Source organism: Pseudomonas syringae group sp. J254-4 (genome assembly GCF_032586855.1).
GTDB classification, from domain to species: Bacteria; Pseudomonadota; Gammaproteobacteria; order Pseudomonadales; family Pseudomonadaceae; genus Aquipseudomonas; species Aquipseudomonas amygdali.
Genome location: NZ_JAWHOO010000012.1, coordinates 120,550 through 178,087, shown reverse-complemented (window position 1 = coordinate 178,087; position 57,538 = coordinate 120,550). Strand labels below are relative to the sequence as shown.

The window sequence follows — 57,538 nt, the reverse complement described above, 5'->3', positions numbered from 1 at the left end:
ATCATCCGCCAAAAAACCATCTACAACTACACCCTGAAAACCGACGGTGCCACAGTCGAGTACTACCTCCACTACCCCGACTTCGCCTCATCGCTTTTCAAAGGCATCGCTATTTTCGTCATACTGGCATTCGTCCTCGTCGCCCTAACCACTGGGTCAGTACTGTTCCTGGTCGGTCCGGTGGCAATGGCTTTTGTCGCAGCCATCAAACTGCTGAACTGGGAAAACCCCGTCCACCATCGACAAACCGCCCCGTGGCATTTGCATGAATTTGTCACGGTTGATCACAGACGTCTGATGGTCATTATCCATTGCGAGGATATAACCAGCGGATTCGCCGCGCGTTTTCCCAGCAAGGCGCTTATGGACAAATACCTCGCGTTTCTGCGCAAGGCCCTTCCAGCCAACGCTCAATACATCGAAAAAGCCACTGACTGGCATCAGGGCTGATGCAACTCAGGCTTGAGTCATTTGCGCCTCAAGCCTGAGAAAGCAATCAATGCGCAATCGGCACAGTAAAGCGGAACTCGCTGCCCTCGCCGACCTGGCTTTGCGCTCCCAGTTCTCCGCCGTGGGCCTTGATGATGCCTTGGGAGATGTACAAGCCCAGCCCGGTGCCGGTCGGGTTGCCCTCCTTGACGGTCCAGTAGCGTTCGAAGATGTGCGGCAGTTGCTCGGGTGGAATGCCCTCGCCGGAATCACGCACGGTGAACACGATTTCAGTGCCGTTGGACATCGCCGCCACGCCGATCTTGCCCAGTTTCGGGGTGAACTTGATGGCGTTGCCGATCAGGTTGGACAGCACCTGGAACAGGCGCTCCGGATCGGCCTGGACCTTGAGGTCTGGCTCGGCATTGAAGGAAATTTCGATGGATTTGTCCATCGCCAGCGGGGCCAGCAAGGTGTAGGCCTCTTCGAAAATCTGGCTGACTTCAAGTGGCTGCGGCGTGATGGTGTAGCGGCCTGCTTCGATTTTCGACGTGTCGAGCAGGTCTTCGAGCAACACATTCATGCGGCTGGCTGCTTGCTGCATGGTGTCGATTGCCGTGGAAATACGCCGCGAGGTGTGCGGACCATCGGAGCTGAACGACTTCTGCATCATTCCGCAGAGCATGGAAATGACCGTCATCGGGTTGCGCAGGTCATGGGAAACGACCGCTACCAGTTCGTCACGGGCACGAACCGCCTGCTGCTCCCTGCGCACCTGACGGGCAAGGTCGTTTTCCAGCGCGGAGCGGCGCAGGTCGTTAGCCGCGAACACGTCGCCATGGCTCCACTTTGGCGCAATCCCGGTCATTTCGACCTTCCAGATTTCAAACGATGTGCGCGGCCGAAGGCGCATACCGCCTTCCGAGCTTTCCATGTTCAGCGGTTTGTTCGGATCACCGCTCCACTGGACGCTTTCCTTGACCTCGGAACGAAACCAGATAACGCCGTTATCCACAGGCTTGGGCAGGCTCATGGCCAATATGCCACTGGCGACTGGCTGGTAAGCCTCGGCGGGCGCGTACACGCTGGAGAGATGATGACTGGCATACACCGGCTCGCCGCCTGCAATCATCCATGTGTGCAGTGCACGTATATCCGAAACCTCCGGGCAGATACCGTAACAATGCGTCTGCCGGTCTTCGATGATCGCGACACCGGTCGCACCGACCAGATCCATCAGCAATTGCGGCTGCTGTGCCAGGCCGTCAAAGACGTTTTCTTCGGAATCGGCCATGGCTTGATGCAGTTGCTCAAGTGTTCTGACTTTCGCCTCGCGCTGACGGCTTATTTCCAGCGCTTCCATCGCGCTGATCTGCAGCGACAACACCTGACCGATCGCCTGGCAGGCACTGCGCAGTTCGTGGGACACGTACAACGGGGTACGGTGCCCGCAACTGATCAGCCCCCACAACTTGCCGCCCTGAATCAGCGAAACACTCATGGACGAAAGCACGCCCATGTTTTTCATGTACTGGCAGTGGATCGGCGAAACACTGCGCAGCGTCGAAAAGCTCAGGTCGAGTTGCTGCTGAGTGTCGGGGCGCAATTGAGGCACCAATGGCACCGGGGTGTAATCGGCATCAGGAATAATGCGCAGCCAGTTGCGGCGGTACAGTTCGCGCGCCTGCTCGGGAATGTCCGAGGCCGGAAAGAAAAGACCGTTGAACAGTTCCATGCTGGGTGCAGACGCTTCAGCGATCACCTGACCATGGCCTTCTTCTTCGAAACGATAGATCAGTACCCGGTCGTAACCGGTCATCCGCTGGATCTCGCGAACACTGACTTCATACAGTGTTTGCAGATCACTCGCCGCGTGTAACTGACGCAACATACGCCCCATGTTGCCAGTGCGCTCGGTATAACTGACCGCTTGCGCTTCCTTGTCCTGAATTTCGAGTTCCAGAACCAGTACATCCTGATTGCGGTGCATCAAGGCTTCGAACTCGATGCCATTGACCGTCATCAACAAGCGTTGCGCATCAACGAACGAATCATGAGCGCTGGCGCTTCGGATCACCTCGGCCCAACCGGCACCCAGAACATGCTCGAGGCCTTTACCGAGAACCTGCTCGGGTGCATGGCCCAGCACACTCTGCACGTTCGCACTGACCTGCAGGATCGTCAGGTTTGGCTCTTCCAGAGTGAACAACAGCCCGTGAGGCTGAATGGCTCCGGGAAACTGAATAGGCTCATCCGCACAATTGGCCAGGAGGACTTCAAAAGCGTCCTTGTCGAGTTGGCTCATAGCAGTACCTCTTGACCATCGAGCCATTGCTCGAAGCATGCAAATGTGGACTGTGCCGCAAACGCTGCGGCGTCAGTAAAAACAACTTCTCGCGGCACTGCATCGAGATGGTTCAGAAACGCCTTCCAGCGAGGTCCGGTATCGGCACCGTAAACATCGAGAAAGGCCGCTCCACTCTGCTCATCCAGACCCAGGCGCCTGTTTATTTCGCGCCGTAACACCTGCCCGCCCAACGTTGCACCTTCAAGCACGTACATAACTCCCAGGCAAGAACCGGGCGAATCCACTGCCGGCAACTGCTCGCAGCGAGGCAGTTGCCTGATGTCGTCATCAGACAGACCCAGAGCTCGCAGATCCTCGACCAGCACAGCGGTCTTGACCCGATCTTGCGGGGTAAGCTCCGCAGGCATCAATGCGCTGTCGTGCAATACAGCTTCAAGCGGTGCATAAAAACCGTAATAAGCCTTAAGCAAACGAAGGTAAAGAGCATGATCCAGCGCAGATGAAAAAAACGGCATGCGTTTTTCAAGCTTAACGTGCAACTGACTCGTTTCAGCACGCAGTGCAGCCAGCAATTTCGGCGGGGTAACACATGAAAAACTTGCCGGCATCCAGGAAGGCTCTTGAGTGTGCAATAGACAGAAAACGCATCCGAGCGAAAACAGGCCGCCAAAATACAGATTCGAAGCAAAAACCGACAGTTTTTTCCGGTATTAGCGATGAAATACCACAACCCACCAGAAAAACAGCCAGCGTCTCGGGCGGCTGTTTGCACCGCCCGAAGAAACTGCTCTTGACTGGTGACGATAGTCGAAAACCGCGCCATGCACGTGTTTCATACGTGCATGGTTCACATTGGCAAGCACTTTAACATCATCAACCACCGATGCCATCATTACGCAAGCATACGGCCTTCACCATAGACTTGCGCAATATCCTGCGGCTGGCGCGGTTCGGGTGATCAGCGCACGTTCTGATACAGCATCATTCGCGAGGTTTCATGCAGGCCGCGAGTGAGTTCACGCAGCCGCTCGAACTCTTGCGGGTTCTGCTTGGCGACGTTATCCAGCGGCGTGGGGGAAGACAGATCGTGAAGCGTTGGCGAGCTGCCATCGTGCTCCATCTGCAGCAGGTAGTTGCGGGTGACACCGCCGATCAGCGGGAACGTGCCTTCACGCAGTACCAATGGCACCACACGTTCGCCTTCGGGAGCGGGCTGCTGAATGTCACGGCCCATCGTGCCGCTGGTGAAAGGCATACCGGCCATTCCCGCCACTGTCGGCAGTAGATCCGCAAGGCCGACCGCGTCATCGACTACCCGGGTGCCCAGCAGGCCGGGCGCATGAATCAACAGCGGAACGTTATTACTCTCCAGCCCCAGTTGTTCGAACGCCGGGGCCATGTGCGGGATCTGGCTGATGCGTGTGTTGTGATCACCAAACAGCACAAAGATGGTGTTTTCGTAATAACCGCCCGCCTTGGCCAGTTCCATCAACCGACCGATATTGAAGTCCAGCAGACGCACCGCATTGTATTGCTCCACGCTTCGCGAACCGGCGGCCTGGACCTGCTCCAGTGTCTTGTCGCTGACCTGAAAACCATCGTTGTCTTTGGGGATGGTGAATGGCCGGTGATTGCCAGCGGTCTGTACGTAGGCAAAGAACGGTTTGTCAGCTGGCAACGCGCGCAGAATCCGGTCGCTCTCCTTGAACAGATCCAGGTCGGAAATCCCCCACACATCCACCTGCGGCGACTTCCAGTCGCGCTCGTCGTAAAGGCGCACGTCATCGATACTGCGGCGGATCAACGCGTTCATGTTGGCCCAACCGGAATTGCCACCAATCATGTACAGCTTCTCGTAGCCCTTGAAGTCATTGATGATGGTGTTTTGACGGGTCAGCAGCGGATGACGCGTGGCCGTTTCCTGGCGAGTCACATCAGGCACCCCGGTGATGCTTGCCCAGACCGTTTTTGCGGTGCCGGTCACCGGCACATAGAAGTGCTTGAAGAACCAGCTTTGAGTCGCCAGGTGGTCCAGATTCGGCGTCGGGTTCAGCGGATTGCCGTAGGCACCGACGGCACTGGTGCCCAGTGACTCAAGCATGACGAACATGACATTCGGCGGCCGCTCGCTGCGCACCCGGTAAGGCTGCACAGGCTGGTGACGTTTGAAATTCAAGGCCTGTGCATCTGGCTGCTGGACACCCAGATAGCGTGCGACCGACTCATAGTGCTCACGCACCTGGGCTTCATCGAAGTGCGACTGGGAGACCTTGAGCGTGTCGTACAGAAACAGCGCCGGGTTGAGCCCCAGTGCCGCGACCTGGCTGTTGCCGGAGAAGAAGGCATCGCTCCAGCGCAACGGTACGGGATTTTCCAGATTGAGATTCTCGACCCGGCCCAGCAAGCCGAGAAAGGTCGCACAGACCACCAGTGCCGCCCCCCAGGCCACGGACCAGCGATTGAGCGGACGGGCCTCGCGGTCCAGGGTGACACGTTCAAGCATGAGCAGCGCCCAGCCGAGCGCTGCAACGGTCAGCAACCAGCCGGCAGTGATCCACAGCACCGGATAGGTCTGCCAGAGCATGTCCCGGGAAATCTGCGCATCCTCCAGATAGCGCATCACGCTGGCGTTGAGCCTGACCCCGAGATAGGCGTAGTGACCAAAGTCGACGATATGAATCATCGTCAGAACAGCCAGCGCGACAATCAAATAGCCTCGCGCCAGCCAGCGCAAGACCGGCTTGCTGACCAGGTTCCAGCGCGGCAACCAGAGCAGCACCGCGACCGGCATGAGTATCAGCAGCGCCAGACGCAGGTCGAAACGCACACCGATACCCAGCGTCTGCGCGACCTCGCCATGGGTAAACAGGGCACCCGGCTCGACGCCGGAAAACCCGAAGAAAAACACCCCCCTCAGTAACGCCGACAGCAGGAATACCAACATGACCGCGCCCAGCCAATAATGCAGGCGTCGCGATTGCAACCAACTCATCGTCATTCCTCTAGACATTGCCGGCAGACAGAGTGGCCGAACGGCGCGACTCCGTTGCCCGGCGATAAACAAAACGAACGGCCAGGCTCAGCAAAGCCCCGCAACAGTACAGGGCGAGAAGCGGGTCAATCAGGTAATCCCAATAATTTCCCGACGGCTTGATACGAAATGTGAATGCCAGCGTCGCAGCAGCCAGCATTACCACAGCCAGCGCATTACGCATAAAGACCAGCCCCAGCGCGATAACGGCGACAATAATGATCATCGGTCGCGGATTGTAACCCCAGCGGTAGGGGTCGAAGTAAGTCAGACCCAGCGTGGCCGGATACAACGTCAGCGCCAGCGCGGCGAACACCAGCAACATCACCCATCGCCGGGACACTGCCATCGGTCTGAGCACACCCAATCGCTGCAGGGTCAGCCAGCCCAGCACCACCAGGCTGCTGATTGCCAGATCGTCGGTCAGGCTGCGAGCGTACGACGCCATCGACAAACCGTCGAATGAAATAACGCTCAACAGCGAGGTGGCCGCCAGCAGGCCACAGCGCCACCATAACGATGCGGTCAGCGGAGCCAACAGTACAAACAGGGTCCAGGCAAACGCCAGATGAGCCAATCCCAAAGCGATCATAAAAGTTGCTCCGCCAGCCAGGCCTCGTTGAAGCTGACATGTTTGATGAAGGTGTTATTCCATGAGTAGACCAGGTGATACAGGCCGTCCGGGCTGCGGATGAAGTACGGGTATTCGTATTCGAAATCACACCCCTGCGCGGAACAGACACGCTGGTCCAGATTGCTCAGAAACTCGGCTTCCATTGGCTGGCGACGTGCGCCACTGGAAGCGCGAAAGCCTTCGCCGATTGCAGCTTTATAGGCTTCCAGGGCGAATGGTGTACCCAGCGGATCGGGTGACTTGTCCAGATCCGGCAGCGGTCGCCAGACCTTCATCTGCTCGTCGGTGCTGTACAGGCTGAGCTTGAAGCGACCTTCGCGCAGATCATTCAACGCCACCAGCAAGCCCTTGCCGGGTACGCCGACGGCGGCCAGCGACGAGTTGGGGTTGCTAGGCGTCAGCGGTTGCGGCTCGCTCCAGGTCTGACCGCCGTCTTCGGTTCGGCTGGCCAGTACCCGGTGAAACGTCTCGCCGGCGTAACGCAGCAAGGCTACGGCGCGTTGGCCGTCCAACGGTACGACAGTGGGCTGCAGGGAATTTTTACCGCGGCTGATGCGAAACTTGTCGATGACTTCGCCATCGGCGCTCAGGTACAGGTATTCGGCAAACTTGCCGAGAAACTCGTGATAGACCGGCAGGCCGATCGAGCCGTCGGCATGAAACACCGGCGCGCCACGTACCAGCGTGCTGATGTTCAAAAACGGCGATGTCACCAGCTGCCACGGCGGCGACCAACTGGCACCCATATCGCTGGACACCATTGCATTGACGGTACTGCCCGCCCAGCCGCCGACCGAGACTGACACGTAGAACAGCCACAGGCGCTTGTCCGGAGCCAGCGCGATCACCGGGTTGCCCAGTTTGCGGATGTACTTGCCGGTACCTGACTGAGTGGACGCGCGGGTCGCCAGCACCTGCTCGTCGCCCCACTCACCATTGGACGCATCGAACCGCGAGGTGCGTATTTCAACGTCCCCCGCCCCTTCGCGAGAACCGGCGAACCACACCGACATGAGGTCGCCGCCAGGCAATGCCGTCACGGCTGACGAATGCACGAAATCGTCCAGATCAGAAGACGCGAAACGCGAAATGTAGGATGCCGTGGGCGCCACACTTTCAGCGTCGATCGGCGCTGCGCTCACGGCAAAGGCAGCTATCCGGTGCTGTGGATGGCTTAGCCATGCACTGAGAAAAATCACTACAACAATCAGGCCTGCGCTCCATGCAGTCAGGTTTCGGGAAATAACACGCATCAGGAGGCATCACTGTGATGAAGGGCAAGGAGGTGGTTTCAGCGATGGCGATCTTCAGGTAACGGACGTCGTTTGCCTGTCAGCATCGACAAGGGCAGGTTGTCACGCACTTGAAAGCTTTCGAAGATGGCCGCGGCCACGTGCAGCACTACCAGGGCACACAATGTGTTGGCGAGAAGCTCATGAGCCTGCAAAGGCCAGTCGGCCCCCCACAAGGCATCGACTTCCTCCATCAGGAAACCGGTCAGGCCCATGCCGAAGATCAGCGCCATCATGAGTACCATGACCAGCGCACCCAGCGGAGAATGACCGAGCCTGTGTATAGGCTGCCGGTTGATCAGCGACCGGACATGCGCACGCAGGCGCGCCGGGCTCGGCCAGAAATCGCTCCAGCGCGCGCTGGTTGGTCCGATGAATCCCCACACCACTCGCACCGCCACCCAGGCAACCGCGTAATAGCCCAGCCAGACGTGCCAGTCGTCACCCGCCTCATTGAAGAAGTAATTGGCAACGAAAACACCCGCGATCGAGATATGAAACAGTCTGACCAGCGGGTCCCACAGGCGCAGGGAAACCCGGTTCATTACTTGATCTCGGTCTTGACCGCTTTACCGGTGACCGGATCGTGGTAGATCTCGACCTTGCGCTTGTCCTTGTCGAAGCCGTAAATCTCGTAGCAGTTGCCGTCAGTCACTTTGAACTTGCTGATCTCGTAACCCTGAGCCTTGAGCTGCTCCTGGAATTTGGCCTGATCCTGCCATTGGGACTTTTCAGCGGTGGTGCATTGCGGACCGGCAAGGGCCAGCGGGCTGGCCAGCAACAGGGAAACCAGCAGGACTTTACGCATGACAGATACTCACAGGCAGTTAAGGAGCCCCTACTGTGCGAAACCAGTCTTAGGAAAAGCTTAATACGCAACAGCTCGTAACATCTTCCCGGACACACGGCACTTCGCGACGCTGCCTGCTGACGGCATGATGGCGCCCTTCTCACCCTATTCATTGGTCACAACCCTATGCGTCTGCTTCTTGTCGAGGATGATCGTGCGATTGGCCAAGGCATCCGTGTGGCCCTGAATACCGAGGGCTACACGCTGGACTGGCTGGAAGACGGGCTGAGCGCGCTGCACGCCCTGCGCAGCGAACCCTTCGACCTGTTGCTGCTCGACCTCGGCCTGCCGCGCATGGACGGTTTCGACCTGCTGCGTCAGTTACGCGCCGAAGAACTCGCCCTGCCGGTGCTGATCCTGACCGCGCGCGACGGCACCGCCGACCGCATTGCCGGTCTGGACGCCGGTGCCGACGACTACCTGATCAAGCCGTTTGACGTCGACGAACTCAAAGCCCGGGTCCGGGCCTTGCTCAGGCGCAGCCAGGGACGTGCGCAGCCGTTGCTGGAACACGCCGGCATCAGCCTTGACCCGGCGTCGCAGCAGGTCAGCTTTCAGGGCAGCGAAGTGCCGATGACGCCAATGGAATATCAACTGCTGCACCAATTGATGATCCGCCCCGGCAAGGTGGTCACCCGCGAGCGCTTGTCCAATACCCTGTATGGCTGGCAGGACAAGGTCGAAAGCAACACCCTGGAAGTGCTGATTCACAACCTGCGCAAGAAACTGTCCACCGAACTGATCCGCACCGTGCGCGGCGTTGGCTACCTGCTGGAGCTCAAGGCATGACCTCGGTACGCGCGCGCATTCTGGTCCCGGTGCTGGTGCTGTTGCTGCTCGGCGACCTGGCGATCAGCCTGCTCGCGCTGCGCGACAGCCATCACGAAATAGAAGAAGTCTACGATGCGCAACTGGCCCAGAGCGCGCGCCTGTTGCAAGGTGTGCTGCGCCAGCGCGCCGCGGGTGAGCAGGATCTGGACAAGCTTTATCAGGCGTTTGATCAGGCCATGAGCCGGGTCGGCACCAGTGGCGTTGCCCATCCGTACGAAACCCGGCTGACGTTTCAGGTCTGGCGCACGTCGGGCGAGCTTTTGGTGCGTTCGGCCGAAGCGCCGCTGCTCAGTGCGCCTCCCGCTGAAGAAGGCTCGCATGATCTGGTCGAGAACGGGCATGAGTGGTGCGGCTTTCTCCTGGCCGACCCGCAGCAGGGTTTCCTGATCTGGGTCGGTGAGCGCGATGATGTACGCCAGGACCTGATTCAGCGCATTGTCAGCCATACCTTGTGGCCGACGCTGATCGGCGTGCCGCTGCTGGTGGTCGCGATCTGGCTGGCGATCGGCTGGGGCCTGCGCCCGTTGCAGTCGATGGCCAGGGTCATCCGCGAACGCGATGCCGAAAGCCTTGAGCCGCTTGATCTGACACCGCTGCCCAAAGAGCTGGAACCCATGCAACACGCGCTCAACCGTCTGCTGACCCAGATCGAAAGCGTACTGGAGCGCGAGCGGCGGTTTATCGCCGACGCCGCCCACGAACTGCGTACACCGCTGACCATTCTGCGTATCCACGCACAGAACGCACGCCAGGCCGAAACCCCGGAACAGCGCCTGGAAGCGCTGGATTTTCTCGTGCACGGCGTCGACCGCGCCGCCCGGCTCGCCAGCCAGTTGCTGACGATGGCCCGGCTTGAGCCGCGCCTTGAAGTCAGCCAGTTACAAACCTTTGAACTGAACACCCTGGTGCGCGAGGAAATGGCCGAGCTGACGCCGCTGGCACTGGAGAAGCGTGTCGATCTGGTGTTTGAGGCGGGCGATGACTGCGTGATCCACAGCGACCCATCAGCCATCAGCATCGCGCTGCAGAACCTGCTGACCAACGCGCTCAACTTCGCCCCGCCGGCCAGCGAGATTCGCGTGATGCTCAACCGCCAGGAAGACGGCAGCGCGTACTTGTCAGTCGAAGACGCAGGGCCGGGTATCGACGAGAAACAGAAAGCACGCCTTTTTGAACGCTTCTACAGTCAGGGCCACAGCAATGGCGCTGGGCTGGGGCTGGCGATCGTCGACATGATCGTGCGCAAACTGGAAAGCAGCCTGCACCTGCGCAATTCAGCGCAGGGCGGGCTGTGTGCGGAGCTGCGAATCAAGAGCAGAATGGCTTGAAAACCAGTAGGCTCAGAGCACCACGCGTAAGCACTGGCCAGCGTGATACAGCGTGAAACCGGCGTCGTACGCCAGTGTGCGCAGGCCATTGGCGGAGACCTTTTTGCTGCTGGAAAAGCTCACCGGCAGCGCAGTTGCGTCGTTACTCAGCAGGTAATCGGCAAAGCATTTTCCCACCAGCGTTCCGGTGGTCACGCCGCGGCCATTGAAACCGGTCGCGGCCAGCAAGCCGGGCGCAGGCTCGAACAGACGCAGCAAATGGTCGGGCGTGAAACCGATGCGGCCAGTCCAGGTGCTCTGCCACTCAACCCGCCCCAACTGGGGAAAGTAGTGCTGCTGGATGCGATCAGCCCACTGACGAATGAACCACAGCGGATAATTGCCAGCGTTGCCAAGGCTGCCCAGCACCAGTCGCCCGTGGGCATCGCGACGAATACTGCTGAGCACCGTACGCGTGTCCCAGGAACCCTGCCCGCCACGCAGAATACCCGCCTGCTCGCTGCCGCTGAGCGGCTGTGAAGCGACCTGATAGTAGTAGCCTGCGAAGATATGATCCTTAACGTCGGTCCACTCACCTTCGGTGTAGGCGTTGGAAGCAATGATGACCTTCTCGGCGCGCACACTGCCCGCGGCGGTGGAGACTTTCCAGCCATCCGCAGTGCGTTGCAGCCCGTTGACGGGAGACTCGCCAAACAACTGACCGCCCAGCGCCACAACATTGAGCGCCATGCCTGACACATACGCCATCGGGTTCACGGTACCAGCACGGTGATCGAGCAACGCCCCGCTGACCTTGTCGGTGCCACAGGCGTCTTCACAGGGTTTTCCGGTCAGCAGTTCGACCCTGGCACCGCGCCGCTGCCACTGCTCGGCACGGCTGCGCAGATCCGCCAGCCCCTTTGCATTGTGGGCCATGTGCAGGTTGCCGGTGCGGGTGTCCTGACACTCGATGCGGTACTTGTCGATAGTCGAAAACACCAGCGCCGGAGCCGCGCCCAATGCGCTATTGAGGCGGCTGGCCTCGACACTGCCCAATACCTTGTCCAGTTCATCGGGTGCCACCCAAGTGCCTGCATTCACCAGACCGACGTTGCGCCCAGAGCCGCCATGACCAACCTGATGAGCTTCGACCACGCACACCGATTTACCGCCTTCCAGCAACCGCAACGCCGCCGACAAACCGGTGAAACCTGCGCCGATGATGCACACGTCGGCGCTTCGTTCCCCAATCAAGGCCGGACTGACCGGACGTTGCGGAGTCAATTGTTCCCACAGACAGCCTTCAGCAAACTGCACCATCGAAAAACTCCAGCAATGCCCTTCAAGTAATAGCCTGGTACAGATCAGTCGAAAACGATGCCCTGGGCCAATGGCAACTCGCGGGAATAGTTGACGGTATTGGTCTGCCGGCGCATGTAAGCGCGCCACGAATCGGAGCCGGATTCACGACCACCACCGGTTTCCTTTTCACCGCCGAATGCACCGCCAATTTCTGCACCGCTGGTGCCGATGTTGACGTTGGCGATGCCGCAGTCGCTGCCCGCCGCGCTCTGGAAAGCCTCGGCTTCGCGCAGGTCAGTGGTGAAAATGCACGACGACAGCCCCTGAGGCACTTCGTTGTTGAGGCGCAAGGCTTCTTCGAAGTCGTCATAGGCCAGCACATAAAGAATCGGCGCAAAGGTTTCGTGACGCACCACTTCGCTCTGCCCAGGCATTTCGGCGATGGCCGGTGTGACGTAATAGCCGTTCGGGTATTGGTCCTGCAACTGACGCTCGCCACCGAACACCTGACCGCCCTCGTCGCGCGCCTTGGTCAGCGCATTCTGCATGGCGGAAAATGCTTGCTGGTCAATCAGCGGACCGATCAGATTGCCTTCACGAGGATCACCGACACGCACCTTGGCGTAGGCCGCTTTGACCCGGGAAACCACTTCGTCCTTGATCGAGCGATGCACAATCAGACGACGCAGCGTGGTGCAGCGCTGACCGGCAGTGCCCACGGCGCTGAACAGAATGCCGCGCACGGCCAGGTCCAAATCAGCGCTGGGGGCCAGAATCATCGCGTTGTTGCCGCCCAGCTCCAGAATGCTGCGCCCGAAACGGGCAGCAACACGCGGACCGACTTCGCGGCCCATGCGGGTGCTGCCGGTGGCGCTGATCAGTGGTACGCGCGGGTCATCGACCAGCGCTTCACCAGCGTCACGATCACCGATCACCAACTGGGCAAGCGCTGCGGGTGCATCGCCGAAAATCTTCAGCGCCTTGTCGAACAGCGCCTGGCAGGCCAAGGCGGTCAGCGGAGTCTTTTCCGAAGGCTTCCAGATCACCGGGTTGCCGCAGACCAGCGCCAGCGTAGTGTTCCAGGCCCAGACTGCAACCGGGAAGTTGAAGGCGCTGATCACCCCGACCACGCCCAGCGGGTGCCAGGTTTCACGCATGTGGTGGCCGGGACGTTCGGAAGCGATGGTCAGGCCATACAGCTGGCGCGACAGGCCGACGGCGAAGTCGCAGATGTCGATCATTTCCTGAACTTCACCCAGGCCTTCCTGAGTGATCTTGCCTGCTTCGACCGACACCAGTTCGCCCAGGTCAGCCTTGTGCTCGCGCAGCACTTCACCAAAGATCCGCACCAGCTCGCCACGGCGCGGGGCCGGTACTGTGCGCCACTTCAGAAACGCGCTGTGGGCGCTGTCGATGCGCGCCACGACCTGCGCCTTGCCTTCAAGCGTGACCGAGGCAATCTGGCTGCCATCAATCGGGGTATAAACCGGATAGTCCCCTTGTGTGTGGGCACTGTTCGCCACGCCCAGACGTGCTAATAACTCGGCAACCATGTTGATTCTCCTGTCATGGAAACGGTGGAAATCACTGATGAACCCAGTATTGATCCACTCGGGGCTGGCCCACAAACGACGTTTTTGAAAAACATGATTCCTTTTAGGAATGAACTGCCTGCCATTAACAGCAACGAAAGCCGCTACATCGGGAATTATTGGAATGACCCAGTGATTTTATTTCGTTTGCGAGCGTCGCCCGATGTTTGTTTGGATACGGCCATCATGATCCCCCGGAGTCAGGGCCAGGCCGATGAGCGAACACATCAGCGAATCCATTTCGTTTGTCCATAGCATGACGTTATCCCACGGCCGCAATGCCGAAGTCTGGGACACCAGCGGCAAGCGCTACATCGACTTTGTCGGCGGTATCGGCGTGCTCAATCTGGGGCATTGCAACCCACAGGTGGTCACGGCCATTCAGGATCAGGCGGCAAGGCTGACCCACTACTGCTTCAACGCTACGCCTCACGATCCGTATATCCGCTTCATGCGGCAACTGACGGAGTTCGTACCGGTGAGTTACCCGCTGAGCGGCATGCTCACCAACAGCGGTGCGGAAGCGGCGGAAAACGCCTTGAAGATCGTACGTGGCGCGACGGGCCGCACGGCTGTGATTGCCTTCGATGGCGGCTTTCACGGCCGAACACTGGCAACCCTGAACCTCAATGGCAAAGTGGCGCCCTATAAACAGAAAGTCGGCGTGCTGCCCGGCCCGGTCTTTCACATTCCGTTTCCCAGCAAGGACAACGGCGTGACCACAGAGCAGGCGCTAAAGGCACTGGACCGACTGTTCAGCGTAGAGATCGATGTCAACGACGTGGCCTGCATCATCTTCGAACCGGTGCAGGGTGAAGGCGGTTTTCTGGCCATGGAGGCGGATTTTGCTCAGGCGCTGCGAGCGTTCTGCGATGAACATGGCATCGTATTGATCGCCGACGAAATTCAGTCCGGTTTCGGCCGTACCGGGCAGCGCTTTGCGTTCAGCCGGCTGGGCATCGAGCCGGACCTCATCCTGCTGGGCAAAAGCATCGCGGGCGGCATTCCGCTGGGCGCCGTGGTCGGTCGCAAGCATTTGCTCGACAACCTGCCCAAGGGCGGGCTGGGCGGCACTTATTCCGGCAACCCGATCGGTTGCGCTGCGGGCCTGGCCTCGCTGGCGCAGATGACTGATGCCAATTTATCCACCTGGGGCGAACAGCAGGAAAACGCCATTGTTTCGCGCTACAACGCCTGGCAGGCAGGCAAGCTGTCGCCGTACCTGGGCAGGTTGACCGGCGTGGGCTGCATGCGCGGTGTCGAACTGATCACAGCGGATGGCCAGCCCGGGACCCGGCAGCTTGCCGACCTGTTGGCCTCAGCGAGGGACGCTGGCCTGTTGTTGATGCCCAGCGGCAAGGCGCGGCACATTATTCGCCTGCTGATCCCGCTGACCATCGAGCCCGATGTTCTGCACGAAGGGCTGGATATTTTCGAGCGTTGCCTGGCAGCGCTGGCTTGAACACGTACGGAGAAACCATCCTGATGAGCACTGCACGCTTTGCCGACCCGGACCAGATCCGCGCGGGCTTTTCTCGCGCCATGTCGCAGATGTACCAGCACGAAGTGCCGCTGTACGGCACGCTGATGGCGCTGGTCAGCGAGGTCAACGCACAGGTCATGAGCCGCGACAGCCAGGTGCTGAGCAGCCTGCGCCAGACCGGCGAGATCCAGCGGCTGGACATGGAACGCCACGGCGCGATTCGCGTCGGTACGGCTGAGGAACTGGCCACCCTCGCCCGCCTGTTTGCGGTGATGGGCATGCAGCCGGTCGGTTATTACGACCTGACCGAAGCCGGTGTGCCGGTTCACTCCACAGCTTTTCGTGCCGTGCATGAACAGGCGTTGCAGGTCAGTCCGTTTCGCGTATTTACCTCACTGCTGCGCCTGGAACTGATCGAGAGTGACAGCCTGCGCGAGTTTGCCAGTCAGGTGCTGGCCAAGCGCAGAATCTTCACGCCCGGTGCCTTGGCGTTGATCGACAAGCATGAGACAGACGGAGGGTTGAGCGAGCCCGACGCTGCCGAATTCATTCAGCAGGCGCTGGAAACCTTTCGCTGGCATAACACGGCGACGGTCTCGCTTGACGAGTACCAGAAGCTCAATGTCCAGCATCGCCTGATCGCTGATGTGGTGGCGTTTCGTGGCCCGCACATCAACCACCTCACCCCGCGCACACTGGATATCGATGCGGTGCAAAGCGGCATGCCCGGCAAAGGCATCACGCCCAAGGCCGTGGTTGAAGGGCCCCCGCGTCGCCAGTGTCCGATTCTGTTGCGCCAGACCAGCTTCAAGGCGCTTGAAGAACCCATTACGTTCATTGGTCAGGGGGGCAGTCAGTCGGGCAGTCATTCGGCACGCTTCGGCGAGATCGAACAGCGCGGCGCAGCCCTGACGCCCAAAGGTCGCGCGCTGTATGACCGGCTGTTGAACGAAGCTCGCGACGAACTGGGTGAGTTTCCCAACGAAGCCAATGCCGTGTGCTATGCAGAATTGCTGGAAAAGGCATTTCAGGCTTTTCCGGACAATCATCATGAAATGCGTAGACAGGGGCTGGCCTACTTTCGCTATTTTCCGACTGAATCAGGTGTTGCCGAGCGCGCATCCGGCAGTCTGGAGCAGCTTGTGGAAGCAGGTCATGTGCGCTTCGAGCCGCTGGTGTACGAAGACTTTCTGCCAGTCAGTGCGGCGGGCATTTTTCAGTCCAACCTGGGTGACAACGCGCAGGCGCATTACGCGACGAATTCGAACCAGCAGGATTTTGAGCGGGCGTTGGGGCGCAATACGCTCAACGAACTGGAGTTGTATGCGGACACCCAGCGGCGCTCGCTGGAGGAATGCGCCAAGGCGCTTGAGCTGAGCAGTCCCGCTTACTAGTGGGAGCAACCAGAGCTACATGCCTGCGCAGAGCGCCAGCACGATAGTTAAGATGATCGTTCCTCACTCTGCGTGGGAATGCAGCTCTCGACGCTCTGCGTCGAAAAAAGAGGACGCGGAGCGTCCGGAACGGCATACCGACGCGGAGCGTCGGCACGATAGCCAAACCTTCGCGAGCGTCCGGAACGGCATACCGACGCGGAGCGTCGGCACGATAGCCAAGCCTTCGAGAGCGTCCGGAACGGCATGCGACGCGGAGCGTCGCACGATAGTCACTTTCAAGGGCCATGCAGCCTTTCTGTGTTCTGTTTAACGCAACGATAAATAAAATTCGCAATATTGGTGTGCAACCTCGCGCTATGCATACTGCGATTGCGTGTGGACAGCAAAGTGCCGTGTTCAAAGGCTCATCCCTTCAAATAACGCACCCTGTAATCCCCTTGCAAAGGCTCGAAGCAGCCTGGGTCTGGATCACGTTCAGACTTCATAAAAATACTCGGCCGGATAACGGCCTCCATGACTTCATGGACTTTCCAACGCTGCCCTGGCGCCTCATCGCGCCGACCTGAAAAACAGAATAACGATTGATAAGGCCTGAAAAAGGCCATTCAGCAGGCAAGGGGATCATCATGCAAAACTCACACGCTGCAGTGTCGGGCGACAATCAGGCCGTTTCATCGACGGTGAAGCTGTATCTCTGGGCCGCCGTTATCCTGATCATTGCCGAGATGATCGGTGCTATCAGTATCCCGCTGGGCCCCGGCAAGGTGGTGCTGCTACCGATGGTGTGGGCGCTGCTGTTGGGTGCGATGGTCGGGATCGCCAGTCGCCGCCTGCCAGGCAGCATCGGTATCGATCACGCCATCCAGCTGCGCTCGGCCTCGATCCTGCAACCCGCCCTGCTGATTTTCATCGCCAAACTCGGTCTCGTCGTCGGCGGCTCGCTGCCGGTGGTGTTCGCCTCGGGATGGGCGCTGGTGTTTCAGGAGTTTGGTCACTTTGTCGGCACCGTGGTGCTCGGCCTGCCGGTCGCGCTGCTGCTGGGCATCAAGCGTGAGGCAATCGGCGCGACGTTCTCGGTTGGCCGCGAGCCCAGTCTGGCAATCATCGGCGAGCGCTATGGCATGGACTCCCCGGAAGGCCGCGGCGTACTGGCCGAGTACCTGACCGGCACCCTGTTCGGTGCGCTGTTCATTGCCATCGTTGCAGGCTTTATCGCCAGCCTGGGGATCTTCCATCCCAATTCGCTGGCGATGGGCTCGGGCATCGGCTCGGGCAGCATGATGGCTGCTGCAGCCGGAGCGATTGCCGCGCAGCAGACGCCGGAAGTCGCCAAGGAGGTCATGACGCTGGCGGCGGCATCAAACCTGATCACCACCACCATCGGTACTTATTTCACCCTGTTTATCTCCCTGCCACTGGCGGTGTGGGGCTATCGGGTGCTTGAGCCGCTGATCGGCCGCACCACCAAGGCGTCCATGACTGATGAAGGCCTGCGCCACAGCGATGTGTCGCTGGAGGTTCCGGAACTGGGCTGGGCGGGCAAGATCAGTGCCTGGCTGGCGGCGGGTGCACTGGCGCTGATTGCCAACTATGTCGGCTACAAGACGCTGTCGGCAGATGCATTCACCGGCATGGGCATCATGATTTTCTGTGCATTCGTCGGCGAAGCGCTGTGCAACCTGATCCGTCGCAAGATCCCGGCGGTGTGCATGGTGTCGCTGGTGGCGATGTTCCTGACTTCACCGGCCTGCCCCTGGGCAGCCGAGATTGCCCGGATGACCAGTTCGATCAACATGCTGGCGGTCATTACCCCGATGCTGACCTTTGCCGGCCTGTCGATTGCCAAGGACCTGCCAGCCTTCCGCCGTCTGGGCTGGCGAATTGTGCTGGTATCGTTCCTGGCCAACTTCGGCACCTTCATCGGCGCCGTGCTGATTGCCGAGATGTTTCATTGATTCTGGAGCGGACTAGATCACCGCTTCGTTCACCAGCCAGTCATGCACGGCGCGGCGTGCCGGGGTACTGAGCGCGCCCTCACGATAGGCCAGGACGTATTTCTTCCTGGCCTTGATCGGATGCCCGAACGGCACGATCAGCAAGCCTTGTTCCAGCTCATCAGTAATCAGCGCTTTGCGGGCAATGGCCACGCCCATGCCCATGCGCGCGGCGTCGATGGTCAGGTGGTTGCGGTTGAAGGTGTGACCACGGCGCACGTCGATACCATCAGCGCCGATGGCGGTCAGATAAAACTCCCACTCAGCGTATTCGTAGCTGCCGCGCCAGGCAGTGATGTCATGCAGCAAGGGAAAATGCACCAGCTGGCTGGGCGTATCGAGTGGCGGCTTGCCCACCAGCAGGCTTGGCGAACAGACCGCAAACAGCTCTTCTTCCAGCAACGGCGTGGTCGACAGCCCCGGATAGCTGCCGTCGTTCAGGTCGATGGCCAGATCGAAATCGTCATCGCGTAACGACCCGCTGCTGTCTTCGGCGATGATCCGCAACTGGATGTCCGGAAACGCTTCTTGCAAACGTGGCAGGCGTGGCATCAGCCATTTGCTGAGAAACGAAGGGATACAGCGCAGTTTGAACACCCCGCCGATGCGCCCGGAATACAGCAGACGCAGCTCTTCACTGATACGGCTCTGCACCTCGTTGGCGACCACCGCCAGACGCTGACCTTCGGCGGTCAGCTCCAGCCCGCGCCCGACCCGGTGAAACAGCGCGAAGCCCAGGCGCTCTTCAAGCTGGCGCATCTGCTGGCTGATCGCGCCGGGGGTGACGTGCAGCTCTTCGGCACACCGGGTGAAGGAGAGATGTCGGGCTGCGCAGGCGAACACCTGTAACCAGGCGTGCATCTGTGCGTTGAAGATTCTGCTCATTGAAGAGTTCCGCTAAAGCGTTGCATAGCAACAATCGTTTGTCGTTTCGACAGCCGAAGCCAAAGATGAGTAACAGAAAAAGGGGAATACCAAATTCCCGTGCATCATCTCACCTGAAGGACCTTCGTGATGGCTATCAGCGTCTTCGACATGTTCAAAATCGGCATCGGGCCGTCCAGTTCCCACACCGTAGGGCCAATGCGCGCCGGTGCGCTGTTCGTGACCGAGCTGCGCAACCACAACCGGTTGCACAGCGTAGAACGGATCGAGGTGCGATTGTACGGTTCTCTGTCGGCCACGGGCATCGGTCACGGCAGCGATCGCGCAACAGTCATGGGCCTGATGGGTGAGTGGCCGGACCAGATCGACCCCAGTCAGGTCAACCAGCGCATCGACGCGCTGCGTGCCGATAACCATCTGATGCTGGCGGGCGAACAGGCCATCACCTTCGTCTGGGAGCGGGACATGTGCCTGCTCGATGAAAGCCTCCCCTACCATCCCAACGGCATGACCCTGTGTGCGTACGGCAAGAACGGCGAACTCCACGAGCAGACCTATTATTCGGTGGGCGGCGGTTTTGTGATCGACGCCGAACAGGCCGCCAGCGGCGTGCTGGACAACGACACAACCGTCCTGCCCTATGATTTTTTCAGCGGCGCGCAGTTGCTCAAGCTGTGCAAGACCCACGGCATGAGCATTTCCGAACTGATGATGGCCAACGAGAAGGTCTGGCGCAGCGAGGAAGAAATTCGCGAGAAAATAATGGTCATCTGGGCCGCGATGCGCGCCTGCGTCGACAAGGGCCTGCTTGAAACCGGCATCCTGCCCGGCGGGTTGAACGTGCGCCGTCGCGCCTACCGCCTGCATCAGAGCCTGCAGAACCTCGATAACCCGAACGTGATCGGCTCGACCCTGAGCGCCATGGAGTGGGTCAACCTGTTCGCCCTGGCGGTCAACGAGGAAAACGCCGCGGGCGGGCGCATGGTGACTGCGCCCACCAACGGCGCGGCGGGTATCGTGCCTGCGGTGCTGCATTACTTCATGAAGTTCAAGCCTACGGCCAATGATGACGACGTGGTGCGTTTCTTCCTGAGCGCTGCTGCGGTCGGCATTCTGTGCAAGAAGAACGCGTCCATTTCCGGTGCCGAAGTGGGTTGTCAGGGCGAAGTAGGATCGGCCTGCGCAATGGCCGCCGCTGGCCTGGCGGAAATTCTCGGTGCCACGCCCGAACAGGTGGAAAACGCGGCGGAAATTGGTCTGGAACACAACCTGGGACTGACCTGCGACCCGGTTGGCGGGCTGGTGCAAATTCCTTGCATCGAGCGCAACGCGATTGCTGCCGTGAAAGCAATCAACGCTGCACAAATGGCGCTGCGCGGCGACGGCGAGCACTTCATCTCGCTGGACCACGCCATCCGCACCATGCGCGATACCGGCGCGGACATGCACGATAAATACAAGGAAACTTCACGCGGCGGGCTGGCAGTCAATCTGATCGAGTGCTGATCGGCGCAGGCGTTCACTGATTCAACAGTGCCGAGCCCGAATAGAAGATTCCGCCCAGCGCGATCAGCAGCAAGGTTACGCTGGAGGCGACTTCGATCTTGCGCTTGTACTTCAAGGCCAGTTTCTGGCGCATCAGGAAGATATAGGCGAACAGGATCGACAGATCAATGATGATCCACAGCAACGACAACAAGGCGATGCTGCCCTTGAACGATTCGGTGACGTGAATGAACTGCGGGAAAAACGAGACGAAGAAGATGATGTCCTTCGGATTGGAAATCCCCACCAGAAAACCGGTCACCAGCCCGCTGTGCCTGCTACGCGCAGGCAACGGCGCCGGCGCTGCTTCAGGCGGCGTCGGGGCGTAACGCAACGCCTGTTCCAGCGCCTGCATAGACAGATAGGCGATGAAGAAACAGCCCACCAGGCTGATCCAGTTGAGCATGCTTACGCTCACCGACAGCGTTCCCGTCAGAATCAATGCCGCGACCAACACCAGCACCAGTGATGCCCAGTTGGTGCCCAACGCCGTCAGCATCGCGCGTTTCGGCCCGCACGCCAGGCTGGTATTGACGATCAGTGCCACCACCGGACCAGGGGTGATGATCAGCATGAAGACGCTGAACATGTAGATCAGCAGCAACGATATATCCATGGGTACTCAACGCTCGTTCAAATGGTCAGTCTTGTCGACTTTGATATGCAGAGGACAACGGGACAGTGAAAGCCCGCCTTCTTCATATAGTTGGTATTGCTTCCATTCCAGGCTGCTACGGTCGCCGAAAAAACCCAGCGTGTCGGGCACCACGCCGTTGTTGTAATCGGCGATTCGCTGGCGAATCTTTTCCCTGACCTTGCGACCACTTTCCGTCTCGGCGCTTGCCACCTCGTCAAAGTTCTCCCGAGGGTTGACCACAAACACAATGTGCCCACCCAGCGAACGGCTTTTCATCGCGCTGTGACGGGGAAAGCTCATGTTGATGAACATCGGCAGTCCGGCGAAGTGATAGGTCCACTCGAACACTTCAGGGTCTGTGCAGGCGTTAGCCGGCCAGGGCGTTCGGTCACCGTCATGTAAATGTTGCAGGGTGGCCCAGGCATAGGCCTGTTCTTCGGCCAGGCTGTTGAAATCGGTTTTCTCGAAAATGACAATCAACGGGTTGAACAGGCGATCTTCAAGTGGCGTGTCATTAACGAACTTCACGTACTCTTCCATGCCGTCACGTAGCGCTTGTTGCTCATTCTCACAGGGGATGAACAGCAGCAGACAGCTTCCGGACTTGTTGGCACGGCGGCCAAACAGACAAGGAAAGCCCTTGTCACTCAGCACCTGCTCGAACTGCCTGTAAGCCTGAACCCGCCAGCCCATTTCCAGGGCGGTGTCACTTTCCAGCAAATGTCTTACAACAGATTGGCGTAACAGCTTTTCGGACTTGGGCAGCATATTCCCTCACGCACGCAGCAGATAAGAACACCGCCTTATTGTTTGATTTTTACGACAGTGGACGAGCCGGCGATTCTGACCGGAGACGCGTGCGCGGAAAAATGGAAAAAGGTGTAACCTACTATGACAAATAATCATGGTTAGTTATCACATGACTGAACGTATACCGCCTCTTTACGCGCTGAGAGCCTTTGAAATAGCGGCCCGATCATGCTCATTTACGCGTGCTGCGCAGGAGCTCTCTCTTACCCAGAGTGCCATCAGCCGCCATATTCGTACCCTGGAAGAAACCCTTGGCTGTCGATTGTTCGAGCGCAATGGCCCGCGGCTTTCGCTCAGTGACGAGGGCCGGCGGCTGTCCAGCCAGCTCAAGATCGGCTTCCGGATTATCGAGGACGCTTGCCAGCCCTTCCGGGGTCAGGGCGCGAATCTGCGCCTTAAATCCCCGTCCACCCTGACCATGCGCTGGCTGCTGCATGCGCTGGAGTCCTTCAAAAAGCCTGCACCCGCCCTGCCGGTGCAGCTCTCCAGCGTGTGGATGGATTTTGATAGCGTGGATTTCTATTCGGAGCCTTTCGACTGCGCGATTCTGCTGGGCAATGGCAACTTTGGTGCCGAGGTGGAAACCTGCAAGCTGTTCGATGAATGGCTGATTCCGATCTGCTCGGCAGACACGTTAGGCGACCAGCCGTGGGGAACAGAGAGGCTGCAGGCCGCTGAACTTATCCATCCGTCCAGCGACCGCCGAGACTGGCGACGCTGGCTGAACCGGATGGACCTCTCCGGTCAGGTGACGTTGAGCAAAGGCAAGGTGTTCGACACGCTTGATCAGGGCATTACCGCTGCGGTCAGAGGGCACGGTGTGTCGATTGGCGATCTGTTTCTGGTCGCTGATGACTTGAACGAAGGCCAGGTTTTTCTGCCGTTCAACTCGGCGGTTGGCACCGGGGATGCCTATTACCTGGTCTGGCTGCAGGACAGCTTCAAGCGCCAGCGAGTACTGGAACTGCGCGACCACCTGCTGACCTGCCTGCCGGACATATCCGGTATTGCAGTGGAATTGCTCGCAGCACCTTGACGGAGTCCGCTCCCGGTGGGAGTGAGCTTGCTCACGAAGAGGCCGGTAAACCCCATAAAAAAGGGCGTCTGGACCACTGCCTTCGTGAGCAAGCTCACTCCTACGGCATATGTATGCGAGCCATCAACTCAGCGGCAAACACTGCTCCACCAGCGAGGTCCAGACCGCAACGCCAGGTTCGATGACCTGATCATTGAAGTCGTAGTACGGGTTGTGCAACGCCGCTGACGGTTTGTCGCCATCGACGCCCATCCAGATGTACGCACCCGGGCAGGCATGCAGCATGAAGGCGAAGTCTTCGGAGGCCATCGACGGGTTGCAGCCCCACTGCACGTTGTTCTCCCCCACCGCTGCGACCGCTGCGCGGCGGATCGTAGCAGCGGCATCGACGTGGTTTTCAGTCACCGGATACCCCACGTTGTAGACCAGTTCGCCACGCACCCCGAAGGCCGTCGGCAAACGCTCGACGAACTCGCCGATCAGTTGCTGAACCTTCTCGCGCACCGGCGTTTGCAGACAACGCACCGTGCCGCGCAAAACAGCGGTTTCCGGGATGACGTTGATCGCCTCACCGGCATTGAACTGAGTGATGCTGACCACCGCCGAGTCGAGCGGTGACAGGCGCCGGGAGACAATGGTTTGCAGCCCCAGCACCAGTTCGGCAGCCGCCACGATCGGGTCATTGCCCTTGTCAGGCATGGCCGCATGGCTGCCCTTGCCGGTCAGGGTGATTTCGAAGGTGTCCAGCGACGCCATCATCGGCCCCGGATTGATCACCACCTTGCCAGCAGGCACGCCCGGCCAGTTGTGCAGACCGTAGATCGCTTCCATAGGAAAGCGCTCGAACAGGCCGTCTTCGATCATCCGTTGCGCGCCGCCGAGGTTTTCCTCGGCAGGCTGAAAGACAAAATGCACCGTGCCGGCAAACCGGCGGGTTTCCGACAGGTGCCGGGCGGTGGCCAGCAGAATCGCCGTATGGCCATCGTGTCCGCAGGCGTGCATGCAACCCTTATGGGCCGACTTGTGCACGCTGTCGCCCAGCTCCTGAATCGGCAGGGCGTCCATGTCGGCGCGAATGCCGATAGTCGGGCCGTCGCCATTGCGCAGGGTGCCGACCACGCCAGTACCGCCCAGACCGCGGTGCACCTGAATGCCGAAGCTACTCAGCAGATCAGCCACCTTGTCCGAGGTTTTCAGCTCCTGAAACCCCAGCTCCGGCGCAGCGTGGATCGTGCGGCGCCAGACAGTTGCTTCGTCGATCAGTGTCTTTGAAATAGGCATGTACTTACTCCAGACTCGCGCCGTAGCCAAAACTGGCGGCAGGCTTGGCGGCGGTTTCGACCCAGACGCTTTTCACTTCGCTGTACTCGCGCAGTGCATCCAGACCGGAAGAACGGCCATAACCACTTTCACCATAGCCGCCAAACGGCGAGCTGACGTGGATAGTCTTGTAGCCGTTGACCCAGAAGGTCCCCGCTCGCACTTGCTTTGCAACGCGGTGAGCGCGCCCGACATCGCGGGTCCAGACACCACCGGCCAGACCGAAACGGCTGTCGTTGGCGATACGGATCGCGTCCTCTTCGTCCTTGAATGGAATCGCTACCACCACCGGGCCGAAGATTTCTTCCTGCGCACAATGCAGCTCGTTGGTGCCCGCCAGCACCGTCGGATTGACGTAATAACCCGGCTTGTTCGGGATCGGATCGGCCTGCTCGCCAACCAGCCTTGCGCCGTCTTTCAATGCACGCTCGACCATGCTCTTCACGTGGTTGTACTGCTTAGCATTGTTGATCGGGCCAATCTGGGTGTCCGGGTCGCCGGGGTCGCCGACCTTGAACTGAGTTGCCGCCACCGCCAGCGCTTTGGTGAACCTCTCGAAAATCGACTCCTGCACCAACAGCCGTGAGCCGGAGACACAACTTTGCCCGGCACCGGAGAAAATCGCCGCCTGAGCGCCACGCAAGGCCACTTCCAGATCCGCATCGTCGAATACGATGTTGGCTGACTTGCCACCAAGCTCCAGCACCGCGGGAATACAGCGCTGCGCCGCAGCCACGGCGATATGCCGACCGGTCGCTGGCGAGCCGACGAACACCACTTTGCGGATGTCAGCCTTGGCAATGAACGCCTGGCCGATGGAATGGCCGAAACCGGCAATCACGTTGACCAGCCCTTTCGGTACTCCCGCGCGCTCAATCAGCACACCGACCATCAAAGAGCTCAGCGGCGTCAGTTCCGACGGTTTGAGGATGACTGCGTTACCCGCCGCAATCGCCGGGGCGATCTGCCAGCCGCAGGTGAAGATCGGCGCATTCCAGGGCGTAATCTGCAACACCGTGCCCAGTGGTTCGTAGGTCACATAGTTCAGGTGCGTGGTCGGCACCGGGATGATTTCGCCGTGCAGCTTGTCCGCCCAACCGGCGTAATACTCGAACATCTCGGCCACTTTGAGCACTTCGACACGCGCATCGCGGATCGGCTTGTTGGCGGTCAGGGATTCAATCTGAGCGAGGTTTTCCAGCTCTTCACGAATCAGATTGCCCACCTGATACATGGCGCGACCCCGCGCCTGAGCGGTCAGCGCCCACCATTGCTGCTGCGCAGCCTTGGCGGCCTTGTCGGCGACATCGACCAACGACTCGTCGGCGTCCGGAAAACTCAGCAGCAGGCTGTCGTCATGGGCATTGCGCACTTCGACAGGCGCACCGTGACCTTCGATGAACTGGCCGCCGACGTAGCTGGCGATGACACTGCGATCGCCCCAGTAAGGACGCATCAGTTCGAGGATTTTTGCAGTGCTCATCGCTTATTCTCCATGACCGTAAAGTTTGCCATCGGTGCGTTGCACGATGGCGCAGAAGTCTTCATTGTCCGCCAGGGTTTCGCTGCTGGCCTGCCACAATTGCGCGACGACCCGCGACAAAGGCAGGTCCATGTCGAGGCTGTCCGCCAGATCGCTGGCCAGGCCAACGTCCTTGCGCATCAGGCCCATGGTGAAACCGGAGTCATACGCCTTGTTGAGCACCCAGGTCGGGAACATCACTTGCGTGGCTCCGCTGCGCCCGGAACCGGCGTTCAGGCCTTGCAGGAGTTTTTCCGGGTCAACGCCTGCGCGCGCTGCCATTGCAACGGCTTCGGCAGTGCTGATCAGGTGGCAGGCGGCGAGCATGTTGTTGGCGATCTTGGCCACATTGCCTGCGCCGCACTGACCGACATGTACGCGTGTGCCACTCATGCCTTCCAGAACCGGCATAGCGCGCGCAAGATCGGCATCTTCAGCGCCGATGACCATCGACATGGTGCCGGTGGCTGCGCCTTTCGGGCCGCCCGAGACCGGTGCATCGATAAAGGCAATGCCGGTTTTGGCCAGTTCGGCGGCGACCTTGCGGCTCATTTCCGGTGTTGATGTGGTGGTATCGACTACGATCAAGCCCTTGTGACCGAACTCGCTGATGCCACCCGCACCAAGGCACACCGACTCCACATGCTCGGCCTTGGGCAGCGACAGGATCAGAATGTCCACGCCTTGAATCAGTTGTTTGCGGTCGGCAACCGGCTTGACGCCTTTGCTTTCAGCCTGGGCCAGCGCAGCCTGCGACAGGTCGAAGCCGCTGACATCAAAGCCCTTGCCCGCCAGCGTCGCAGCCATGCCGCCGCCCATGTTGCCCAATCCGATCACACCTGCTTTCAAAGTCATGTCTGCATCCCGATCAAAGATTTTGTACGAATTAGAGGATGACGCTGCGGGCCCCTTCGGCCTGCAATGTGCTGATGATTCGAGTATGGACAGCGCTCTCCCCTCTCAGCAATAATCCAAAAATCGAATTTATGTTGCCTTTAGCGCAACACTGGAAGCCCATGAGCCTCGTTCAAGATCGACGCATCCTGTATTTTTTCGAAGCCGTACGATTGGGCAGCGTCCGGGCTGCTGCCGACTTCCTCAACGTTGCGCCTTCGGCGGTCAGCCGTCAGATCGCGCAACTGGAACAGGAGCTGGGCTCTCCCCTGCTGGAGCGTCATCGTCGAGGGGTGAAACCTACCGAAGCAGGCGACAAGGTGCTGGCGTATTACCGCCAGCGGCTGACGCAGCAGGAGGTCTTGCTGGACTCGATCCAGGCGCTGAAGGGCCTGCACAGCGGCTCGGTGACACTGGTGTCCGGAGAAGGTTTTCTTGAAAGCCTCGCCCAGCCGCTGGCCCGGTTTTCCGAGCTGTACCCGCGCATTGAACTGCTCGTGAACGTCTGCGGCAGCAACGAGGTAATTCGCCAGGTGGTGGAGGACGAAGCGCATATCGGCCTGGTCTTCAACCCCGCTGCCGACCCGAAAATCCGCTCTCACGCCCATCAGCGCAAGCCGGTGTGCGTGATCACCGCCCCCGATCATCCGCTGACGCAAGAGCAGGCTCCGATAGAGCTGCGGGCACTGGAACACTACCGTGTCGCGCTGCCTGCGGTGTCTTACGGCATTCGCCAGATCCTTCTGCAAGCCGAACATCAGCTGGGTGTCACAGTGCAACCGACCCTGACCTGCAGCACCTTCGCCATGCTCAAGCATTTCGCCATGCAGGGTGGCGTCACGCTGCTGCCGACCTTCGTTGTAGAGGAGGAGATAAAGGCCGGAAAACTGCGCGCCCTGCCCTTGCAGCATGAGGTGTTCAGCAGCCCGCAGACGCATTTGATCAGCCGTCTGGGTCGCCAGCTCAGCGTCGGTGCCAACCGCCTGATGGGCATGCTGTTGCAGGACATGACGGCGTTTCGCAATTGACCTACCGTTAGTCCCGCATCGACCAATCGCGCTGAACCAACAAAATCCTCATGGTTCATCTTCAGTACGGATCAGAACTTCTGCTGCCATCGAGGATTAATCATGAGAGCTTTGACTTACCACGGCGCGAACAGTGTGAAGGTCGACACGGTGCCGGACCCGGAAATACAAGAAGCCGACGACATCATTCTGAAAGTCACCGCGACCGCAATCTGCGGTTCTGATCTGCACCTGTATCGCGGCAAGATTCCCACGGTGGAACACGGCGACATATTCGGCCATGAGTTCATGGGCATTGTCGAAGAGACTGGCCCGGCGGTTACTGCTGTGCAGAAAGGTGATCGCGTAGTGATCCCTTTTGTGATTGCTTGCGGCAGCTGCTTTTTCTGCAACATCGAGCTGTTCGCAGCCTGTGAAACCACCAACACCGGGCGTGGCGCGATCATCAACAAAAAGTCCATTCCGCCAGGGGCAGCACTGTTCGGCTTCAGTCATCTGTATGGCGGTATTCCCGGCGGCCAGGCTGAGTACGTGCGTGTGCCAAAGGCCAATGTCGGCCCGTTCAAAGTGCCGGGCACACTGGCTGACGAGAAGGTTCTGTTCCTTTCCGACATCTTGCCCACTGCCTGGCAGGCGGTAACCAATGCGGGGATCGGCCAGGGCTCAAGCGTCGCCATCTATGGCGCTGGCCCGGTGGGCCTGATGAGCGCCGCATGCGCAAGAATGCTCGGTGCCGAGAAGATATTCATGGTCGATCACCACCCGTATCGCCTGGCCTACGCGCAGAAAACCTATGGTGTGATCCCGATCAATTTCGATGACGACGATGACCCGGCCGACACCATCATCCGTCAGACCGCTGGCATGCGCGGCGTGGACGGTGTGGTGGATGCAGTCGGTTTCGAAGCCAAGGGCAGCACCACCGAAACCATTCTGGCCACGCTGAAACTGGAAGGCAGCAGTGGCAAGGCATTGCGTCAGTGCATCGCGGCGGTAAGACGTGGCGGCGTGGTGAGCGTACCGGGCGTTTACGCAGGGTTCATCCACGGCTTCATGTTCGGCGATGCGTTCGACAAGGGCCTGACGTTCAAGATGGGCCAGACCCATGTCCATCGCTTCATGCCTGAACTGCTTGAGCACATCGAAGCCGGACGACTTGAACCCGAAGCCATCATCACCCACCGCATGTCGCTGGAAGATGCCGCGAAGGGTTACAAGCTGTTCGACAAGAAGGAAGAGGATTGCCGCAAGGTGATTCTGACTCCGGGTAATAACACCATTGTGGTGCCAGACGCCACGACAGAAGCGCTGGTTGCGGGTGGCGTGCCGGCCATGTAAGGCGCACCCTTGGTGCTCAAGATCGGACGCAGAGCGTCCAGAAGTGCGCTATCACGTGGAGCGTGGGAGCGATCGCCACACGCTCCGTCGATAGAGAATGCGGAGCGTCCAGAAGACAGTGGTCGTTGAGACTATCGTTCTCTACGCTCCAGCGTGGGAATGCCGTTCTGGACGCTCTGCGTCCGATCTTTGTGCCGCGGAGCATCACCCAAAGCGTGTGTCAGTGCATTTGCGGACGCACATTTTATCGGCTCAGGTAGGCAAATCGTCCTTTAAACGGTTTGCCGATGGGGTCGGCGAGATCGCCGTGCTTGCTGGTGCTCAGCCCAAGGTCTACAAGAGACTCCGCCAATTTCACCGCCGCCGCTACGCCGTCGATCACCGGCAGACCAATCGCTTCACTCAATTGCCTGCCCAGATCCGCCATACCGCCGCAGCCCAGCACAATGGCACCGGCCCCCTCTTCATCGCGTGCCCGGCGAGCCTGTTCGGCCATGCACTCGATCAGTTCAGGCCCGCTCTCTTCCAGCGCCAGCACCGGCAGATCGATACAACGTACCGAGGTGCACAGCTCGCTAAAGCCATAACGCTGCAACAGGTGCTCGGCGATGATCCGTGTTCGGGTCAGCGTGGTGACCACTGCGAATCGGGTGGAAATCAGGCTGGCCATGTGAAAGGCCGCTTCGGCAATGCCGATCACAGGTGCGCTGGCGTATTCGCGGGCTGCCAGCAGGCCGGGATCGCCGAAGCAGGCGATGATGTGCGCATCGACCTGTTGCTCACGGCCTTTGCGTATTTCTTCCAGCACGCCCAGGGTCGCTATCGCTTCGTCAAAATGACCTTCGATAGACACCGGGCCATCATCGGGGCTGCACGCAAGAATCTGCGTACCGGGGCGCGCAATGGCTTGCGCCGCGAGGCCAATCTTGTGGGTCATGGCTTCGCTGGTGTTGGGGTTGATTACTTGAATACGCACCGGAACTCCTTCAGCGCCGTTTGAAAATGCTATGAAAATCCACTGTCTCGCTCACCGGTGCATCTACCTTCAGGCTGGCGCGGATAAGGCGCAGATGCTCGGCCATCCATTCGCGGGCCTGCTCGCCCTGCCCGGCTTCGAGCAAGGTCAGCAAGTCAACGTGCTGACCACAATCACAGCCGACGCTGCGCCGCGAACCGTACACCGCCACGATCAGCGATGAACGCGTAGTGAGCTGTGCGACTTGCTCGGTCAATACCTGATTGCCCGCCAGCGCGCTCAACTGCACATGAAAGCGCGCCGACAGCTGAATAGCTTCGCTGTGACGCCCGGCGTGTTGCGCCTCATGTTCCTGGTCACAGAGCGTACGCAGTGATTCCAGACGCTGGCCGCCTACCCGTGCGGCGATATCGGCCATCAGCGCGGGTTCGATCAACTGTCTGGCACCCAGTACATCCTGCGCCTCCTGCGCCGACGGTTGCGCGACCTCTGCGCCGCGCTTGGGACGCAAGGTCACCAGCCGTTCCAGGGCCAGGCGCTGCAAGACCTTGCGAATGCCGGTCCGGCTGATCTCGAACACTTCAGCCAATGCGTCCTCGGGCAAACGCGTGCCTGGCGCAAGCCGATGCTCGACAATTGCTTCCAGCACGTGCTGGTAAATTTGCTCGTCACGGCCTTTTTCATCGGCAGCAGGCGTCAGGAACAAGGGAGCGCTGGCAGGTCGGGTCATGGTTTCGTATCACTATTTTGGTACAGATCGTATACAGGAATAGTGCCCGATGTATCACTTGATGAATAGCGCTATCTAAACCGCCTGGCAAACATCGACCGACTCAGAAACCTGCAAAATCGCACCGAAAATGGGCCGCTGCGCTCCTTTAATGTGCGCTTTAAACGCTATGACGAACGCGTCCATTGCGCCGACCTTTCCGCACTAAAACGCCAGCTGGCATAGCGCGGCTCGACTTTTTGCCTGGCAAAAAACGCATGGCACATCTTTTGCGTACACGATCGTATACAAAAATATCATCGATCGTACCCCGATCCCGCCACGATCCATCGAGGGAGTAACGCTATGACAGACCAACGCCCGGCCGGATACAGCCCGCGCCTGCACAACCATGATCTGGGGCCGGTGCCGCAGAAGTGGACCTGGTACAACATTCTGGCGTTCTGGATGAGCGACGTGCACAGCGTCGGCGGCTACGTTTTCGCGGCCAGTCTGTTCGCTCTGGGCCTGGCCAGTTGGCAAGTGCTGATCGCGCTGCTGGTGGGGATATGCATCATTCAAGTGATTGCCAATCTGGTCGCCAAACCCAGCCAGCAAGCCGCCGTGCCCTACCCGGTCATCTGCCGCCTGGCCTTCGGCGTTTTCGGTGCCAACATTCCTGCAATCATCCGCGGGCTGATTGCAGTGGCGTGGTATGGCATTCAAACCTATCTGGCGTCCAGCGCACTGGTGATCGTGGTTCTGCGCTTCTTCCCGGAACTGGCTGCGTATCAGAACGTGACCTTTCTCGGGCTGTCGTGGCTTGGCTGGTTCGGCTTTCTGGCGTTGTGGGTGGTTCAGGCTGCTGTGTTCTGGACCGGCATGGAGTCGATCAGACGTTTCATCGACTGGGCCGGTCCTGCCGTTTATGCGGTGATGTTCGCGCTGGCAGGCTGGATTGTCTGGCGCGCCGGCTGGGATAACATCAGTTTCACCCTGGCTGAAAAAGAGTTATCCGGCTGGGCGGCGTTCGGGCAAGTGGTCATGGCCATCGCGCTGGTGGTCTCATACTTCTCCGGCCCGACCCTGAACTTCGGTGATTTCAGCCGCTATTGCCGCAGCATGGCTGACGTGCGCCGCGGCAATTTCTGGGGTTTGCCAGTGAATTTTCTGGCGTTCTCACTGGTGACGGTGGTGATTGTGTCGGGCACGCTGCCGATTTTCGGTGAAATGATCCACGACCCTATTGCCACCGTAGCGCGTATCGATAACACCACCGCCGTGCTGCTCGGCGCATTTACTTTCGTGACCGCCACTGTCGGCATCAACATCGTCGCCAACTTCGTTTCCCCGGCCTTCGACTTTGCCAACGTCGCCCCCAGCCGCATCAGCTGGCGTGCAGGCGGCATGATTGCTGCCGTGGCGTCGATCTTCATCACACCCTGGAACCTGTTCAACAACCCTGAAGTGATTCATTACACCCTGGACGTGCTTGCGGCCTGCATCGGTCCACTGTTCGGCATCCTGCTGGTGGATTACTACCTGATAAAGAAGCAGCAGATTGATGTCGACGCCCTGTTCAATGACACGCCAAGCGGTCGCTACTGGTACACCAATGGCGTGAACTGGATCGCGGTCAAAGCGCTAGTGCTGACGGCGCTGGTCGGTCTGTGCTTTACCTTTATCGAGTGGTTCAAGCCCATTGCCAACTTTGCCTGGTTCACCGGTTGCATCCTGGGTGGCGCACTGTTTTATGCGATGACCCGCTGGTCTCCGGCGCAGGCTGCCAACCTGCCTGCGCCTGTCGGCCAGAACTGAGAACTGCCGAGGCGCTGGGCACCTGACCGGGACCAGCGCCTGCACGTTGCACAAAGACCCCTCCCCTCGTGATATCAGTGCTTTCAGCTGGCTCGGCAAGCCCGGCATGGGCTGAAAGCACGGCCCCGCGCGTGCCCCATAGAAAACAGTACACCTATCAAATGATATTAATTTAATATCACTTCCAGACCAAAACCATAGAATGATCAGGTGTCACTGATCGCCTGTAAGGCCTGAGGCACAAAATAGAATAAAATTTGTACAACTTTCAGGCTGCTGCGCTGCCCTATGACTGAGTCTTTGTGAACCAGGCGTTCAAGTGGGTCGATAGTAATGAGCAATGATGTTTCCGGCGGCATGCCATTCGCCCCCCAGCCACTCCGTCCATCGGCGCAGGAAGCCGCCGAGCGGCTGCAACTCGCCCTGGATTCAGGCGCAGTGGTGGGCACCTGGGTGTGGGACGTCGTTGCTGATCGACTGACGGGCGATGAGCGGTTTGCCAGGACATTCGGCCTGTGCCCCAAGCTGTGTGCCAAAGGGCTGCCGCTTGAGCTGGTGACCGCGTCCATTCACCCCGACGACTCGCTCAGGGTCGACAAGGCTATCGAAGAGGCACTGCTCGGCGGCGATACCTACCGATGCGAATACCGGGTTCGACACCAGGACGGCATTTATCGCTGGGTTGAAGCCAGCGGAAAAATTGAACGCGACAGTCACGGCAAGCCTGTTCGCAGTCCAGGCGTAGTGCTTGATATCGACAGCAGGCGTGGCGCTGAAGCCGAGCGCGACCGGCTGAACGAGTTGCTCAAGATATTCACGGCAGCCGTGCCAGGCGTTGTCTACGCCAAGGACCTGGAAGGCCGAATGCTGGTTGCCAACCGAGGCACCGCTGAATTGATCGGCAAGCCGCCAGACTTCTTCATCGGCAAGACCGACATGGATTTTCTGGATGACAAGGAGCAGGCGCGGATCCTGATGGAAACCGACCGCCGGATCATGCAGAGCAACGCCGCCGAACAGATCGAAGAACGGGTCAATCTGGCTGATGGCTCAGCAGCGGTATGGCTGTCCACCAAAGCCCCCCTGCTCAATGGCAGCGGCGAAGTCATCGGCCTGATCGGCTCCTCCATTGATGTAACGGCAAGAAAAACAGCCGAAGAAGCCGTCAAGGAGCTCAACCAGACACTGGAACAACGCATCGAACAAGCCGTTTTCGAACGTGAGCAGATTGAGGATGCCCTGCGCCACTCACAGAAGATGGAGGCCGTCGGGCAACTGACAGGCGGCATCGCACATGACTTCAACAACCTGCTGGCTGGCATTTCCGGCAGTCTTGAGCTGATCACCAAACGACTGGCCCAAGGCCGTGTCGGCGATGTAGACCGGTATGTGTCGGTCGCTCAGGGCGCGGTACGGCGTGCGGCTTCGCTGACTCACCGACTGCTGGCGTTTTCACGACGCCAGAACCTGTCCCCGAGAGTCACCAACGTCAACGTGTTGATTCAGGACATGGAAGAGCTTATTGCACGCACGGTCGGCCCGGAAATAGATATAAAAGTCGTTGCCCACGATGACTTGTGGCCTGCGCTGATCGATCATGCCCAGCTGGAAAGTTCGTTATTGAACCTGTGCCTGAACGCCCGTGACGCAATGCCCAATGGCGGGCGCATCATCATCGAAACAGCCAATGCGTCCATTGAAGAATGCACCGACCCGGACCATGGCATTCCTGCCGGCGAGCACCTGAGCATCCGCGTCACAGACACTGGCATGGGTATGAGCCCGGACACCGTCGCCAAGGCGTTTGAACCGTTCTTCACCACCAAACCCATTGGCGCCGGGACCGGCCTGGGCCTGTCGATGGTCTACGGTTTTGTGCGCCAGTCCGGCGGTCAGATCCGGGTCGAGTCGGTTGAGGGCCAGGGCACCAGCGTGGTCATGCACCTGCCACGCCATATTGCTGAAAACGCTCCACGCGCTGCCGAGCCCGAAATAACCGAAGAGCCAGCGCACCACACCGGCGAGACCGTTCTGATCGTTGATGACGAGCCATCGGTCAGAATGCTTGTCGCCGAAGTGATCACCGGTCTGGGCTACAACTGCCTGGAAGCAGCCGACGCCCAGTCAGGCTTGCAGATCCTGCAGTCAGATACCCGCATCGACCTGCTCATCAGTGACATCGGTTTGCCGGGCGGCATGAACGGCCGGGAAATGGCCGACGCTGCGGGTGACTGCCGGCCGGGTCTGCCGACACTGTTCATCACCGGCTACGCCAAGACTTCAGTGCTGGACGACTGCCACCTGCGGCCATGCACACAAGTGCTGACCAAGCCGTTCGGGCTGGATGCGCTCGCCGGGCGAGTGACGGGCCTGATTGGCGCGGATGCAGCCGCTCGCGGCTATTGATAGCGTGCACCCTACGACACCCGATGGCCGGTATTTTGTGGTCAAGGGACAACTCTGGCGATGTTCCAATCCGTCCCTGAGCGAAGAGGTTCGTCAGCGACGCGTGGATGAGTTGATGGCTGCCCGGCGCAAGGTCAAGGCAGCCAAGGCGTGCACGGATACAGATGCACTGAAAGCCGCCCGGGCCGGGGTTCACCAGGCCAAGGTTGCGCTTGGCGAGCGCGGCGACGTCTGGTGGACTGACGGGGCCAGGGATTTCAATCGGTGCAAGGTGGAAAACACACCCTATGCGCAGTGGTATCTTGAGTTGAATGACCCAGCAGCCCTCAAGCTGTGACCGCATGGACAGTCCGTTGTCTGGTCATTTAATTGCTCTGGGGCAACCCACGTTTATCGCCACCCAGCCGCCTATCGCGGCCCTGAGCCGTCTGTCAAAGCGCAACAGCACCTCAACACACTAACCTGCTGGCCCTCAAGGTAGCTGCTGTTCAATCACCCCCAGCCACCCCATGCCGGGATAAGTCTCAAAGCCCGGGGTCATTGAATAGCCTTGAATGCTGTTGTTGGGCAGTGTGCTGTAGCCGGTGGCCTGCCCCGCTCTGGTCTGCAAATCGATACTGTGGCCCAACGGGCTTTGGGTGTCGGAACTGGCAATTATCCTGTGGCTGGCATCGACCATCATCACTCGGGTACGGGTGCGCTCCTCATCACTCAGACGCACGCCATTGATCACCGAGTCCGACTGATTCTTCCAGTCAAAGAAAATCCCGATGACGCCGATCACAGGTGAGTGTTTGCCAGCGTTACTGCGCACGGCTGCACTGAACGCACAGGTTTGTGAGCCGTTGAGCAAGGGCTCTACAGCGACTTCACCGGCAAAGTATTGATCGCCCGACGAGTGCCGCACCGCCTGCTTGAACCAGGTCGCGTCATTTACATTCGCGCCGATAACCTTGCCGAAGGTATCGGGCCGACCGGACGCAATCACGCAGCCTGTTGTATCGGCAACCCAGATGTCCAGGTACACCGTATAACTGTCCAGAATGACGCCGAGGCGCTCACTGGAGTGAGCGCGATTCTGCGCAGTTGGGGTCATCAGTACATCAACCAGCGATGCATCGGTCGCCCACCAGCGAACATCGCACGTGCGCTCGTACAAATTGCGATCAATGATTTCGATCAGGTTCAGCGCGAGGTCTGCCAGCCGCTGACCTCGTACATCAAAACACATGCCCTTACCAAGTTCGGTCAGTTCATTGACCGACGCTTGCAGGTCTTGAGTCAGACCGCTGGCAATTTTTGATATCTGCTCGGAGATATTCTTCACCTCCTCGGCCACCACTGCAAAACCCCGACCGGCTTTCCCTGCATGCGCCGCTTCGATCAGCGCGTTTATTGCCAGCAATCGAGTCTGGCGGGTAATCAGTTGTATATCGCTGACACCACGAGTCGCCAGCGATTCCACTTCACGGGACAGGGTCACAATTCGTTCGGGTTCGATCATTTTCTTTCTGCTTCAATGAGTTACCGTAGGCGGCAGCCATCGCACGATCGTCGTGCAAAAACAGAGGGAAAGAAGTTGTCACTCTCAAGGGCGCGGAAGTCTGGGCTTCCTGTTTTTATCGACTGATGTCGCAATGCCCTCAACCCCGCTAATGTAGTTTTGAAGGTCGACAATCTGCAAGCATTGCGCACGGAACGTTTGCACTACAGATTTCAGGAGCATGTGTGCGGGGGGCTTCGGGCTGAGTGCAGGCGCTCAGCTGTTGACGCTTTCTAGCTGAAACCTCGTTGCTTGCAATGCAGCCTCGCCCACGTCGGTAAGACCGAAAATAATATGCTGCACATAGGGAAACGAGGCGTCGCAGGGCAATACGGCACCTGAAATCAAAAGGCCTTCTTTCACGAGATGATCAATCATCTCCATGAACTCCCCTATTGCCGGAACCGCTGGCTGGAGACGAATCAAATTCAGGTAAAGCTGACCAGACGTCATCTTTCCAGGGCGGAAAAAATGGGCGTTGTTAACGATTTCCAGCACGGCCAACTCATCGGAAAAATGATGATTACTCACAGTGACCTCCCGCTTGCGCAACCATGGCCCGCCTCTCCAGCCAGGTCAGGGTTCAATCGGCGTTGGCAAGTGACTACCCGGCTTCAAAAACTCCATCACTTCAGCAGTAACGGAGGGATGATCAATCAGTCGGTTATGACCCAGCCCTTCCGTGGTGAAGAGACGCGCTCCGGGCCATAGTTTTGCGAACCGGGCACCGTTTTCCCAAGGGACTTCACGATCGTGGCGGTCGTGAACAATAAGCGCCGGGCGGTCGAGCAGATGTAGTCGCAGAGAAGCGTCGTAGTCCGCGAAACGCTCGCCCGTCAGAGCATGTATGTCTGCCTCAAAGGGAACGAATACCTTGTGTGCAACACCGACGCTATCAAACTGTTGAAATACGCTCTGGGCTGGCACTAGATACGGTGCAATCAACACAAAGCGCTCGGGACGCCATTGCTCATCCTGAGCAAATACGGTTGACGAGGCCCCCATCGAATGGCCAATCACGGCCGCTGGTTTTCCAAAATGGCGGCCAACGTGCCGAAGCACTTTCACGAACTGCGTCATGTGGCTGATATCGCCAGCGCTTAATCCATGGGCAGGCTGATCAAAACCAACCACCGCATAGCCCATCGATCGTAACAATGGCACCCAGCCGACAAAACGCATCGCGTAGCTCGACCATCCATGGGAGAACAACACATAAGGTTGACTGGAAGGATCTCCCCACACGTAGGTGCAGATCTTGATCCCGTTCAGTTCCAGAGTGTCCGTTTGCACATCCGCCGATGCGCTGAGCGCAGCGGCAGCCTTGGCACGTCCGGCGGCCTGGGGTGTCACGAAACGTCGGGCAAGGTATCTTCCGGTGGGGCCCGGTAGAATACGGCTGGCAAGCATGAAGGTGCCACGCAGCGTCAATAATCGAAGCCTGTTGGTAAGTTTGCTCATCGGTATTCTCCGCGCCAACCATAAGACCTTGCGCAATTAGAGCAGCCTATCTTGTCAGTGACAAGATAGGCTGTACGATGGATGTATAACTTTTATTTCATGACAGGGAGCTTCGTATGCCGACCTCAGATAACCCGCGTACTTACCACCATGGCAACTTGCCGACCGTCTTGCGGCAGGCGGCATGGGACATCGTGGGGGAAGCAGGCATGCGAGGACTCTCACTGCGTGAATGCGCAAGACGGGCGAACGTTTCACACGCCGCACCTGCGCACCATTTCGGCTCTCTGGAAAACCTGATGGCAGAGGTGGTGGCCGATGGTTATGAACGGATGGTCGACGCTATTCATGCCGCACAGCGTGACCTTGACGACTGTGTACTGGGCTGCGGGATAGGCTATGTCAATTTCGCTAAGAACTACCCACAGCACTTCCGGTTGATGTTCGGAATGGGCGGGGTCAACCGCACATTACCCAGGTTGCTCACTTCGGGCGAAGCCACGCTGCAACTGCTTCGTCAGTCGATACGTACGGCGTGGGTCGCAAAAAACGGTGCCGAACCAGACCCGACAGTCCTTGAGCAACGCACCTTCCTCGCCTGGAGCACTGCGCATGGGTATGCCTCGTTGGCGATCGACAGAAAGCCGGATGAACTCTCTGTGGTCTCGGCCGAATCGATACTTAAACCGATGGCGTCTTTTTTGCTTACACCATAGCGCTCCGCGCTCCGCAAATGCGACCGGGCCTATAGGCCCACTTCGCCCTCTGAAACGCCATCCGCGCCGCATCTCCAGAACGGCGAAAGCAACCGCGCGCACGATCCTCCTTCCTCCTCGCCTCTGAATACAGGGCGCGCACGACCTCGCCGCATTTTGATGTCGATCAACATCAATACGTTGACATTTTAGATTTAGATCGTAATCATAACGCCAAGGATCAATTAGCAGGGCCCTTCAGCGTCAGCGTCGAATGCCCTGCCGGGTGACCGACAATCGCAGGCGCAAACGCCTGGCTGCCCTCATTGCATTACTTGTCAGGACATCACCAATGACTACTCTCCCCACTGTTCTCATCACTGGCGCTTCCAGCGGTATCGGTGCCATTTATGCCGAGCGATTTGCCCGTCGCGGCCACAACCTGGTGCTTGTCGCACGTGACAAGCCACGCCTCGATGCTCTGGCAGCACGGCTGAGTGAAGAAAACAACGTAGCTGTCGAAGTGCTTCAGGCCGACCTGACCAACTCTGCCGACCTCACAGCGCTTGAAACTCGCCTGCGCGACGATGCCAGCATCGGCGTCCTCATCAATAACGCAGGTATAGCTCAGTCCGGCGGGTTCATTGAGCAGAGCGCTGAGGCCATTGAAAAACTCGTCGCCCTGAACATTGTTGCGCTGACGCGACTCGCCGCCGCAGTGGCCCCTCGCTTCGCGCAGTCCGGTACCGGTTCAATCGTCAACCTCGGGTCGGTGGTGGGCTTGGCGCCAGAGTTCGGCATGACCGTTTACGGTGCTACCAAGGCCTATGTGCTGTTCCTGTCTCAAGGCTTGAACCTGGAACTGGCAGCCAAGGGTGTGTACGTCCAGGCGGTCCTGCCTGCTGCTACCCGCACCGAAATCTGGGAGCGCGCCGGTATCGACCTCAACACCCTCCCCGAGGTGATGGACGTTGAAGAACTGGTCGATGCAGCGCTGGTGGGCTTCGATCGTCGCGAACTGGTGACCATTCCGCCACTGCACGTTGCAGGTCGTTGGGACGCGCTTGATGGCGCGCGGCAAGGGTTGCTGTCGGACATTCGACAGGCGAACGCCGCAGAGCGCTATCTGACCAAAGCCTGAAACCGGGGTACCCATCATGAGTAGCTCAAATCTGCAGACTCATTCGGCGCAGTCGTTTGTCCAGGCGCCTAATAAAATCGCAACAGTCGCAGGCATTGCCTTCGCCTATCGCGAGTCAGGTTTGCGTGGTGGCGTGCCGCTCTTGTTGCTCAACTACTGGGGCGCGGTACTGGACGATTTCGACCCGCGCATTGTTGATGGTCTTGCTACCAGGCATCACGTTATCGCCATCGACTATCGCGGGGCTGGTTTATCGACCGGCACCGCGCCGCTGACGATAGGCGAGATGGCTCGGGACACCCTTGAGCTTGTGCGGGAAATGGGCTACAGACAAGTGGATCTGATTGGCTTTTCAATGGGCGGTTTCGTGGCTCAGGACCTGGCATTGAAGGCACCCGATCTGGTACGCAAGGTTATTCTGGCAGGCACAGGGCCGGCAGGCGGGCACGGTATCGAGCGCATAGGTGCGCTGGCCTGGCCGCTTATTCTCAAAGGCTTGCTGACGCTGCGAGACCCCAAGGTCTATATGTTTTTCACCTCCACACTCAATGGCCGACGCGCCGCCAGAGGCTATTTGAGCAGGGTGAAGGAACGCACCGTCGACCGCGACAAGCCGCCGACGCCTCGCTTGCTGCTTCGCCAACTCAAAGCAATCAAAGCCTGGGGAAAACAGCCAGCGCAGGATCTTGCACGCCTGCGGATGCCTGTACTTATCGTCGTCGGGGACAGCGACGTCATGGTCGCAAGCGAGTTGAGTCGCGATATGAGCCAACGTCTGCCGCAAGCGCAACGAGTGGTTTATCAAGACGCAGGCCACGGTTGCGTCTTTCAGTACCACGCCGACTTCGTCTCAACGGCTCTGGGGTTCCTTGCATAAAGCGTTCGAACTTCAACTGCGCATCGTTTTTAAAAACAACCCATCACTGTCAGACGACCCTGGAAATCTAGCGTCATGAAAGCACTTACCTTCGAAAGCTATGGCAAGTCGCCTGAAATTGCGATAACGCATGTGCCTCTGCCAACCATCAAGCCTGATGAACTGTTGGTTGAAGTTCACGCGGCCGGGTTGAACCCGATCGACAACATGATTACCACAGGCACGTTCAAGGCCGTCCTCAAACACGAACTACCCGCCATTATGGGCAGTGATCTTTCCGGCGTGGTCATAGCAGTAGGCAAAGCTGTCACCCGCTTCAAGGCGGGTGACGCCATTTTCGCCAGTATCTTTGACCTCGGCAAAGGTAGCATCGCCGAATTTGCAGCCGTGCCTGAGCGCGCTGCTGCACTTAAACCGGCGAATCTGGATTTCGTACAAGCGGCCTCCATTCCAATGGTCGGGCTTACATCCTGGCAAGCCTTGAAGGAACACGCCAATCTTCAACCCGGCCAGAAGGTATTCATACCTGCCGGAGCTGGAGGCATCGGCACCTTCGCTATTCAACTGGCAAAACACCTGGGGGCCAACGTCGCCACGACCACCAGTACCGGCAATGTAGAACTGGTGCGCAGCCTGGGTGCAGATGAAGTGGTGGACTATAAAAAGCAGGCGTTCGAGCAAGTATTGCGCGACTACGACCTGGTGCTGGGTACAACGCGAGGAGACACGATTAAAAAAGCCGTCGGCATCCTCAAGCCAGGAGGCTTAATCGTCTCCCTCGTCGGGCCACTGGATAAAGCGTTCGCCAAGGCTCGTCGGATGAATGCCTTCTTCACTTTCCTCTTCGGGCTGATGAGCCACTCGATCAGGCGCCGTGCGAGAAAACACCACGTGACCTACTCGTTTCTGTTCGTACGCCCGCAGGGGGCTCAACTCGAGAACATTGCCGTGTTACTTGAAAGCGGACAAATCAAACCCGTCATTGACAGAGTCTTTGCGCTGGAGCAGGCCAAAGAAGGACTTGAGTACCTGGCCCGAGGGCGTGCCAAAGGCAAAGTAGTGGTGAAGATCAGGTAAGTGTCGGTGACCCGCGTTTTAAATTCCCCACATAAGCAACTTGTCGGCCCCCAGCCTTTTGAACACTGGAGCATCACATGAGCACTTCTTCCGGAAAAACTGCCATTGTCACCGGTGCATCATCCGGTATAGGTCGCGCAACGGCCGAGGCGCTGGTGCACTCGGGCTATACCGTATTTGGCACGAGCCGCAAGATTGGCGAAAGTGCAACGCAGGTGTCCATGCGTACTTGCGACGTAACTAACGATGACTCAGTCGGCGCGCTCGTTTCCAGCGTACTTGCGCAGACCGGGCGGATCGACCTGCTGGTCAACAATGCAGGTATTGGCCTGATAGGCGGCTCCGAGGAATTCTCGATACCCCAAGTGCAGGCGTTGTTTGATGTCAATCTGTTCGGCGTCATCCGCATGACCAATGCGGTATTGCCGTCGATGCGCGAACGTGGCCAGGGGCGCATTATCAATATCGGATCGATTCTGGGCCTGATACCCGCGCCCTACTCTTCTCATTATTCGGCGGTCAAACATGCGCTGGAAGGTTATTCGGAATCTCTGGATCACGAAGTGCGCGCCTTCAATATTCGCGTCTCGGTCATTGAGCCGGCCTTTGTACGAACCGTCTTCGATCAAAACGGCCTTGAGCCGGACCGGTTATTGAAGGAATACGATCAGGCCCGCGCAGAATTCAAGGCATTGCTCGCCGATGTAATGCCGAAAGCCGATTTGCCGGAAGTGGTGGCGGCTGTAGTGCTGAAAGCGGCGAGCGATGCCCACCCCAAGCGTCGCTACACTGCCGGCAAGACAGCCCGACAAATCAGCATGCTGCGTCGCTTTGCGCCTGCCGGGATGTTTGACAAGAGCCTGCGCAAGGAGCTTCGTTTGCCGGCCTGAAATGCACGCGAGACGGCCACTTCAGGGGCGGTGCTTGAGCTGGATAGTCGGGGAATGTGGTGGCGCACGATGACAGTTCAGACACCAGACCACACCGCAGACCAGCAAGGCAATGGCAGCCAGCTCGTAGCCGTCGGGTAGTCGGCGCTCCCATAAGAAACCGAAAACGAGCGCCGCCAGCGTTTCAATCACAAGCACTTGCCCGCTGAGTGCCAAGGGTAGAAGTCGGCTCGCCTGATTCCAGCAGGCACCACCCACAACCGAAGACAAAAGGGCAACGCCACCGGCCACCACGAGAAAATGCAGCCATTCGGAAATACCATAGGTACCCGCTTGAGAACCCAGCACGGGGGCTGCCAAAAGCAGTGATTGAGCGCCTGTCATGACGCCCATAAGCAGCGCCCAGTCATGCGCGGAGACGTTGGCGACCTGCACCAGCCGCCGGGCATTGCTCACCGCAAACCAGCTCCACGTCAGCAACGCACCTGTCGCGCATAAAATCCCGACAATATTTGCCGCTGTATCGGGCCTTTGATCATTGATCAGCGCGTGCCAACTGATAAGCACAACGCCTCCCACCGCGCAGCACAGTGAGGGGAAGAGCTTGCGCAGAGAAACGGCATTTGCGTCATGACGACCTGCCAGGGTTACCAGCACCGGAATAAGCCCGACAATCAACGATGTTGTGGCGATACCGACCAACTGCACGCCTGTGCCCACCAGCGAGTAGTAGATGAGGTTGCCGATCAGGCTAAGCCAGAAGAGTGACTTCCAGTCGGCCATGGTGAGACTGGCGCAAACACGCCGCCAACGCAGCATCAGCAGGGCTGCAGAAATCGCGCCGTAACAGAGAAATCTTATGACCGCGAACTGCAAACCGCTCAAACCCGGAGTCAGCTGCGGGCCCAGGAAGATCACGCCCCAGCACAGGCCGGCGCAAACTCCATAAATAATGCCCTTGAGCAATGATCGATCAGCAAACATTTCACCAGCGCTCCAACGCCTAAAGCATGAAGTCTGGAACGTCGGGCCTGGAGGGTATTGTCGGTAACTGCGGAATTTTTTACCCGGACTGTTTTTGCGCTTTACGATAAACCGCCGGGGTCGTGGCGCTCAAACGCTGCATAGTGCGCGTCAGCGATGCCTGATCGGAAAAACCTGCACGCAAGGCAATCTCGGCTATCGGCAGCGAGGTGCCACGCAACCATCGTTGGGCCTCCTGTATGCGTAGTTCAGTCAACCACGCTTGAGGACTCATCGCGAATAATTGCCGGAATCGCTGGTGCAGCTGGCTCATGCTCATGTTTGCGACTTGGGCCATGGCCTGGTTGCTCCAGTGTGCGCCAGGATTTGCTCGCAGACGAGCTATCAACTGCTCTATAGGGGAAGAAAAACGGCAGGTGTCCGAGCCAAGGGATGACAGAAGCAGAGGGCCCAGCTGTGAGGCAGCAATGGCCAGTTGCTGGTTACCGATCAGCTCGGCGAATTCGATAAGCCGACGGGTCGCGGGCGAAACAGGCACATATATTTTCTCGGCCAGACGCCCCATCTGCAGTGTTTCCAGCGTCGTCGGTGCGCAGTCCAGCACCAGAAAACGGCTGTCGACGTGAGTCTCTTGCGAGTGCAGCGAACCTGGCTTTACCAGCGCTGCCAACGACTGATCGATAAAGCCACCGCGACCGTCCACGTCAATCTCCATTCGGCCACGAATCGGCAGTACCAACTGAGCATGGTCGTGACAGTGCTGAGGGCTTTGCGTCTTGTAGCTGCGAACTTCAAGGCTTAGAAACATCAGTGCACCACTTGCCGTCTGGTGATATTCAAGGTCTGGCGCTCCACAGTGCCTGCGCGCATGCTTAGGCGTTGAGCGGCTTCAGCAACAGTCAGTCCTGATCACGCCCTTTGCCTGATCGACGCCGATCAGCATCTGCTTAAGCCGGCAGCAGCAGGCAGGCACGACAGGTGTCGATCAATGTATCAAAAAGGGCAATGTCCGACCGGCTTCCTGCAATGAGCTGAGCGCTCGCCACAGCGGAAAAATCGCCTGACAACAGCCACGCCCAGGTCAGCCTTGCCTGGAAAGTGACAGTCAATACTGGCTGGTTGCCCCCGTTTTCAGCGCTCAAACGTGAAGTCCTTGGTATTCTATTTGACTGCGCTCTAGTGACGCGTGAGTGCAGCTCAAGACAGACAAGGCCCGTGCCTGAAATACACAGGTCTTGCCAGGCCGCTTAGTGCAAAGAAGGGAAAATAATGCAGCACGCTTCGCTGAACCGTTTTCATACTGGGCTGCTCGCCTTGCTTTTGCTGTGCGTGACCTTGCCAGCCCTGGCCCAGAATAGCCCGGCACCTCAAATCGATAGCGCCAGTAGCGCATCCCCGGCAGTGGATGCACCGAGCCTGGACGACTTGAGCGAACAACTGGATCAGATCCGTCAAAAAGTGACGGGCAGCGCCAACGATGACGTGCTTTCAAGCCTGCGGCAGGCCGCTTTGCAGGTCCAGAAACAAGCCGACAATCTGACTGCCCGACAAGCTGTCGACATCGAACACCTGAATGATCAGCTCAACATTCTCGGACCGGCGCAACCGGACGAGGCGCAAAGTCTGACCAGTCAGCGCAAGACATTGACCGCTCAGAAAAACGCGCTGGTCAATGATGAACGCCAAACCAACACGCTAAGCCAGTCAGCGCGGGACCTGGCTACGCAGATATTCAATCTGCGCCGCAGCCTTTTCGATTCACAGATCAGCACGCGGACAGCGAGCCCGCTCAGCTCGGCGTTCTGGTCCACACTGATTCGTCCTACCGATGACGATCTGGGACGCTTGAACAGACTTCTGGTGGATGTCCGTCAGGTGCTCAACAGCACCCTGGCACCGGAAAACCGTGTGCAATTCATCAGCATTGTGGTCGGCGCGCTGTTCGTATGGGTCGTTGTTCGCCGCCTGCTGGAGCGCTTGCTGATCTGGTCGATGATACGCTGGCTACCCGAAGGCCGCCTGCGGCGCAGCGCCCTGGCACTGGCTGTAGGGCTATCGACCATTCTCACCATTACCGTTGCCACTTCCTTGTTGCGCTGGGGGATCGTGCGCAATGCGGTGCTCAGCAACGACGTGGTCAACCTGCTCGATCAGGTGCAGACGCTGATCACTTTCTGCGCCTTCATCGTCGGTCTGGGCCGCGCGCTGTTGATGCGGGCACACGCCTCGTGGCGCCTGCCGCAAATCCCTGACCAGATCGCCACGGCACTGGGCCGCTTCCCGCCAGCCCTGGCGCTGGCACTTATGATCATCGGCACGCAGGAGCGCATCAACAGTGTCATAGCCAGCAGCCTGGCCCTGACGGTAGCGGTCAATGGCCTGACAGCGCTGGCGGTTTCGCTGGTGTTTTTCTACGCTCTGGTGCGCTACCGCCGAACCCGCCGACGCTTTGAGCTGGAGCGGCCAGCAGGTTTCGTCGGGCTGCTTCCCTTTATCGTTGCGGTATGGGTCGGCCTGAGTTTGCTGGCGTTGCTCAGCGGCTACCTGACACTGGCTTACTTTCTGGCGGTGAAACTGCTTTGGGTGAGCGTGGTAGCGTCCACTGCTTATCTGCTGATCGCCTGCTTCGGTGACATCTGCGAGACCCTTCTGTCGCCCAAACAACCTGGCGGCATGGCGCTGGGTTCGGCGCTGGGCTTGTCCGCCCGTCACCAGGCCCAGGCAAGCACCGTACTGGCAGGCATAGGCCGTACCCTGCTGTTGCTTACCGCATTGCTGCTGGCTTTTCTGCCTTCGGGTTCCAGCCCGGGCGACCTGCTCGCAAGTTTCACTCAAATGGACGTCACGTCCAAATCCCTGGGCAACCTGAACATCGTCCCCAGCGATATTCTGATGGCGCTGATTTGCCTGGTTGTCGGCCTGCTGGGCGTGCGTGTACTCAAGGAGTGGTTCGGAGAACGCCTTCTGCCCGAGACCAACATGGACGCGGGCATGCAGGCCTCGCTGGTGACCTTGATCGGCTACATCGGCTTTGTGCTGGTGGTGGCCGTGGTGATGTCCACGCTCAAGATCAGCCTGACCAATTTGACCTGGGTGGTCAGTGCGCTATCGGTGGGGATAGGTTTCGGCCTGCAAGCCATTGTGCAGAACTTTATCTCTGGCCTGATTCTGCTGACCGAACGCCCGGTCAAAGTCGGAGACTGGGTGAGCCTGGCCGGGGTCGAAGGCGATATTCGCCGGATCAACGTCCGCGCGACCGAAATCCAGATGGGCGACCGCTCGACAGTGATCGTGCCGAACTCGCAGTTCATCACGCAAAACGTGCGCAACGTCACCATGGGCAACGCGCTGGGCGTAGTCGGAATCACCCTCACCCTGCCACTGGAAACAGATGTTCTGCAAATACGCGAGCTGCTGTTGCAGGCCTTTACCGAGCATGAAGCGATACTCGACACGCCTGCACCTTCAGTCACCTTCAAAGACCTGACCAATACCGGTTTGATCATCAGCGCCAGCGGCTACGTGAACAGCCCACGCTCGGTGGGTGGCGCGCGGAGTGATCTGTTGTTTACGGTTCTGGGGCGTCTAAGGGAATTGGGTGTAGCGCTGTCTGCGCCGCAGAGCATGGTGTTGATCAATGAGGGGGCTGGGAAAGAGGTCACGGAGGAGTCGGTGACGCCTTAGCGTAGGAATGAAATGCGTGGGTAGCCGTCTGAAGACACTACGGAAGATCCCTGCGGACGGCCCGTAGCTCCAACGGTTAGAGGCGAATCCGACGTTCCGTGAACGCATAGTCTTCCTGGCAATCCCCTGAAGGATCTGATTCGACGCTGGTGTAATGGACGGTGTCGGCATCGAGGAATTTATAGCTGTAGACATCTGGCGAGGACACGCCAACCGTCTTCATGGCATTCTTTCCGCTAGCTGCTGACCATGTCCCATGCTCCACTTGAATCCGCTGGGTTTGCTGAGCGTCACGATAGAACGTAACGGTGAATTTTCCGTCTTGTTGAAAGTTGGTACTCCAAGACAAGAACTGACACTTACCGTTTGCCTCTCGCAAGCCCTTCCACGAGCCGACCAGAGCTGGATCATTTGGAAGCCTGCTAGCTGCGCAGCCGCCAAGCACTGCTGCAAGGACGATGATACTAATTGATATGCTCCGTTTCACCTGAACTTCCTTCTTCAAAATAATAGGTAACGCGACACCGAAATGCATACCGGATTGATATCGACCGTCGGAAGGAAATCTTTGTATCTGCGACACAAATCCCACCTAGCAGAAAATGAGGATTGGGTTTAGCGAGGCATCTCTGGCGAGCAGCTCCACGGCAGCAAGGCTTCGTAATTTTCTACCGATGCAGCATGCAGCAACCGCTCAAGTACGTGGCGCAGCCACGTATAAGGCTCTTGGCCGTTGAGTTTGGCGGTCTCGACCAGGCTGTAGATCTGGGCGCTGGCCTTGGCGCCTTTGGGCGTGTCGCTGAACAGCCAGGCTTTTCGTCCGATGGCGAACGGCCTGATTGATCTTTCGGCAGCGTTGTTGTCGATGGGTAGAAACCAGCTTCGATATAACGCTCTATCCGGCTCCAGTTGTGAGCCAAGTAGTTCACCGCTTTGCCCAAGGCTCTTTGTGACGTGACCTGCGGCTGCGTTGTTTCCATCCATGCTTTGAGCTTCGTCAGCTCAGGCAGGCTTTTTTCCTGACGACCGATGTAACGCTGCTCATCGCTGACATCCTTGAGTTCACGCTCGATGCCATACAGTTTGTTAATGCATGCCAGTGCAACATCAGCGCGGCCTGTCTTGCCTTGAGGCTGCACTTTCTTCGTCTCCACAAACTTGCGCCGTACATGGGCCATGCACGCCAGACGTTCCACACCCGGTTGCAACGCCAAAGCGTTATAGCCCGCGTAATCGTCGGTCATCACGTAGCCACGATAACTCTCCAGCAGGCACAGCGGCACTTCCTGCGCGCGGCTGGTGGTGTAGTCGAACAGGACGACTTTTTGGTCTGGTGGGCCGTTGGCCTATACCCACATCCAGGATTGGCTGGTCGGGTCACGATCCGGCTCTTTTAGTATCTGGACTCGGGTTTCATCGCAGTGGATAAACGGGCTTTCGAATAATCGATCACGCATCAAATTCAACAGCGGCTGCAAGTGCTCGCTGCACTGGATCACCCAGCGCGCCAGCGTCTGGCGCGGTATCTCGATGCCATGTCGACTCAGCACCGTTTCGAAACGATGCAGAGGTAAACCGTCGACATATTTGGTTGTCAGCAGCATGGCCAGTACGCTCGGAATGGCCATGCTCTTTTCGATCAACTGAGCCGGTTTGTCAGCCGTGGCCGGTGCCGTTTCGCAACCGCGGCAACCGTAGACTTTGCGAATATGTTTAATCACCCGGATCTACATCGGCACGATATCCAGCTGCTTGCTGGTTTCTTCGCTGATGACATGCTTGCGGCAACCGCAGGCACAGGTCAGTTCGTGCTCGGGCAGTTCGTGGATGATTTCGATGCGAGGAAGATCAGCCCACAGAGGTTTGCGTTTACCACGGCCTTTGACTGGTGCAACGACTTCCTCATCAGCGTCGCCGACGGGTAGCATCGGCTCGCTTTCGGGTTCGTTGAACAGTGCCATTTGCGGTGTGTTAGGTTCGACCGTCTGTTCGGACTTGCGTCCGAACAGACGATTGCGCAGTAACTTGATCTGTTCTTTGAGATCGACGATATGACCCTTGTCAGCCCTGCGCTCAATTAGTAACTGCGCGAGCAGTTGCTTGAGCAATACAGGGTCATCAGGAAGATCTTCGGGCATGGAAATCATGCCCGGATTATACCTGTCAGGCGACGAATCTTGGAGTTAAAACCTGATGGGGACGGTTGCGCCAGAGATCAAAACCGTCAAACAACCAGTTCAGTTCCTGAACCGTCAGCACGATGGCTTCGTCTGTCTCATCGGGAGAAGTTTTGAAACGCTCGGACTCCAGGCGTTTGAGCCAAAGGCAGAAGCCGTTGCGCTCCCAGTAAAGGATTTTCACTCGGTTACGAGGGCAATTCAGAAAAACAAAAAGCACGGGGTCGAACACGGCAACTTTGATGTCCAGCTCGACCAGTGCAGCCAGGCCGTCAATAGATTTTCGAAAGTCCACCGGTTTGGGGTAGAGGTACACTTTTTCGACTTTGGCGTCGGGTCGCATCATGAGGTGCTGACTCCTGAAAAGAATCGGGAGCACAGCATCAAGCTTCAATGGCTGGTTGGGAATGTGGGGTTCATGAGGCGCTTACAAATGAGGAACCCGATGAAATGAATCAAAGGCAATCACCTGATACGCCTGATCAATCTCTTAGTTCTGTACTAGAGCTCGTTTAATTGTATAGCACAGTATGACCACCATAACCCCTCACCCTTACAACTGCTAAGCTCTATTAAGAAACCCCGCCAGAGCGCAACCAACCTTCATAACTTCATCAGGGTAATTTTTATTTAAATAAACATACAAATCTTGACTGGATATATTAAGGTTTTTCTTAATAGCCTTACAGAACTGTTTGTCACCCTGAGGCTCAAACTCCAAAGGTGAGGGTAAGGAGAATTTCCCACCTTTATAATCTTCAAATATCTTTTTTTCTATGCTGGGAAAAGGAATGCAAAACGTATAATTTTGACGACCATTACGAGTCCCCTCGTAATCACCATCAAGGATAGCCATCACCCTGTCCTCAGCGCCAAAAAAGCCCTCTATAGCATTCTTCTGACGCAACTGGGTAACATTATCGCCACCACCAACCGGTATAATCTGAAAAGAGTAGAAGCTAGGAATATTATGAGTAGCTATAATAAATTTAAAAAAACCTTCCAGCATTGGATCTTCGGTTAATATATAACGATCCCAACCTGAAAACCCGAAGAGGACAGATTTTATATAATTATACGACACTGGGTGCGTCTTTATCTCCCCCTCCTCACAACACATATAATGTAGCTCGCCATCATCCATCGTTCGCATTATTGCCATCGAGTGAGTAGTAAATACAATATTTATTTTTTCCGTCTCACAAAACTTCCTAAGCCATGGAACCAATCGACTTTGAGCAGCCGCATCTAAGGATATATCAATTTCATCGATAACGATAAGCCTAGATACACCCTTGATTTTTCTGTAGAGCGATATCAGGAAAAACTCCCCTGAGCTAAGGTGATCCTCCCTAACATATCGATCATCGTCTAAAGGCATAACATAGTAAGTATTCTTGCCTACCCGCACTTCTTTCAAAGTAGAAAACTTATCGCCACCATAAACATCAGCCAATAATAAAACTAATTCATCAGGCACATAATAGTCACCTAACATAACGGCAGTGCGGATTTCATTATCGGCGGAGCTTATGCTCTGAAAAGTATTAAACCGCTGCCCCCAAGGCATGGGCAACTCAACTTCAATTTGCTTTTTTAAATCTTGCGGAAAAACATCTTTACTATTCAGATCTTCTAGTTTTGGATCGTACTCAAAATCATAAGCCTTACCATCATATGCATAGCTTATTTTACTTCCAAGTTTTATTGCACCTGGCTGGGCCATTTTTGAGAATGTGTCGGCGACTTTAAGATTTCTGATAGATTTTATTAGAGTCGTTTTCCCTACGCCATTTTTTCCGACTATACAAGTCAACCCATTTCTATTGAGATCCAAGTCAATACGAAGATTTTCTATATGCTGAACGTTCCGCACCTCGATACAGAGCTGCATTATGAACCCACCGATACATGTACTATCTTATCAACGGCGGTGGCACCATATTTTTTTCGCAGTTTATCCAGGAAGCTAGGATCCACTGTATTTATATAATTAAGTTGACCCGAAAATTTCTTCAAGGCTTTTTCCAAGTCCTTCTCCTTCAAGAAAGACGTGAACATTTGCTTATCTTTAAGCAAGCAATGCATTGCGGTTTCCGAATGCTTTTTGAGCCGTCCATCAACTGAAACTTTTCCGTTTGGCAGAATAGCCACTCCAAGCATTCGGACTTTTTCGCCTGGCCGGATAAACTTTGTTTTCTGAGCGTTTAACTTTATACGCCCGCCAAACTCAGCATCCAAAAGCTGAGTTATACGGGGAAGCAAAAGATGCATTTTCTCTTCCACCCCACCCGACACGATTAAATCATCGGCATATCGAGTGTAAGTTAAAGAGTTGTCCTTACACCAGACAAGAAATTTCTTATCAAATTCGTAAAGGCAAGCATTACTTATCACGGGAGAGGTTGGAAAACCAGGAGGAAGCACACCATCAACTGTTACTAAATCCAACACCCTATCTAACCACTGCTCTATATCAGATATAGGACATAACTCTAGCGCAGCGATAACACTTCTACTGATCATTTCGCGATCAATACTACCGAAAAAATTCTTTATATCAGACTGAAAGAAATATTTACCCTCACTATGTTTTTCAACCGCATTTACAACGTTAACTCCCTTTCTATAAGAGAACACAACATCGGTTTCGACAGGAAGGCGGTCGAACAGCACTCTACTTAAAAACCCGAGATAGAGTTTGAGTTTTTTGTCAGGACTATAAACCACCCTTCCATCAAAATCTTTTTCTGAGTAAGCCGCTCTTACATCAAGCTCTAAAAGCTCGGTTAGCTCCTGCTTTCCTCGAAACGTCGCAAAGAAAAGCTGTTCTAGTGGGCGTCTATTCATAGCTTCATTTGCCTAACCTGCCGTTTTAATAACAGCACCTATTAATTTCAATGCTGAAAAATATTCAATCAGGCAGTTATCTTAGGTGATTTATCTAGAAATTTCGAGCGAGACCATGCTTCAATAAAATCAAAAACCATCAGGTAGGGAGCACGCAGAGGGAGGAGTCAGCGCTGAGAAAGCGAAACGAATGGAGAAACACATCGCCCTTGCGAGGGAGATGGCGATTGTGCATGGTTGTGCTCACGGAAAGGCGCTGATAGAGGATAGAGCGAGGAGCAGATTATGGAAAGGGAACGTATTGATGCTCATTACGACTCCTTACTATCCGTGTAGGTCTATGCAGTTACTCACCCAGCATAGACCTACACAAACGTAAGACGGAGACTAGACACCTGTAGAGGCCAGCATTCCAAACCGACTGGAGATACTCCTAGTCGCTGACATGAGCAGGATGGTAAGCGATGCCTACCCCTTAATCAAGCCAGCAAGGTGAAAAATGGCAACGCCCATCATCGTAAGACTCGACTCTCTACGGAGTAACACCAGTGCTGTCAGGCAGATAGGTATATTGGTGGGCCTGGAAGGACAGAACGCCACATGCCGTAAAGCTAGCCCGGTGATAGCCCGCAAAGGGTAAAAAACCTTTGCAACGCCAAGAACCTAGAAAAATATGGTGTCCCAGGGCAGGTTCGAACTGCCAACCTTCCCCTTAGGAGGGGGATGCTCTATCCAATTGAGCTACTGAGACACTGCGTGCCAGCACACCGATCGGTGCCAGCGAGGACGGCGTGCATCTTAGCGACATGTGCCGCTTTTGTCATGTCGTCATTGCCCTTCAGGGCTGTAGCCGATGTCGCCCCGAAACACGGCTGAATAAACCGATCATGCAATTTGCAATCCCCCAAAAAGCCATCATTGCAAAACGCACTGCACCCGACTTTTTTTCAATTCATATATCATTGATTTAAAAAGAATTTTTATCATTTTCTGATTGGCATGCAGACTGCATTATCAGTATCAGTGAACACATCTCCTCCCAAACGGTCGGGCACAGGTACTGGAAAATGAACAAGACTCTCTCAGTGTTGAATGCGGCAGCTCTGGTGGCTCTGGTGGCATTTCATTTTCATGACTCCGGTGCCAGTGACAAGCAGGTCACCGCACCTGCTCCTGTCCATCACCAGATCAGCCATGCGCCTCAGTTGGCTATCATGACTGACCGCATTGCTAGCGCAGCGGTATTGGCCAATGACGATGATGATTCACTTCAGATGCCACGCGCCGAGCAGCGCTGGATTTTCTGAGAACGTTTGAACCAGCCATTTTTTATAGAGAGAGTAGCCATGTCAAAATCCGCGTTGTCATTTCTGATCCTGGCGATTATGGCTGTGATCGTTGACCTGTTGCTCCCTGTTCAAGCGCACACCCTGAGCATCGCTGCCAACATCGCTGCAGGCGTGTTCGCCAGTCTTTTTGTAGTAGCGCTTTTTCTCGGCCGTCGTATCAAATTTGACCCGGTGCTTCGCTAATCTAAAAGGCATAGCCCCAAAAGCTCACAACCCTCTCGCTCGACCCGCTCATCGCGCCGAGCACTGCGCTCATATCCTCCAAATCCTGCTTTCGCCCCGCCCTCGCAACCCTTGGTCGGGTAGCTTCGTTTGCGCTGAATTCCGACCTACTCTCAGAGTCAAATAGCCATGATGGCAAAAAGAAGCTCGGTGACGTGCCCGGTTATTCAGGGGCAAATGCGAGGACTTTGCAAATTTGCTCGCATTTCTGATAATTGGTGCTGGCCAAAAGCCGCCACCTGAGTCAATATTTGTCACAGAATTGACGCCAAGGATTCGACGTATTACGGCATGATGTCGGCCCCTTGGAACCCCGGTTGAACATTTGGCCAAAATGACTGTCTCACGATGACAATCTTGCGGCCACTTGCTAGAACCGCTTCCCCTGAACTAACCGGTTAAATATATGAGCCCTATGAAACAGGCTACTTATTCCAGCCGCACGGCTGACAAGTTCGTCGTTCGCCTACCAGACGGCATGCGTAATCGCGTGCAAGAGGTAGCCAAGAATCATCACCGCAGCATGAACTCGGAAATCATTGCTCGCCTCGAACAAAGCCTGATTCAGGAAGGCGCACTTGGTGATGAACCAAGCCTGCGTCTTGACAGTCCTGAGCTGTCCTTGCACGAACGCGAGCTGCTGCAACGTTTTCGTCAGCTTTCACATCGTCAACAGAATGCACTTGTTTCGCTGATTGCTCATGACACGGAACTCGCTTCCGAAGAGTCCTGAGACTTGGTGTAACAGACAAAGGCCAGCGAAAGCTGGCCTTTTTCGTTGTAGCCTTTTTCGTTAGTAGTCGTAGGTTTAGTGGCAGTACATGGCAACCCGAAGACTTCGTCGGGGCATAAAAAAACCGCCTGATCATGGCGGTTTTTTTTATTTTAAGAGCTTGTCTTGAGGCAGAGCTTAGAGCAGAAAGATCGTTGCCAGCCCCAGGAAGATGAAGAAGCCGCCGCTGTCGGTCATCGCTGTAATCATGACGCTTGCACCCATGGCAGGGTCTCGTCCCAGGCGCGCCAGCGCCATAGGGATGGAAACGCCCATCAGCGCCGCCAGCAACAGGTTGAGTGTCATGGCCGCGGTCATGACCACGCCTAGCGACCAACTGCCATACAGCATGTAGGCGACCACGCCGATCACCCCGCCCCAGAGCAGACCGTTGATCAAGCCGACAGCCAGTTCCTTGCGCAGCAGGCGGGCGGTATTACCGGTATTGACCTGATCCAGCGCCATCGCGCGCACGATCATGGTGATGGTCTGATTACCGGAGTTGCCACCAATCCCGGCCACGATAGGCATCAGCGCAGCGAGTGCCACCAGCTTCTCGATGGAGCCTTCGAACAAGCCAATCACGCGCGAAGCCAGGAAGGCCGTCACCAGATTGACTGCCAGCCAGGCCCAACGGTTACGCAGGGAACGCCATACCGACGCGAAGATATCTTCTTCTTCGCGCAGACCCGCCATGTTGAGGACTTCGCTTTCGCTCTCCTCACGAATCAGGTCAACCATTTCATCGATGGTCAGACGGCCGATCAGCTTGCCGTTCTTGTCCACGACCGGCGTGGAGATCAGGTCGTAACGCTCGAAGGCCTGCGCAGCATCGTAGGCATCGTCTTCCGGGTGAAAGCTGACCGGATCGTTGGCCATGACTTCGCCAACCTGCTTCTCCGGGTCATTGACCAGCAGGCGCTTGATCGGCAGCACGCCCTTGAGCACGCCTTCGGAGTCGACCACAAACAGTTTGTCGGTGTGGCCCGGCAGCTCTTTCAACCTGCGCAGGTAGCGCAGCACGACTTCAAGGCTGACGTCCTCACGAATCGTCACCATCTCGAAGTCCATCAGCGCACCGACCTGATCCTCGTCATAGGACAAAGCCGAACGGACGCGCTCACGCTGTTGTGAATCCAGTGCCTCCATCAGCTCGTGAACGACATCGCGGGGCAACTCGGGAGCAAGGTCGGCCAGTTCGTCGGCGTCCATGTCCCGTGCCGCCGCGAGCAACTCGTGATCATCCATGTCGGCGATCAGGGTTTCACGAACGGAATCGGATACTTCAAGAAGAATGTCGCCGTCGCGCTCGGCCTTGACCAGCTGCCATACGGTCAGACGATCTTCCAGAGGCAGGGCTTCGAGGATATAGGCAACGTCGGCAGAGTGAAGGTCTTCGAGCTTGCGTTGCAACTCGACGAGGTTCTGCCGGTGAACCAGGTTTTCTACACGGTCCTGATGCTGACCTTCCTGACGATGGGTCAGGTCTTCAACAATACGCTGGCGCTGCAGCAGATCGACAACCTGAGCCAGGCGATCCTGCAAGCTTTCCTGCGTTTTTTTTACTTCTCTTTCGGTCATAGGCGAACTCCACTCCCAGCAGCGGAGCACGCCGGGAGATCAATCAGTTAATTCATGATTGTTGAAAAACATTATTGAGTAACGACTGGGTAAGTCCATGGAGGTGTTCCACAAGCCCCGGCGGAGCTGACGGGCGCAATGATACACCGCTTTTAGAGAAGCGCATGCGAGAAATTCAGCTTATAACAACCGTTTGCAGCGCAAACCTGCACAACTCTGTTAGCCAGCCCGGCTTCGACGTCACATTCAGCCAAGAAAACGCGCTCGCCGCCCACAGAGGCTGCGGCTAGGCTTGCACGACACCCTGTCATGGAGGACTTGAGCATGCGCACAGCCGTTCATCTATCCCTGTGGAGCGCTCTACTCTGCGCTCCTGCACCTGCAACCGCCAGCACTGTTCATCGCTGCGAGGACGCTTCCGGAAAGATCATGTTCACTACCCTCGGCTGCCCCGAAGGCCACAGCACCCGCATGCAGAGGGCCTTCAATGCACCACCGGGAACCAACATCGACCTGCTTCCGCCCGCAAACCTTTCAGCGCCAACACACCGAAAACCCACGCGCCAGAAACTGGTGGTGGTCGGCACACGCGATGATGGTTGCGGCAACCGCCTGAGCGCCGAACAGCGTCGGGCAGCGATCATCAACCAGCGCACACCTCCCGGCATGACGCAGCGTGATGTTGAGAGCCTGCTGGGGCGCCCGGACAAAGTCACCAACCGTAATGGCGAATCACATTACGTGTACAACCAGAAAAAGGGTCGCAGCAATAATGTGACATTTGACGAGAATGGATGCGTTAAAGGAAAACGCTAGAAAGCAAAAAGCCCACATCTTTCGATGTGGGCTTTTCGTTGTATG

50 protein-coding genes, 1 tRNA gene and 2 pseudogenes (1 of these 53 cut by a window edge) are annotated in these 57,538 nt (G+C 57.5%); 23 read left to right on the top strand and 30 right to left on the bottom strand.

From position 1 onward, the window contains the following. A protein-coding gene (locus RYB09_RS16220; protein ID WP_058399991.1) for a hypothetical protein crosses the window boundary here: on the top strand, positions 1 to 450 show its 3' portion. It extends 255 nt beyond the left edge of the window; the window shows 450 of its 705 coding nt (coding positions 256-705); its start codon lies beyond the left edge, outside the window; the stop codon is at positions 448 to 450. 46 nt (positions 451 to 496) lie between these two features. Here the strand turns inward: RYB09_RS16220 and RYB09_RS16215 are convergent, their stop codons facing one another. The 7 genes from RYB09_RS16215 to RYB09_RS16185 all read right to left on the bottom strand — a co-directional run bounded on the left by RYB09_RS16215 (position 497) and on the right by RYB09_RS16185 (position 8,502). Continuing rightward, positions 497 to 2,734: an ATP-binding protein gene (locus RYB09_RS16215; RefSeq protein WP_122258035.1), complete on the bottom strand. Its 2,238-nt coding sequence runs from the start codon at positions 2,732 to 2,734 to the stop codon at positions 497 to 499. Beyond that, positions 2,731 to 3,345, bottom strand: a complete 615-nt coding sequence (locus RYB09_RS16210; protein ID WP_122281808.1) for a biliverdin-producing heme oxygenase — start codon at positions 3,343 to 3,345, stop codon at positions 2,731 to 2,733. Before RYB09_RS16210 ends, RYB09_RS16215 begins: the two co-directional genes overlap by 4 nt. Before the next feature lie 350 nt (positions 3,346 to 3,695). Beyond that, a complete protein-coding gene (locus tag RYB09_RS16205; protein WP_316889320.1) occupies positions 3,696 to 5,729 on the bottom strand; it encodes an LTA synthase family protein in 2,034 nt (677 codons plus the stop codon). Positions 5,730 to 5,739: 10 nt separating this feature from the next. Next, positions 5,740 to 6,360, bottom strand: a complete 621-nt coding sequence (locus tag RYB09_RS16200; RefSeq protein WP_316889318.1) for a hypothetical protein — start codon at positions 6,358 to 6,360, stop codon at positions 5,740 to 5,742. Next, a complete protein-coding gene (locus RYB09_RS16195; RefSeq protein WP_058399986.1) occupies positions 6,357 to 7,655 on the bottom strand; it encodes a sialidase family protein in 1,299 nt (432 codons plus the stop codon). Before RYB09_RS16195 ends, RYB09_RS16200 begins: the two co-directional genes overlap by 4 nt. 38 nt (positions 7,656 to 7,693) lie before the next feature. Beyond that, the gene (locus RYB09_RS16190) at positions 7,694 to 8,239 is read right to left on the bottom strand and encodes a cytochrome b/b6 domain-containing protein (protein WP_058399985.1); all 546 of its coding nucleotides are present in this window, start codon (positions 8,237 to 8,239) and stop codon (positions 7,694 to 7,696) included. Beyond that, positions 8,239 to 8,502 (bottom strand): PepSY domain-containing protein, encoded by a 264-nt coding sequence (locus RYB09_RS16185; RefSeq protein WP_002554361.1) that lies wholly within the window; start codon positions 8,500 to 8,502, stop codon positions 8,239 to 8,241. Before RYB09_RS16185 ends, RYB09_RS16190 begins: the two co-directional genes overlap by 1 nt. A 168-nt stretch (positions 8,503 to 8,670) precedes the next feature. On the opposite strand from RYB09_RS16185, the gene RYB09_RS16180 reads away from it, so the two are divergent. Together RYB09_RS16180 and RYB09_RS16175 are read left to right on the top strand one after the other, a co-directional pair. Next, positions 8,671 to 9,333, top strand: coding sequence for a response regulator (locus tag RYB09_RS16180; RefSeq protein ID WP_002554362.1), 663 nt, complete (start codon positions 8,671 to 8,673; stop codon positions 9,331 to 9,333). Continuing rightward, on the top strand, positions 9,330 to 10,703 hold the full coding sequence (locus RYB09_RS16175) for a sensor histidine kinase (RefSeq protein WP_316889316.1): 1,374 nt from the start codon (positions 9,330 to 9,332) through the stop codon (positions 10,701 to 10,703). The genes RYB09_RS16180 and RYB09_RS16175 overlap by 4 nt, the downstream gene beginning before the upstream one ends. Before the next feature lie 12 nt (positions 10,704 to 10,715). Here the strand turns inward: RYB09_RS16175 and RYB09_RS16170 are convergent, their stop codons facing one another. Both RYB09_RS16170 and RYB09_RS16165 read right to left on the bottom strand, forming a co-directional pair. Continuing rightward, positions 10,716 to 12,002 (bottom strand): NAD(P)/FAD-dependent oxidoreductase, encoded by a 1,287-nt coding sequence (locus RYB09_RS16170; protein WP_057405049.1) that lies wholly within the window; start codon positions 12,000 to 12,002, stop codon positions 10,716 to 10,718. A 44-nt stretch (positions 12,003 to 12,046) separates the two neighbouring features. After that, positions 12,047 to 13,537, bottom strand: a complete 1,491-nt coding sequence (locus RYB09_RS16165) for an aldehyde dehydrogenase family protein (RefSeq protein ID WP_058399983.1) — start codon at positions 13,535 to 13,537, stop codon at positions 12,047 to 12,049. 253 nt (positions 13,538 to 13,790) lie between these two features. Here RYB09_RS16165 and RYB09_RS16160 point away from each other — a divergent pair, with 253 nt between their 5' ends. The 3 genes from RYB09_RS16160 to RYB09_RS16150 all read left to right on the top strand — a co-directional run bounded on the left by RYB09_RS16160 (position 13,791) and on the right by RYB09_RS16150 (position 18,411). Next, complete coding sequence (locus tag RYB09_RS16160; RefSeq protein WP_316889314.1) at positions 13,791 to 15,038, top strand: aspartate aminotransferase family protein; 1,248 nt, start codon at positions 13,791 to 13,793, stop codon at positions 15,036 to 15,038. A gap of 23 nt (positions 15,039 to 15,061) precedes the next feature. Next, positions 15,062 to 16,453, top strand: a complete 1,392-nt coding sequence (locus RYB09_RS16155; RefSeq protein WP_316889312.1) for a VOC family protein — start codon at positions 15,062 to 15,064, stop codon at positions 16,451 to 16,453. Between the two features lie 629 nt (positions 16,454 to 17,082). Next, the gene (locus tag RYB09_RS16150; RefSeq protein WP_316889310.1) at positions 17,083 to 18,411 is read left to right on the top strand and encodes a DUF3100 domain-containing protein; all 1,329 of its coding nucleotides are present in this window, start codon (positions 17,083 to 17,085) and stop codon (positions 18,409 to 18,411) included. A gap of 12 nt (positions 18,412 to 18,423) precedes the next feature. Here the strand turns inward: RYB09_RS16150 and RYB09_RS16145 are convergent, their stop codons facing one another. After that, on the bottom strand, positions 18,424 to 19,335 hold the full coding sequence (locus RYB09_RS16145) for a LysR substrate-binding domain-containing protein (protein WP_002554369.1): 912 nt from the start codon (positions 19,333 to 19,335) through the stop codon (positions 18,424 to 18,426). A 129-nt stretch (positions 19,336 to 19,464) separates the two neighbouring features. Between RYB09_RS16145 and RYB09_RS16140 the strand changes: the two genes are divergently transcribed. After that, positions 19,465 to 20,841: an L-serine ammonia-lyase gene (locus tag RYB09_RS16140; protein ID WP_316889307.1), complete on the top strand. Its 1,377-nt coding sequence runs from the start codon at positions 19,465 to 19,467 to the stop codon at positions 20,839 to 20,841. A 13-nt stretch (positions 20,842 to 20,854) separates the two neighbouring features. Here the strand turns inward: RYB09_RS16140 and RYB09_RS16135 are convergent, their stop codons facing one another. Together RYB09_RS16135 and RYB09_RS16130 are read right to left on the bottom strand one after the other, a co-directional pair. After that, positions 20,855 to 21,496, bottom strand: a complete 642-nt coding sequence (locus RYB09_RS16135) for a LysE family translocator (RefSeq protein WP_005781925.1) — start codon at positions 21,494 to 21,496, stop codon at positions 20,855 to 20,857. 6 nt (positions 21,497 to 21,502) lie between these two features. Continuing rightward, positions 21,503 to 22,285 (bottom strand): YqcI/YcgG family protein, encoded by a 783-nt coding sequence (locus RYB09_RS16130; protein ID WP_316889305.1) that lies wholly within the window; start codon positions 22,283 to 22,285, stop codon positions 21,503 to 21,505. 151 nt (positions 22,286 to 22,436) lie between these two features. Between RYB09_RS16130 and RYB09_RS16125 the strand changes: the two genes are divergently transcribed. Next, complete coding sequence (locus RYB09_RS16125; protein WP_316889304.1) at positions 22,437 to 23,363, top strand: LysR family transcriptional regulator; 927 nt, start codon at positions 22,437 to 22,439, stop codon at positions 23,361 to 23,363. A 123-nt stretch (positions 23,364 to 23,486) separates the two neighbouring features. Here RYB09_RS16125 and RYB09_RS16120 read toward each other — a convergent pair whose 3' ends face one another. Genes RYB09_RS16120 through RYB09_RS16110 form a run of 3 tightly spaced genes read right to left on the bottom strand, consistent with a single transcriptional unit; the run spans position 23,487 to position 27,060 of the window. Then, on the bottom strand, positions 23,487 to 24,644 hold the full coding sequence (locus RYB09_RS16120; RefSeq protein WP_058399978.1) for a M20 aminoacylase family protein: 1,158 nt from the start codon (positions 24,642 to 24,644) through the stop codon (positions 23,487 to 23,489). A gap of 4 nt (positions 24,645 to 24,648) precedes the next feature. Further along, a complete protein-coding gene (locus RYB09_RS16115; protein WP_316889302.1) occupies positions 24,649 to 26,166 on the bottom strand; it encodes an aldehyde dehydrogenase family protein in 1,518 nt (505 codons plus the stop codon). A gap of 3 nt (positions 26,167 to 26,169) precedes the next feature. Next, positions 26,170 to 27,060 (bottom strand): NAD(P)-dependent oxidoreductase, encoded by an 891-nt coding sequence (locus tag RYB09_RS16110; RefSeq protein ID WP_316889300.1) that lies wholly within the window; start codon positions 27,058 to 27,060, stop codon positions 26,170 to 26,172. 161 nt (positions 27,061 to 27,221) lie between these two features. Between RYB09_RS16110 and RYB09_RS16105 the strand changes: the two genes are divergently transcribed. Together RYB09_RS16105 and RYB09_RS16100 are read left to right on the top strand one after the other, a co-directional pair. Further along, positions 27,222 to 28,127, top strand: a complete 906-nt coding sequence (locus tag RYB09_RS16105; RefSeq protein WP_057403112.1) for a LysR family transcriptional regulator — start codon at positions 27,222 to 27,224, stop codon at positions 28,125 to 28,127. 102 nt (positions 28,128 to 28,229) lie between these two features. After that, positions 28,230 to 29,465, top strand: a complete 1,236-nt coding sequence (locus RYB09_RS16100) for a zinc-dependent alcohol dehydrogenase (RefSeq protein ID WP_316889298.1) — start codon at positions 28,230 to 28,232, stop codon at positions 29,463 to 29,465. 244 nt (positions 29,466 to 29,709) lie between these two features. On the opposite strand, the gene RYB09_RS16095 is transcribed toward RYB09_RS16100, so the two are convergent. Both RYB09_RS16095 and RYB09_RS16090 read right to left on the bottom strand, forming a co-directional pair. Further along, on the bottom strand, positions 29,710 to 30,441 hold the full coding sequence (locus RYB09_RS16095; protein WP_002554379.1) for an aspartate/glutamate racemase family protein: 732 nt from the start codon (positions 30,439 to 30,441) through the stop codon (positions 29,710 to 29,712). A gap of 10 nt (positions 30,442 to 30,451) precedes the next feature. Next, positions 30,452 to 31,171, bottom strand: a complete 720-nt coding sequence (locus RYB09_RS16090; protein WP_219169716.1) for a GntR family transcriptional regulator — start codon at positions 31,169 to 31,171, stop codon at positions 30,452 to 30,454. Between the two features lie 345 nt (positions 31,172 to 31,516). Between RYB09_RS16090 and RYB09_RS16085 the strand changes: the two genes are divergently transcribed. The 3 genes from RYB09_RS16085 (at position 31,517) to RYB09_RS16075 (ending at position 35,711) form a co-directional block, all read left to right on the top strand. Then, positions 31,517 to 32,968, top strand: a complete 1,452-nt coding sequence (locus RYB09_RS16085; protein WP_058399974.1) for an NCS1 family nucleobase:cation symporter-1 — start codon at positions 31,517 to 31,519, stop codon at positions 32,966 to 32,968. A gap of 333 nt (positions 32,969 to 33,301) precedes the next feature. Further along, positions 33,302 to 35,374, top strand: coding sequence for a PAS domain-containing sensor histidine kinase (locus RYB09_RS16080; protein WP_122258020.1), 2,073 nt, complete (start codon positions 33,302 to 33,304; stop codon positions 35,372 to 35,374). Positions 35,375 to 35,378: 4 nt separating this feature from the next. Beyond that, positions 35,379 to 35,711: a hypothetical protein gene (locus RYB09_RS16075; protein ID WP_058399998.1), complete on the top strand. Its 333-nt coding sequence runs from the start codon at positions 35,379 to 35,381 to the stop codon at positions 35,709 to 35,711. Between the two features lie 135 nt (positions 35,712 to 35,846). Here the strand turns inward: RYB09_RS16075 and RYB09_RS16070 are convergent, their stop codons facing one another. From RYB09_RS16070 to RYB09_RS16060, 3 genes are all read right to left on the bottom strand, one after another. After that, positions 35,847 to 36,878 carry a methyl-accepting chemotaxis protein gene (locus tag RYB09_RS16070; protein ID WP_058399972.1) on the bottom strand — a complete coding sequence of 344 codons (1,032 nt, stop codon included), beginning with the start codon at positions 36,876 to 36,878 and terminating at the stop codon, positions 35,847 to 35,849. A gap of 255 nt (positions 36,879 to 37,133) precedes the next feature. Continuing rightward, a complete protein-coding gene (locus RYB09_RS16065) occupies positions 37,134 to 37,448 on the bottom strand; it encodes a hypothetical protein (protein ID WP_058399997.1) in 315 nt (104 codons plus the stop codon). A 45-nt stretch (positions 37,449 to 37,493) separates the two neighbouring features. Then, complete coding sequence (locus RYB09_RS16060; protein WP_316889292.1) at positions 37,494 to 38,378, bottom strand: alpha/beta hydrolase; 885 nt, start codon at positions 38,376 to 38,378, stop codon at positions 37,494 to 37,496. Positions 38,379 to 38,494: 116 nt separating this feature from the next. Between RYB09_RS16060 and RYB09_RS16055 the strand changes: the two genes are divergently transcribed. From RYB09_RS16055 to RYB09_RS16035, 5 genes are all read left to right on the top strand, one after another. After that, positions 38,495 to 39,094 (top strand): TetR/AcrR family transcriptional regulator, encoded by a 600-nt coding sequence (locus RYB09_RS16055; protein WP_058399970.1) that lies wholly within the window; start codon positions 38,495 to 38,497, stop codon positions 39,092 to 39,094. A gap of 331 nt (positions 39,095 to 39,425) precedes the next feature. Continuing rightward, a complete protein-coding gene (locus RYB09_RS16050; RefSeq protein ID WP_058399969.1) occupies positions 39,426 to 40,214 on the top strand; it encodes an SDR family NAD(P)-dependent oxidoreductase in 789 nt (262 codons plus the stop codon). 16 nt (positions 40,215 to 40,230) lie between these two features. Beyond that, positions 40,231 to 41,091, top strand: coding sequence for an alpha/beta hydrolase (locus RYB09_RS16045; RefSeq protein ID WP_316889289.1), 861 nt, complete (start codon positions 40,231 to 40,233; stop codon positions 41,089 to 41,091). A gap of 75 nt (positions 41,092 to 41,166) precedes the next feature. Continuing rightward, positions 41,167 to 42,168 carry an NADP-dependent oxidoreductase gene (locus tag RYB09_RS16040; protein WP_058409614.1) on the top strand — a complete coding sequence of 334 codons (1,002 nt, stop codon included), beginning with the start codon at positions 41,167 to 41,169 and terminating at the stop codon, positions 42,166 to 42,168. A gap of 77 nt (positions 42,169 to 42,245) precedes the next feature. After that, positions 42,246 to 43,058 carry an oxidoreductase gene (locus RYB09_RS16035; protein ID WP_058399966.1) on the top strand — a complete coding sequence of 271 codons (813 nt, stop codon included), beginning with the start codon at positions 42,246 to 42,248 and terminating at the stop codon, positions 43,056 to 43,058. 21 nt (positions 43,059 to 43,079) lie between these two features. Here RYB09_RS16035 and RYB09_RS16030 read toward each other — a convergent pair whose 3' ends face one another. From RYB09_RS16030 to RYB09_RS16020, 3 genes and pseudogenes are all read right to left on the bottom strand, one after another. Then, positions 43,080 to 44,042, bottom strand: coding sequence for a DMT family transporter (locus RYB09_RS16030; RefSeq protein ID WP_058399965.1), 963 nt, complete (start codon positions 44,040 to 44,042; stop codon positions 43,080 to 43,082). A gap of 79 nt (positions 44,043 to 44,121) precedes the next feature. Then, the gene (locus RYB09_RS16025; protein WP_316889285.1) at positions 44,122 to 44,850 is read right to left on the bottom strand and encodes an AraC family transcriptional regulator; all 729 of its coding nucleotides are present in this window, start codon (positions 44,848 to 44,850) and stop codon (positions 44,122 to 44,124) included. A gap of 139 nt (positions 44,851 to 44,989) precedes the next feature. Continuing rightward, positions 44,990 to 45,097, bottom strand: a pseudogene (locus RYB09_RS16020) (TetR/AcrR family transcriptional regulator); the annotation flags it as partial. Between the two features lie 214 nt (positions 45,098 to 45,311). On the opposite strand from RYB09_RS16020, the gene RYB09_RS16015 reads away from it, so the two are divergent. Then, a complete protein-coding gene (locus tag RYB09_RS16015; RefSeq protein ID WP_316889283.1) occupies positions 45,312 to 47,726 on the top strand; it encodes a DUF3772 domain-containing protein in 2,415 nt (804 codons plus the stop codon). Between the two features lie 76 nt (positions 47,727 to 47,802). Here the strand turns inward: RYB09_RS16015 and RYB09_RS16010 are convergent, their stop codons facing one another. From RYB09_RS16010 to RYB09_RS15985, 6 genes and pseudogenes are all read right to left on the bottom strand, one after another. Beyond that, entirely contained in the window at positions 47,803 to 48,309 is a 507-nt protein-coding gene (locus tag RYB09_RS16010; RefSeq protein WP_316889281.1) for a hypothetical protein, read from the bottom strand. A gap of 32 nt (positions 48,310 to 48,341) precedes the next feature. Beyond that, positions 48,342 to 49,873: pseudogene (gene tnpC / locus RYB09_RS16005) on the bottom strand (IS66 family transposase). A 16-nt stretch (positions 49,874 to 49,889) separates the two neighbouring features. Further along, entirely contained in the window at positions 49,890 to 50,249 is a 360-nt protein-coding gene (tnpB, locus tag RYB09_RS16000; protein ID WP_316889279.1) for an IS66 family insertion sequence element accessory protein TnpB, read from the bottom strand. Positions 50,250 to 50,465: 216 nt separating this feature from the next. Beyond that, the gene (locus RYB09_RS15995; protein ID WP_316889278.1) at positions 50,466 to 51,797 is read right to left on the bottom strand and encodes an ATP-dependent nuclease; all 1,332 of its coding nucleotides are present in this window, start codon (positions 51,795 to 51,797) and stop codon (positions 50,466 to 50,468) included. Then, a complete protein-coding gene (locus RYB09_RS15990; protein WP_316889276.1) occupies positions 51,797 to 52,753 on the bottom strand; it encodes a reverse transcriptase domain-containing protein in 957 nt (318 codons plus the stop codon). The genes RYB09_RS15995 and RYB09_RS15990 overlap by 1 nt, the downstream gene beginning before the upstream one ends. A 674-nt stretch (positions 52,754 to 53,427) precedes the next feature. Then, a tRNA-Arg gene (locus tag RYB09_RS15985) sits at positions 53,428 to 53,504 on the bottom strand. A 316-nt stretch (positions 53,505 to 53,820) separates the two neighbouring features. On the opposite strand from RYB09_RS15985, the gene RYB09_RS15980 reads away from it, so the two are divergent. From RYB09_RS15980 to RYB09_RS15970, 3 genes are all read left to right on the top strand, one after another. Continuing rightward, positions 53,821 to 54,060 (top strand): hypothetical protein, encoded by a 240-nt coding sequence (locus tag RYB09_RS15980; RefSeq protein WP_005781885.1) that lies wholly within the window; start codon positions 53,821 to 53,823, stop codon positions 54,058 to 54,060. A 39-nt stretch (positions 54,061 to 54,099) separates the two neighbouring features. After that, on the top strand, positions 54,100 to 54,285 hold the full coding sequence (locus RYB09_RS15975) for a PA3371 family protein (RefSeq protein ID WP_122258009.1): 186 nt from the start codon (positions 54,100 to 54,102) through the stop codon (positions 54,283 to 54,285). Between the two features lie 445 nt (positions 54,286 to 54,730). Further along, entirely contained in the window at positions 54,731 to 55,057 is a 327-nt protein-coding gene (locus RYB09_RS15970; RefSeq protein ID WP_002554423.1) for an Arc family DNA-binding protein, read from the top strand. A 177-nt stretch (positions 55,058 to 55,234) separates the two neighbouring features. Here the strand turns inward: RYB09_RS15970 and mgtE are convergent, their stop codons facing one another. Further along, on the bottom strand, positions 55,235 to 56,677 hold the full coding sequence (mgtE, locus tag RYB09_RS15965; protein ID WP_002554424.1) for a magnesium transporter: 1,443 nt from the start codon (positions 56,675 to 56,677) through the stop codon (positions 55,235 to 55,237). A gap of 324 nt (positions 56,678 to 57,001) precedes the next feature. Here mgtE and bamE point away from each other — a divergent pair, with 324 nt between their 5' ends. After that, entirely contained in the window at positions 57,002 to 57,493 is a 492-nt protein-coding gene (gene bamE, locus RYB09_RS15960; RefSeq protein WP_058399958.1) for an outer membrane protein assembly factor BamE, read from the top strand. Positions 57,494 to 57,538: the final 45 nt, after the last annotated feature.

Bases quoted from the DNA above. Each gene is read 5' to 3' on its own strand.
- RYB09_RS16190 (WP_058399985.1), bottom strand. From the start codon at position 8,239: ATGAACCGGGTTTCCCTGCGCCTGTGGGACCCGCTGGTCAGACTGTTT.
- RYB09_RS16150 (WP_316889310.1), top strand. From the start codon at position 17,083: ATGCAAAACTCACACGCTGCAGTGTCGGGCGACAATCAGGCCGTTTCA.
- RYB09_RS16080 (WP_122258020.1), top strand. From the start codon at position 33,302: ATGAGCAATGATGTTTCCGGCGGCATGCCATTCGCCCCCCAGCCACTC.
- RYB09_RS16055 (WP_058399970.1), top strand. From the start codon at position 38,495: ATGCCGACCTCAGATAACCCGCGTACTTACCACCATGGCAACTTGCCG.
- RYB09_RS16135 (WP_005781925.1), bottom strand. From the start codon at position 21,496: ATGGATATATCGTTGCTGCTGATCTACATGTTCAGCGTCTTCATGCTG.
- RYB09_RS16145 (WP_002554369.1), bottom strand. From the start codon at position 19,335: ATGAGCAGAATCTTCAACGCACAGATGCACGCCTGGTTACAGGTGTTC.
- RYB09_RS15975 (WP_122258009.1), top strand. From the start codon at position 54,100: ATGTCAAAATCCGCGTTGTCATTTCTGATCCTGGCGATTATGGCTGTG.
- RYB09_RS16195 (WP_058399986.1), bottom strand. From the start codon at position 7,655: ATGCGTGTTATTTCCCGAAACCTGACTGCATGGAGCGCAGGCCTGATT.
- RYB09_RS16105 (WP_057403112.1), top strand. From the start codon at position 27,222: ATGAGCCTCGTTCAAGATCGACGCATCCTGTATTTTTTCGAAGCCGTA.
- RYB09_RS16215 (WP_122258035.1), bottom strand. From the start codon at position 2,734: ATGAGCCAACTCGACAAGGACGCTTTTGAAGTCCTCCTGGCCAATTGT.
- tnpB (WP_316889279.1), bottom strand. From the start codon at position 50,249: ATGATGCGACCCGACGCCAAAGTCGAAAAAGTGTACCTCTACCCCAAA.
- RYB09_RS16070 (WP_058399972.1), bottom strand. From the start codon at position 36,878: ATGATCGAACCCGAACGAATTGTGACCCTGTCCCGTGAAGTGGAATCG.
- RYB09_RS16015 (WP_316889283.1), top strand. From the start codon at position 45,312: ATGCAGCACGCTTCGCTGAACCGTTTTCATACTGGGCTGCTCGCCTTG.
- RYB09_RS15970 (WP_002554423.1), top strand. From the start codon at position 54,731: ATGAGCCCTATGAAACAGGCTACTTATTCCAGCCGCACGGCTGACAAG.
- RYB09_RS15980 (WP_005781885.1), top strand. From the start codon at position 53,821: ATGAACAAGACTCTCTCAGTGTTGAATGCGGCAGCTCTGGTGGCTCTG.
- bamE (WP_058399958.1), top strand. From the start codon at position 57,002: ATGCGCACAGCCGTTCATCTATCCCTGTGGAGCGCTCTACTCTGCGCT.
- RYB09_RS16050 (WP_058399969.1), top strand. From the start codon at position 39,426: ATGACTACTCTCCCCACTGTTCTCATCACTGGCGCTTCCAGCGGTATC.
- RYB09_RS15990 (WP_316889276.1), bottom strand. From the start codon at position 52,753: ATGAATAGACGCCCACTAGAACAGCTTTTCTTTGCGACGTTTCGAGGA.
- RYB09_RS16035 (WP_058399966.1), top strand. From the start codon at position 42,246: ATGAGCACTTCTTCCGGAAAAACTGCCATTGTCACCGGTGCATCATCC.
- RYB09_RS16120 (WP_058399978.1), bottom strand. From the start codon at position 24,644: ATGCCTATTTCAAAGACACTGATCGACGAAGCAACTGTCTGGCGCCGC.
- RYB09_RS16210 (WP_122281808.1), bottom strand. From the start codon at position 3,345: ATGCCGGCAAGTTTTTCATGTGTTACCCCGCCGAAATTGCTGGCTGCA.
- RYB09_RS15995 (WP_316889278.1), bottom strand. From the start codon at position 51,797: ATGCAGCTCTGTATCGAGGTGCGGAACGTTCAGCATATAGAAAATCTT.
- mgtE (WP_002554424.1), bottom strand. From the start codon at position 56,677: ATGACCGAAAGAGAAGTAAAAAAAACGCAGGAAAGCTTGCAGGATCGC.
- RYB09_RS16115 (WP_316889302.1), bottom strand. From the start codon at position 26,166: ATGAGCACTGCAAAAATCCTCGAACTGATGCGTCCTTACTGGGGCGAT.
- RYB09_RS16085 (WP_058399974.1), top strand. From the start codon at position 31,517: ATGACAGACCAACGCCCGGCCGGATACAGCCCGCGCCTGCACAACCAT.
- RYB09_RS16100 (WP_316889298.1), top strand. From the start codon at position 28,230: ATGAGAGCTTTGACTTACCACGGCGCGAACAGTGTGAAGGTCGACACG.
- RYB09_RS16030 (WP_058399965.1), bottom strand. From the start codon at position 44,042: ATGTTTGCTGATCGATCATTGCTCAAGGGCATTATTTATGGAGTTTGC.
- RYB09_RS16185 (WP_002554361.1), bottom strand. From the start codon at position 8,502: ATGCGTAAAGTCCTGCTGGTTTCCCTGTTGCTGGCCAGCCCGCTGGCC.
- RYB09_RS16160 (WP_316889314.1), top strand. From the start codon at position 13,791: ATGAGCGAACACATCAGCGAATCCATTTCGTTTGTCCATAGCATGACG.
- RYB09_RS16040 (WP_058409614.1), top strand. From the start codon at position 41,167: ATGAAAGCACTTACCTTCGAAAGCTATGGCAAGTCGCCTGAAATTGCG.
- RYB09_RS16205 (WP_316889320.1), bottom strand. From the start codon at position 5,729: ATGAGTTGGTTGCAATCGCGACGCCTGCATTATTGGCTGGGCGCGGTC.
- RYB09_RS16165 (WP_058399983.1), bottom strand. From the start codon at position 13,537: ATGGTTGCCGAGTTATTAGCACGTCTGGGCGTGGCGAACAGTGCCCAC.
- RYB09_RS16155 (WP_316889312.1), top strand. From the start codon at position 15,062: ATGAGCACTGCACGCTTTGCCGACCCGGACCAGATCCGCGCGGGCTTT.
- RYB09_RS16025 (WP_316889285.1), bottom strand. From the start codon at position 44,850: ATGTTTCTAAGCCTTGAAGTTCGCAGCTACAAGACGCAAAGCCCTCAG.
- RYB09_RS16125 (WP_316889304.1), top strand. From the start codon at position 22,437: ATGACTGAACGTATACCGCCTCTTTACGCGCTGAGAGCCTTTGAAATA.
- RYB09_RS16110 (WP_316889300.1), bottom strand. From the start codon at position 27,060: ATGACTTTGAAAGCAGGTGTGATCGGATTGGGCAACATGGGCGGCGGC.
- RYB09_RS16175 (WP_316889316.1), top strand. From the start codon at position 9,330: ATGACCTCGGTACGCGCGCGCATTCTGGTCCCGGTGCTGGTGCTGTTG.
- RYB09_RS16200 (WP_316889318.1), bottom strand. From the start codon at position 6,360: ATGATCGCTTTGGGATTGGCTCATCTGGCGTTTGCCTGGACCCTGTTT.
- RYB09_RS16060 (WP_316889292.1), bottom strand. From the start codon at position 38,378: ATGAGCAAACTTACCAACAGGCTTCGATTATTGACGCTGCGTGGCACC.
- RYB09_RS16045 (WP_316889289.1), top strand. From the start codon at position 40,231: ATGAGTAGCTCAAATCTGCAGACTCATTCGGCGCAGTCGTTTGTCCAG.
- RYB09_RS16140 (WP_316889307.1), top strand. From the start codon at position 19,465: ATGGCTATCAGCGTCTTCGACATGTTCAAAATCGGCATCGGGCCGTCC.
- RYB09_RS16090 (WP_219169716.1), bottom strand. From the start codon at position 31,171: ATGACCCGACCTGCCAGCGCTCCCTTGTTCCTGACGCCTGCTGCCGAT.
- RYB09_RS16130 (WP_316889305.1), bottom strand. From the start codon at position 22,285: ATGCTGCCCAAGTCCGAAAAGCTGTTACGCCAATCTGTTGTAAGACAT.
- RYB09_RS16180 (WP_002554362.1), top strand. From the start codon at position 8,671: ATGCGTCTGCTTCTTGTCGAGGATGATCGTGCGATTGGCCAAGGCATC.
- RYB09_RS16170 (WP_057405049.1), bottom strand. From the start codon at position 12,002: ATGGTGCAGTTTGCTGAAGGCTGTCTGTGGGAACAATTGACTCCGCAA.